Below are 56,658 nucleotides of genomic sequence, written 5' to 3'. Positions count from 1 at the left end.
TCCTCCAGTTGGTCTCCGGCATCCAGGAGGTGCTGGCCGAGCGGCACCTGGGGCTGCTGTTCCAGATCGCGCGGGACATCGCCGACGAGTGCGACGTCTACCGGCACTGGTGGGCCGAGCACCGGGTGGACGGGGTGCTCGTGGTCGACCCCCGTACCGACGATCCGCGTCCGGCCCTGCTGGACGAACTGGGCCTGCCCGCCGTGGTCATCGGCGGCCCGCCGGAGGGGGACCACCCCGGGCTGTCCACGGTGTGGGCGGACGACGCGGGCGCGATGGCGGCGGTGGTGGACGAGTTGACCGCCCTCGGCCACCGGCGGATCGTGCACATCGCGGGCCTCGCGGGGCTCGCGCACACCGAGCGCCGGATCCGTACCCTGCGCGCGGAGGCGGAGCGGCGCGGACTGACCGAGGTGCGCTCGGTGACTACCGACTACTCCGACGCCGAGGGCGCGGCCGTGACCCGCCGGGTGCTGTCCGGGCCCACTCCCCCGACGGCCCTCGTCTACGACAACGACGTGATGGCGGTCGCCGGAGTCGCCGCCGCCGCGGGGCTCGGCTTCTCCGTGCCGGGCGATGTGTCGGTGGTGGCGTGGGAGGACTCCGCCCTGTGCCGCATGGTCAAGCCGTGGCTGTCCGCGCTCTCCCGCGACACCGTGGAGTTCGGCCGCACGGCGGCCCGCGAACTGACGGCCCTGCTCGACGGCGGCCCGGCGCGGATGGTGCAGGTACCGGTACCGAGACTGATCGAACGGGAGAGCACGGGGGTGGCGCGGGGCGGGTGAGGGGTGGGTGACGGGTGGTGATGGGTGGGTACCGGGTGGGTGACGAGCCGGGGGTTGGGCCGCGGAAACGGGCGGGGGTGGGTGAGGGGCGGGGCGTCGAGGCCGCGGGCGGCGTCGTGCCGGGGCCGTCCCGCCAGGGACGTGGCGTCGAGGCGGTCCCGCCTGAGATGTAGCGCCGAGGCCGTCCCGTCAAGGGACGCCAGAGGCTGTCTCACCTGGGACGTCGCGCAGGGATGTCGCCCCGGGAGACGCGGGCGCGGGACCGATTATTAATTTTGCACGACATGCAGCTTTGCATATGCTGCACGTCATGCCGGAGAAGAAGGCCGCCGGGGGCGGACTGCGTGAGCGCAAGAAGCGGGCCACGCGTGCCGCGCTCGCGGAGGCGGCGGTACGTCTGGCCGCCGAGCACGGGGTGGACCAGGTCACCGTCGAGGCCATCAGCGCCGCGGCGGGTGTCTCCGTACGGACGTTCTTCAACTACTTCGACTCGCGCGACGACGCGTTCGTCGTGATCGACACCGGTATCAGCACCCGTATGCGGGACGCCGTCCGGCAGGCCCCGGCCGAACTGTCACCGCTGGACGCCGTACGCGAGGCGATCGCCGCGGAACTCGCCGGGGCCGAGCAGCAGCACGAGCTGTGGAACCTGCACGCCCAGGTGCTGCGCAAGGCACCGCATCTGCTGGTGCGCAGCCTCGGCGCGCACATGTCGGACGAGACGGCGCTGGCCGAGGCCGTCACGGCACGGCTGCGGAGCGGCTCCGCGGAAGAGACGACCGCCGGTGCCTCCGGGGAGCCCCCGGCGCCCGCCGGCTGTGAGTCCGCGCGCCAGGACCTCGACCTGTACCCGCGGCTGCTGGTCGCCGTCGCCGGTACGGCGGTCCGGGTCTCCATGGAGCACTGGAGCGCCCGGCCCGAGGAACGGCGGTTCGCCGACGTGTTCCGGGAGACGTTCACGATGCTGGCCGCCGGGCTGCCCGCCCCCACGCCGCCGGACTGACCGGCGCCCCTCCCCCTCCCCTCCCTTTGCCTTCCCTTTCCTTCCTCTCCCTCCCCTTCGAAAGAGCCCGTCGTGACCGCACCACCGCAGACGCCCGAGAAGGCGTCGTCGCCCACCTCCATGTCCCAACGGCAGATACTCCAGGCCATGTCCGGTCTGATGGCCGGAATGTTCGTCGCGATCCTCGCGGGCACGGTCGTGGCGAACGCCCTGCCCCGGATCATCGCCGACCTCGGTGCCAGCCAGTCCGCCTACACCTGGGTCGTCACCTCCGAACTGCTGGCGATGACCGCCACCGTGCCCCTGTGGGGCAAGCTGTCCGACCTCTACAACAAGAAGCTGCTGCTTCAGCTGTCGCTGGCGATGTTCGTCGTCGGTTCGCTGCTCGCCGGGTTCTCGCAGGGCGTCGGTCTGCTCATCTTCAGCCGGGTGATCCAGGGCATCGGCGCCGGTGGTCTGACCGCGCTCGCCCAGGTCGTCATGGCCGCGGTGATCCCGCCGCGGGAACTCGGCCGGTACGCGGGTATCTTCGGCGCGGTCTTCGCCGTGGGCACGGTCGCCGGACCGCTGGTCGGCGGGGTCATGGTGGACACCGACTGGCTCGGCTGGCGCTGGTGCTTCTTCATCGGGGTGCCGTTCGCGCTGATCGCGATCGCGCTGCTCCAGCGCACCCTGCGGCTGCCCACGGTCCGGCGTGAGGTGAAGATCGACTGGCTGGGCGCGTTCCTGATCGTGGCCGGTGTGTGCGCCCTGCTGATCTGGGTGTCGCTGGCGGGCAACCGGTTCGACTGGGCGTCCTGGCAGACGCTCGCCCTCGCCGGTGGTGGTGTGGTGCTGCTGGTGGCCGCGGTCGGCGTGGAGTCCCGCGTCCCCGAGCCGGTCATCCCGCTGGACATCTTCCGCAACCGCACGGTCTCCCTGACCACCGTGGCCAGCCTGTTCGTCGGTGTCGCCATGTTCGGCGGGACGGTGTTCCTCTCCCAGTACTTCCAGGTCGCCCTCGGCAAGTCGCCGACCGTCGCGGGGCTGATGAGCCTGCCGATGATCCTGGGGCTGCTGGTGTCGTCCACGGTCGCCGGTCAGGTCATCAGCCGTACCGGCAAGTGGAAGCGGTACCTGGTGGCGGGCGGGATCATCATGACCGCCGGTCTGGGGCTGCTCGCCACCATCGACGCGGGCACCCACTTCGGACTGCTCAGCCTGTACATGGCCGTGCTCGGTGTCGGTGTGGGCATGCTGATGCAGAACCTGGTGCTCGCCGCGCAGAACGACGTGCCCGCCGCCGAACTGGGCGCCGCCACCTCCGTGCTGTCCTTCTTCCGCAGCATGGGCGGCACCATCGGCACCAGTGTCCTCGGCGCGATCCTCGCCAACCGGGTCGCCGACGAGATGACCAAGGGCCTCCAGGAGGCCGGGGTCAGCGACGCGGCGACCGGGGGCGCAGGCGGGGGCGGCGAGTCCTCGCACGTGCCGGACATGACCACCCTGCCCGAGCCGATGCGCGAGATCGTGGAGCACGCCTACGGGGTGGCCACGGCCGATCTGTTCCTCATCGCCACGCCGTTCGCCGCGCTCGCGCTGCTCGCCGTGGTGTTCCTGAAGGAGAAGCCGCTGAAGACGACCAGCGGCATGGAGCGCCTCGCCGAGGAGTCGAAGACCCCGGTGGGCTGAACCGCACCGGACCGGGCGGGGCCTCGCGGCCCCGGCCCCTCCGGCCGGCAGGGGCGTGTGTCGGCACGCCCGTGCGGTCGGCGATCGCGACGCCGTCCGGCGGTCTCCCGCGCGGACGGCGTCGCGATCGCGTCAGTCGACGCTGGGCAGGATGTGCGGCTCGGCGAGGTCGTCCTCGTATCCCGCGAGACGGATGGGGGCCGAGCGGGCCCACACGTCGAGACTGCAGATGTCGCCCGGCTTACGGCCCGGGCGCTTGGGGCGGTCCTCGGGGCCTTGATCGGGATTCGGCTTCTCCGGTGTCACCGCGCACTCCTTATGTGTCGGGTCACCCTCGGACGTCTCCGGCCGCACTGCGCTCCGGCACCGGACGCCCGCTCGGGGCTGGCTTGAACGTTCGGACGCGGTGGCGCCGGCAACTTGGCTGAGAGCAAGGCCGTGGTGAACCGGCTTGTCCCGGGACGGACCATGGGCGTGGGTGGGACCCCTTGATGCTGTCCGTCGCCCTCCAGATTAACCAAATGAGCGGCCCCCTGCTCGATGGGGCTGAAAACAACGGGTAACTATCGGACATCGGCCGGTGGCCGCTCCATCCAGTTCTACACCTATTTGTTACATAATGCGTCATTTTGGAGTCACTCCATCGGCGTAACGTCACGAACGGAGCTTCGAGATGGTTGCGCCGTTCAACTGCTGTTGGCCGGGCCGAAAGCCCGCCATGATCTGCTGCGCGGCCGTACGGCTGTCTCGTGGGAGGGCGGACGCATGGAACCGCGCGACATCGACGGGCTGATGGCCGCTCCATCTGCCGGCCGCACGCTGTCTCGCCGCCGTCTCCCCCGGCCGGGGGCTCTCACCGCAAAGCGCGCTCAGCGCGCTGTCCCTGCGGGCCCAGGGCGACCCGATGGGACCGGCGGAGGATGCCGGACCCGACGCGTCCGGCGGAGGCCGCCGCCTTCGCACGCGACCCGCTGGGCGAGGACGCGATCGCCCTGCGCCGGGCCGACGACGCGGGCAAGGTGCCCGGTCTCGCCGCCGGAGCGCTGGCGGACCGGCGGCCGGTGCTGGACGTCGTCGGGGCCCGGCACACGCCCGGCCCGGCACTCCCGGCCGGGCGCCGTGAACCGGCCCGGGGTGCGGCCCCGGCCCGGGGTGCGGCCCCGGCCCGGCGTGCGGCCCCGGCCCGGCGTGCGGCCCCGGCCCGGGGTGTAGTCCCGTACGCCGCGAGGGGGGCGTGGTCGAAGGTCGCGAATGGCAGTCCTCGATGCCCGATGCGATCGTGGAGGCAGCGTTCGCCGGCTCGGCACACCCCGGCCCACCTGCCGGGACGCTCCGGTGGACGGTCCCCGGAAGGTGGACAGGACATGAGCGAGAACCATCCCGGCTCGGCCGCACCGCCCCCGGTCACTCCGCCCCCGGCCGCGCCCGCGCCGCCGCCCGAGCGGAGCCGGCCCGACCACCGGGACCTGTCCCGGGTCGTCCTCTACTACGCGCTCGCCCTGGCGGCTCTTCTCCTGGGCATCGGGGCGCTGCTCATCGGGATCGCCTGGTCGGACATGGCGGACGTGGCCGACAACGGCCGTTCGTTCTGGTGAGCGGACGGCTCACCACTTGCCGGGCGCGTAGTCCTTCAGGAAGACACCGAACACATCCTCGCCCTGCTCGCCGCGCACGATCGGGTCGTATACGCGGGCCGCGCCGTCGACCAGGTCGAGCGGGGCGTGGAAACCGGCGTCGGCGAGGCGCAGCTTGTCGTAGTGCGGGCGCTCGTCGGTGATCCAGCCGGTGTCGACCGAGGTCATCAGGATGCCGTCGGACTCGAACATCTCCTGCGCGCTGGTCCGCGTGACCATGTTCATCGCGGCCTTGGCGGCATTGGTGTTGGGGTGTCCGGCGCCCTTGTAGCCGCGGCTGAAGACGCCCTCCATCGCCGAGACGTTGACGATATGGGCCCGCTTGCTCGCGGCGGTGCGCGCGGCCTCGGCCATCGCCGGTCGCAGGGCGCTGATCAGGATGAACGGCGCTGTGTAGTTGCACAGCTGGGTCTCCAGGAGTTCGACCGGGGAGATCTGGTCGATGCTCTGCACCCAGGTGTTGCTGTCCACGACGTCGGGGACGAGGCCGCCCGCGTCGATGGCGGTGCCGTCGCGGTGCCGCTCCACGCTGGCGTTGCCCGCGACGAGGGCGAGGTCGGCGACCTGCTGCGCGTCGAGCCCGGAGGTGCCGAGGGGCAGCGCGGCCAGTCCGTCGACCGCGCCGGAGTTGAAGGCGCCGATCACCTGGTGGGCGGGGAGTTCACCGGCGGGCAGCGGCGCGCTCTCGCCGTCGACCAGGGCGGCGTAGGCGGAGGGCAGCCGGCGTACGGTCTGGGTCGCGTTGTTGATCAGGATGTCGAGCGGCCCCTGCCCGGCGACCCGCTCGGCGAGGGAGACCGCCTGGGCGGGGTCGCGCAGGTCGATGCCGACGACCTCAAGGCGGTGGATCCAGTCGGCCGAGTCGTCCATGGCCTTGAAGCGGCGGATGGCGTCCTTGGGGAAGCGCGTGGTGATGGTGGTGTGGGCGCCGTCACGCAGCAGCCGCAGCGCGATGTACATACCGATCTTGGCCCGGCCGCCGGTGAGCAGCGCGCGCTTGCCGGTGAGGTCGGCGCGGGCGTCGCGCTTGGCGCGGTTCTCGTCGGCGCACTTCTCGCAGAGCTGGTGGTAGAAGTAGTCGACCTCGACGTACCGGGTCTTGCAGATGTAGCAGGAGCGGGGGCGCTGGAGTATTCCGGCGATCCGGCCGCGCTCGGTGCGGGAGGAGGGCAGCAGGCCCTCGGTCTCGTCGTCGATGCGTTCGGCGGAGCCGGTGGCGGTGGCCTCGGTGACCGACTTGTCGTGGGCGGTCTTGGCGGCCCGGCGCTCCTGGCGGCGGCGCTGCTTGACCGTGCGGTAGACCCCGGCGGTGGCCCGGCGCACGGCGATGGCGTCGGGGTGGTCGACCTCCAGCTTGTCCAGTTCCTCCAGCACGCCGAGGCAGACGGCGAGCCGTTCCGGGTCGATGCCGGGCCCGTAGACCACCTCGTCGGGGGAGGCCGAGCCGTCCTGTGTCACCGTCATCGCCGCTGTCGTTTCCCTGCTGCCCTGGCGGCGCTCCGTCCGCGCCCGCTGTCCGAACCGTGGATTTTACGGAGCGCCGGGCCGGTGAGCCAAACTCGCGTCCGATCGGGCCGCCGGGCCGTGATCAGCGACGATGGCCGCGCCGGGCCCGACGGTCCGGCGACCCATGAGGTACGGGCCCCCGTCCGCCCCGCCGATTCACGTCTCGCACGCCTCGATCAGGGCCGCCACCTCGTCCGTCACCGCCTGGGCGAGCCGGTCCAGGTCGGGTACGGCGCGGGCGTCGGCGACGAGGCCGAAGTGGACGCTTCCGCGGTACGTCGACATGGCGATCGCGAGGGACTGACCGCGGGCGAGGGGGGCGTAGGGGTGGACGGCGGTGAGCGGGCTGCCGCCGAGGCGGAGGCAGAAGCCGGGCAGCGGGACGCTGGTGACGAGGATGTCGAACCAGAGGCGGGCGGCCTGGGCGGCGAGCGGTCCGGCGAGCCGGTGGGCGAGGGGCGGGACATGGTCGACGAGCAGGGCGACGGCACCGGCGCCCCGGCCGGGTCCGGCCTCCTTGTTGCGGTCCATGGCGGTGCGCACGGTGCCGAGGCGGCCGAGCGGGTCGGGGTCGTTGACCGGAAGCCGGGTCAGATAGCCGGAGAGCCGGTTGCCCGGCGGGTGCGCGGTGCTCGGGCGGCGGGTGGAGACCGGGATGAGGGCGCGGGGCATGACGCCGTCGCTGCCGTCGCCGCGTTCGTCGAGCCAGCGGCGCAGGGCGCCCGCGACGACCGCGATCAGTACGTCGTTGACGGTGCCGCCGACGGATTTGCGGACCCGGTGCACCTCGTCGATGTCGACCACGACTCCGGCGGTACGGCGGGTTCCGCTGGGCTCGGCGGTGAGTGCGGGGGTGGGGCGCGCGGCCAGGGTGGACACGGCGAGGGAGGCGCCGATGTCCAGGGCGCGGCCCGTGTCGGACAGGGCGTCGCGCACCAGGCCGGGCAGTGCGCGCAGGTCGGGCAGCGGGCCGCGGCGGGGTGGTTCGGGGCGGGGGCGGCGGACGGGCAGGTCCATGGGGTCGAGGACGGCGGCGGCGAGGGTGAGGGCGCGCAGTCCGTCGGCCAGGGCGTGGTGGAACTTGAACAGGACGGCGAAGCCGGTGCCGCCGTCGCCGGGCAGGACGTGGGCCTCCCAGGGGGGCCGGCCGCGGCGCAGCGGGCGTTCCATCAGCCGGCCCGCCTCGGCCTGGAAGTCGGCGGTGGGGGTGTGCAGCCGGACGTGGTCCAGGGGGTCGAAGTCCGGGTCGGCCTCACGGGCAGCGCCGCCGAAGGCGAGGGGGTGCCGCAGACCGGGCGGCTGCCATACGTCCCGGATCCGCATCCGCAGTCCCGGGACCCCGGCGGCGCGGGCCGCGAGCAGTTCGGCGGCGTGGGCGCCCGCGGTGGGTGACGGTGCGGCGAACACCCCGAGGGCACCCAGGTGCATGGGGTGGCGGTCGGTCTCGATGTTCCAGAACGCCAGGTCGAGGGGGGCGAGCAGGTCAGGGGTCACGGCTTGCCTCGCGTCGGCGGTGGGTGGGCAAGCAGTGAATAACGTTCGGGCGATTACGGTCAAGTACGATCAGGTTACGTACAGTTAACAACGGATTAAGTCGGAAGTGTGGCGCGGCGCTGATCACGCAGGTCACAGCCGCCGCAGCGGCCCCATGACACCCGTTCGGCCGTACCGTCAGGAGACCCGCTGCCCCTTGCCCAGCGCGATCACCCCGTCCTCGGAGACCGTGTACAACTCGGCGTCCCGGTGCGGGTTGACGCCGATGGTCGCGCCGGGCGGGACCTCCACGTTCTTGTCCAGCACGGCCCCGCGCACCACCGCGCCCCGGCCGATGTGGACGTTGTCGTGGAGCACCGAGCCCTGCACCACCGCGCCCGGATCGACAACCACCCCGGGCGACAGCACCGAACGGGTGACCTGGCCCCGGATCAGGCACCCGGCGCTGATGATCGACTCGCCGGCCATGCCGCCCGCGTTGAACCGGGCCGGGGAGAGCTGGTTCGAGTGGGTGTAGATGGGCCACTGCCGGTTGTACAGGTTGAACGCCGGACGCTCGGCGATCAGGTCCATATGGGCCTCGTAGTACGCGTCCAGGGTGCCGACGTCCCGCCAGTAGCCCTGGTCCCGGGTGGTCTCGCCCGGGACGTGGTTCTCGCTGAAGTCGTAGAGCCGGGCCTCGCCTCGGTCGGTGAGCCGGGGCAGGATCGAGCCGCCCATGTCGTGCACCGACCCCGGGTCCTCGGCGTCCCGCTGGAGCGCCTCGACAAGCGCCTTGGTGGTGAAGACGTAGTTGCCCATGGAGGCGAAGACACACTCCGGGCTGTCGGGGAGGCCGGGCGGGTCGGCGGGCTTCTCCAGGAAGCGGTCGACGGTCCGGCCGTCCGAGCCGGGGCTGATCACCCCGAACGACGACGACTCGGTGCGCGGCACCCGGATCCCGGCCACGGTGACGCCCGCGCCGCTGTCGATGTGCTGGGCGATCATCTGCCGCGGGTCCATGCGGTAGACATGGTCGGCGCCGAACACCGCGACGTACTCGGGCTGTTCGTCGTGGACCAGGTTCAGCGACTGGAGGATGGCGTCCGCGCTGCCCAGGTACCAGCGCGGGCCGAGCCGCTGCTGGGCCGGGACGGGGGTGACGTAGTTGCCCAGCAGACTGGACATCCGCCAGGTGGTGGTGATGTGCCGGTCCAGGGAGTGCGACTTGTACTGGGTCAGCACACAGATCCGCAGGATGTCGGCGTTGACCAGGTTCGACAGGACGAAGTCGACAAGCCGGTAGGTGCCGCCGAAGGTGACCGCGGGTTTCGCGCGGTCCGCGGTGAGCGGCATCAGGCGTTTGCCCTCACCGCCCGCGAGCACGATCCCGAGCACGGAAGGCCCTCCACGACGCATGGCCGCTCCCCTCACCCTGGCACCCCGAAGTTGTGCCCCATCCATGCCCCCGGGCCGGGGAGGCTACGCCTGTTCGAGCAGCTCGCCGTAGAGCCGGGCCGTGCGCCGGGCGATGGCGTCCCAGCCGAACTCGCCCACCGCGCGCGCCCGTCCGGCCTCGCCCATCCGGCGGGCGCCCTCCGGATCGGCGAGCACCGTGTCGAGGGCCGTGGCGAGGCCCGAATCGAAGGCGTCGTCGGCGTCCACGAGCAGACCGGTCTCACCGTGTGCCACCACCTCGGGGATGCCGCCGACCCGGGAGGCGACGACGGGTGTGCCGCAGGCCATCGCCTCCAGATTGACGATGCCCAGCGGCTCGTACACCGACGGACAGGCGAACACGGCCGCGTGGGTGAGGAGTTGGATGACCTCGTCGCGGGGCAGCATGCTCGGGATCCAGTGGACCCCCGCCCGGACCCGGCTCAGGTCCTCGAACAGCTCACGGAACTCCCGGTCGATCTCCGGGGTGTCCGGAGCGCCCGCGCACAGCACGACCTGGGCCGCGGGGTCGATGTCCCGCACCGCGCGCAGCAGATGGGGCACGCCCTTCTGCCGGGTGATCCGGCCGACGAACAGCACGTACGGCCGCGCCGGGTCGACCCCGATCCGTTTCAGGACGTCGGTGCCGGGGTCGGGGCGGTACAGCGCGGTGTCGATGCCGTTGTGCACGACATGGACGCGGGACCTGTCCAGCGCCGGATAGCAGTCGAGGAGGTCGTCGCGCATGGCGCCGGAGACGGCGATCACCGCGTCCGCCGCCTCGATCGCGGTGCGCTCGGCCCAGCTCGACAGCGCGTACCCGCCGCCGAGCTGCTCGGCCTTCCAGGGGCGCCGCGGCTCCAGCGAGTGGGCGGTCATCACATGCGGGACGCCGTACAGCAGCTTGGCGAGATGGCCGGCGAGATGGGCGTACCAGGTGTGGGAGTGGACGAGTTCGCGGCCTTCGAGCCCGGCCACCATGGCCAGGTCCACGGAGAAGGTGCGCAGCGTGTCGTTGGCGCCGTCGAGCAGCGGCCAGGGGCGGTGCCGCAGGACACCGTCGGCGCGGCCCTCACCCCAGCAGTGCACATCGAGGTCGACCAGTTCGGCCAACTCCCGTGCGAGGAACTCGACATGGACGCCCGCGCCGCCGTACACATCCGGGGGGTACTCCCGGGTCAGCAGTCCCACTCGCACCCGGAACCCCCTGTTCGCCGCAGCCGGTTCCCATGGTCACCCAGATGCGCCGCGCGCGGAAGAGCGCGGTGGCCTCGGGAAGCAGCAGTCGCCGCACACACCCCCGCCGGGCACCCGGTAGTACAGGCAGCAACTGCGGCGGCGGAACCCGGTCCCGGTGAGCGTGCCGGTGCCCGCGAGCAGGGGGTGGGCGAGCAGCGCCCGGGTCAGCTCAGCGGCCCGGGACGCCGCCTCCGTACGGCCCTGCGCACGGCACTGGCGTCCCAGTTCGCGTCCGGCTCCGACGAGGGCGGAGGCGGCGTTGCCCCACAGCAGTCCGTCGGCGAGCCGGACCCGGGTGCGCAGGGCGGCGGCGAGGGGTGCGAGGTGGCCGACGAGGACGGTGTCGGCGATCCGGCCCTGCTCGGCGGGCAGCGGGCGCACCTCGGTCAGCCACAGGTCGTCGGGGGCGCTCGCGTCGGCGTCCCAGCGCAGCAGCCGCGGGTCGAGGTCGGGCACCCGGTCGTAGAGGGCGGCGCAACCCAGCGCCACCGACCAGAGGCGGGCGGCGAGGCCGAGTTGCGCGACGGACGCCGCGATCCGGGGCTCGGGGGCCTTCAGGGCCCGCTCCACCTTCCGGACACGGAAAGTCAGCGAAAACGGGTAAACATCCGACGCCGGTTCTTCATAGGCTTGCGCGAGGGTCGGCAACGCGGGGCCGGGGGACCGCTCCTGGTCCACGACCGTGCGCAGGACGAAGAAGCCGCCGAGCGGCCGGAGCGCCGCGAGGGCGGGGTCGAGATCCACGAACAGCAGTAGTACCAGGGTTTCTCGGGGGTGGGCCCCCGAGGTGACGTCAGGGTGTACGGCCGAAGTCGCCCACCTGTGGGAGGACTGCGGACCTGGAGTACTCCATCGGCAGTAGGACCCATTGAGTGCTCAGGTACGACGACGGGAAGCCTTCGAAGGGGCAAGGTGTTGGCTATGAAAGACGATCGTTCGCCGCGCCGGGTTCCATGCCCCCGCCTGACGCTGAGGAGTCGCCCATGAGCGCCCTCGCGTTCTCCGTGCTGCTGTCACTGGTGTCCGCCGTGGCCTACGCGGGCGGAGCGATCGTGCAGGAACGCGTGGCGGAGGCCGGTCCGGCGTCCGCCGGGGCCCAGTTCGCCCCGCTGCGCCGTCCGGTGTGGTGGTGCGCGGTGGCCCTCAACGGGCTCGGCGGACTGCTGCACGTGGTCGCCCTCGCCTACGGACCGCTCAGCGTGGTCCAGCCGCTGGGCGCGCTCACCATCGTCTTCGCGCTGCCGATGGCGGCCCTGTTCGTCGGCCGCAAGGCCGGGGCGACCGCCTGGCGGGGCGCGCTCATGGCCACGATCGGACTCGCGGGGCTGCTATCCCTGGTCGGCAGCTCGGACTCCCGGTCGCTGGACAGCGGTCAGCGGGTGGTCGCGTTCGTGCTCACCGTCGTGGTGGTGCTGACGCTGATGGCCGCCGCGCGGGCCGCGGCCCGGCATCCGGTGGTGCGCAGCATCGTGCTGGCACTGGGCTCCGGCATAGCGTTCGGCATGTCCTCGGTGTTCACCAAGACCGTGGCGGTCGACTGGACCGGCGGCCCGACCCTCACCGACTGGCCCTCCCTGCTGGGGATAGGCGTGCTGGCGGTCGCCGGGCTGCTGCTGTCGCAGGCGTCCTACCGGGGCGCGGGCCTCGCGGCGCCGCTGGCGACGCTGACGGTCGTGAACCCGGTGGTGGCGGCGGCGGTCGGCATCACGATGTTCGGTGAGACCTTCCGCTACGGCACCACGGGCGCCGCGCTCGCCCTGAGCAGCGGTGTCGTCGCCGCGGGCGGACTGATCCTGCTGACGACCGAGCGGATCCAGCGCACCTCGGGGCTGTCGTCCGCGGGATCGCCGGAGGCATCGGCGCCCGAAGGGCCGGAAAGCGGTGCCCAGCGGAGCGTGGCGCTGCCCGGGGACGCCCTCAAGACACTCGACCTCGACCCGTTCGTGCCGGGCCCGTCCGCCGACAGTGACGGCATCGGCGGCCCCGTCCAGGCCACCCGGAGCGCCACCCCCGTAGGAGGGGCACCCGTGGTGCGGGTGCCTGTCCCGTCCCCGCCTGTCCCGTCCCCGCCTGTCCCGTCCAAGCCCGTCCCGTCCGCGCCGGCGGCCCCGGTGCCGGTCGCCCCGGGGGTTCTGACCCAGCGGCCCCGGCTGGTCTACGGCGGACTGCACGTCCCGCTGCTGGACCGGCACCGCACGCGGGTCAGAACCTGACCGCGACCCGCGTGCGAGGGATCAGGGCAGCCGACCGCTGCCCATCCGCCGGCGCACCGGCCGCGACCCGTGTGCGAGGGATCAGAGCTTGACGCCTCCGGCCCGCAGATAGGCCAGGGGGTCCACATCCGTACCGAAGCCGGGCCCGGTCCGCACCTCGAAGTGCAGATGCGGGCCCGTACTGTTGCCGGTGTTGCCCGAGCGCCCGATGCGCTGCCCGGCGCTGACGGACTGCCCGTCACGCACGCTGATGGCGGAGAGATGGGCGTACTGGCTGTAGCGGCCGTCCGCGTGCCGGACCACCACCTCGTAGCCGAAGGAGCCGCCCCAGCCCGCGCTGACGACCGTGCCCGCGGCGACGGACTTCACGGTGGTGCCGGTGGGCACCGGGAAGTCGACGCCCGTGTGGTAGCCCTTCGACCAGGACGAACCGGTGGCCCGGTAGCGGGTGCCGGCCGACGCGGCGACGGGCGCGACCCGCGAGGGACTGCTGCTCTGGGTGCGCTTGCCGTCGCTCTTGGCGGTCTCGGTCTTCTTCGACTCCTTCGGCTTCGGGGTCGCCTTGGGAGCGGGGTCCTTCTTCTTCGGCGGGGCGGTGGCGGTGCCCGCCTTGCCGTCGAGACTGAGCCGCTGGCCCGGCAGGATCAGGTCCGGGTCGCCGCCGATCGTGGTCCGATTGGCCGCGTACAGGCCCCGCCAGCCGCCGCTGACGTCCCGCTCGTCGGCGATGCCGGACAGGGAGTCACCGCGGACGACGGTGTACATCTCGGCCTTGCCCGCGCGGGACTGCGGGGTGGTCTGCGGCTGGACGTCCGGTGCGGACGCCTTGGCGGCCTTGCGCTCGGCGGCACCGGCCTTGGCTCCGCCCTTTCCACCGCTCCCGCCCTTGCCACCGTCCGGATCGATGTCCGGATCGGCGCCGCCCCGGGTCAGCCCGGCCCGCTCGCCGCAGACCGGCCAGGCACCGGGTCCCTGCCCGTCGAGCACCTTCTCCGCGACGGCGATCTGCTGGTCCTTGGTGGCCTGGTCGGCGCGGGCCGCATAGGCCGAGCCGCCGTACGCCTCCCAGGTGGACTGGCTGAACTGGAGGCCGCCGTAGTGGCCGTTCCCCGTGTTGATGTTCCAGTCGCTGGTCGACTCGCAGGCGGCGACCTTGTCCCAGGTCGCCACATCCGCGGCGTGCACGACGCCGGTGCCGATGAACGGCAGGGCCATCCCGGCGCCACCCGCCGTCACGGTCAGCGAGGCGCGGTTGATCCTGTTCGGCTGGTACCGGCGGTGCCGGCCGCGTACGGCCATGAAGTGCCCCCTCGACGTGCGTCAGGAGGCCCAAAAGTAGGTGCGGGGAACAGGCCATGACAAGACGGCAATCGATACGCTGCCCGGTCAAATGGCCTGGAACAGCCGTTCGTTGGCCAGTTGCGATGTGCGACGGCTGAGGCGGACGGGCCGCCCGGAACGTACTGAGCGGTACCGTGCCCCGGAGGTGCGCCCGGCGTACCGGCACGTCAGGATGGCTCTGGATACAAAGGTACGACGGGAAGACGCCCGGAAGACGACCGGAAGACGATAGGAAGACGGCGGGAAGACGGCGGGAAGGACCGGCGTGTCGCATCGTGCCGGATCGCCCGAAGATGCATGTGCAGAGAGTTGTGCCCGAGGTTTTGCTGGATCGAGGGATCCGGCCGGATCGTTTCCGACCGGATCGTTGAGGAGCAGGCGGAATGAGCAACACAGCCCAGATCGGCGTCACGGGACTCGCGGTCATGGGCCGCAATCTCGCCCGCAACTTCGCCCGCAACGGCTACACGGTGGCGGTCCACAACCGCACCGCCGCGCGGACGCGCGCCCTGGTGGCGGAGTTCGGGGACGAGGGCGAGTTCATCGCGGCCGAGACCGCGAAGGACTTCGTCGCGGCGCTGGAGCGGCCCCGCCGCCTGGTGGTCATGGTGAAGGCGGGCGATCCGACGGACGCGGTGATCGAGGAGTTCGCACCGCTCCTGGAGCCCGGCGACATGATCATCGACGGTGGCAACGCACACTTCGCGGACACCCGGCGCCGTGAGCGCGAACTGCGGGAGCAGGGCATCCACTTCGTCGGCATGGGCGTCTCCGGCGGCGAGGAGGGCGCGCTGCACGGCCCGAGCATCATGCCGGGCGGGCCCAAGGAGTCGTACGACTCGCTCGGCCCGATGCTGGAGAAGATCTCGGCGAAGGCGGCGGACGGGGCGCCCTGTGTGACGCATGTCGGTCCGGACGGCGCCGGGCACTTCGTGAAGATGGTCCACAACGGCATCGAGTACGCCGACATGCAGCTGATCGGCGAGGCGTACCAGTTGCTGCGCGATGTCGCCGGGTACTCTCCCGCGCAGATCGCGGAGATCTTCCGCACCTGGAACCAGGGGCGGCTGGACTCCTATCTGATCGAGATCACCGCCGAGGTGCTGTCGCACGTGGACGCCGCGACCGGCAAGCCGTTCGTGGACGTGGTGGTCGACCAGGCCGAGCAGAAGGGCACCGGCCGCTGGACCGTCCAGATCGCGCTCGACCTGGGGGTACCCGTCTCCGGTATCGCCGAGGCCGTCTTCGCGCGCTCGCTGTCCGGGCACGCCGCGCTGCGGGACGCCTCGCGGGGCCTGGCCGGACCGAAGGCGACACCGCTCGGCGAGGCGGAGGCGGGGGCCTTCGCGGACCGGGTGGAGCAGGCGCTGTACGCCTCGAAGATCGTGTCGTACACCCAGGGCTTCCATGAGATCGCCGCGGGCAGCGACGAGTACGACTGGAAGGTCGACCTGGGCGCCGTCTCCTCGATCTGGCGCGGCGGCTGCATCATCCGCGCGGCGTTCCTGGACCGCATCCGCGAGGCGTACGACACCCGACCCGATCTGCCGAGCCTGCTCTCCGACGACACGTTCGCCCAGGAGATCGCCGCCGCGCAGGACGACTGGCGCGAGGTGCTGGTCGCCGCGACGCGGCAGGGGGTGGCGACGCCGGGCTTCGCGGCGGCGCTGGCGTACTACGACGCACTGCGTGCCGAGCGGCTGCCCGCGGCGCTGACGCAGGGGCAGCGGGACTTCTTCGGGGCGCACACGTACCGGCGGGTGGACCAGGAGGGGTCGTTCCACACCCTGTGGGGCGGGGACCGGGCCGAGGTCCCGGCCTGAGCGAGGGCGTCCGGGCCGATGCGTCGGCGTCGGCCTTGTCGGCTTCGACGGCCTTGTCGGCTTCGACGGTCCTGTCTGCCTCGCCGACCTCTTCAGTCATGGTCTTGTCGGTCTGAGGTGCGCCCGGGTTCGGGCCGGTACGGCGGACGGGCCCCGCGCGTGGCGGGGCCCGGTGCCTATCTCAGCGGCGGGCCGGGTTCCGGCTGGGGTGTGGGTTCCGGGCCCGGCGGGATCGGGGACGGCCCGGGGCCCGGGACCGGCCGGGGCGCCGGAGGCGGCTGCGGGGCCGGGTTCGGGTCCGGGCCCGGCGGGGGTGCGGGAGGCGGCTGGGGGCTCGGGTCCGGGCCCGGGCCTGGGCCCGGCGGGGGCGCGGGGGGTGGTACCGGGCTGGGATACGGATCCGGTCCGCCCGGATGGACGGGGTCGGGAAACGGTTCGGTCATGGCGCTGTCCTCCGGCCGCTGACGAAGCTTGGCTCTGGACTCATCCCCCGACTACCCGGCCCGGCCGCCCTCACTCACCCCCGCTCACCCGGACGGGTGGCCACGACCGCCGCCGCCAGCCCCGGGCGCGGGCTGGACAGCACCGGCAGCGCGGTGGTGACGAGCCGCTCGGCGGGGGCCATGGACGCCTGGGCGAGAACGATCGCGTCGGCGTCGGTGACGGTGTCCGCCGCGGCGGCGACCAGCCGGGCACAGCCTTCGGTGTCCCCGGCCGTGAAACGGTCCCAGGCGCCGTCGACCAGCCGGCTGCGGACGGTGACGGTCCGCCCGGCCCGCCGCGCCTCCTCCTCGACGAGCGCGACGGTCGGGCCGAGGGTGCTGTCGACGGTGGCGAGGACCAGAACGGCAGGGGTGGCGGGGCCCCCGCGCCCAATCGGGCCATCGTGGCCGGCGTGGTCGCCGAGCGCATGGCCCCGTGGCCCGGCGGTGGCCATGGCGGCGGCGATCGCGGCGGTGGCCATCGGCCGGTCGACCCGCAGGACCGGTACGGCGGTGCCGAGCCCCTCGGCGACGGAGCCGAGGGTCGAGCAGGTGCACAGCACGGCCCGCGCCCCGTCACGGACGGCGCCCTCCACGGCGGCGCGCACCTCACCCGCCACGGCCCCCGGTCCCTCCCGGCGGGCCCGGTCCAGGAGTTCCTCGTGGACGAGGTGCCGCAGCGGCAGGCCGGGGTGGTCCTCGTCGCGCAGCGCGTCGAAGACGGGGACGTGGACGGGTGAGGTGTGCAGCAGGGCGAGCACGGCGACGGATCGGGACTCTCAGAAGCGGCCGGGGTGGGCCACGAGCCACTGCCGCGCCGCGCCGAGCAACTCGGGGGAGGCGGCCGGGGCCTCTTCGGGGTGCCGCTCGGCCCACTTGACGACGTACGGGCACAGCGGCGCCACGGCGACCCCCGCACGCCCGGCGATGGTGTACAGCTCGCGGGCGAGCGACCCGGCGATGCCCTTGCCCTCGTGGGCGGGCTCCACGATGGTGTGCACGGGCACGAGGGCCGGCGAGGGGGCGTCGAGCACGAAGTACGCGATGTGTCCGACGACCTCGTCGCCCTGCACGGCCTCCAGCCGGCCCGCCGCACGGTCGTCGCGGATCTCGGTCTCACTCATGGGACTCCTTCTTGGAACGCTTGTGAGGGAGGGCGGGGGGAATCGGGAACGGTGTCTCAGCCCGCGGCGGCGGTACGTGGCTTCCGGTCGGCAGCGGGTGCGGTGCGACCGGCGACGTGGGGGCTGTGCCGCTGGTCCGAGCCCGGTACCGGCTCGGCGGGGTCGGCCCCGACGGATCCCACGTAGTGCAGGTCGGCCTGGGTGACGGTGGCGCGATGAATCTTGGACTTGAACATCGTACGTAGCATCGGTACTCCCGAAGAAGGCTCCCCGCCTGCGTTTTTGCAGGTCAGGGGCGTTCTCCTCACCCTACAACGAGTCGTGTGCGGCGGCCCCCTGTTCCGGGGTGGCCGCCCCCGCTACGCCGCCTCGGCGGTGACCTGGTGGCGCAGCCGGGTACAGCAGCGGGTGATGATGCGGGAGATGTGCATCTGGGAGAGGCCGAGTTCCTCGCCGATGCTGCTCTGGGTCATGCCCTGGAAGAAGCGCATGTGGAGGATGGTCCGTTCGCGTTCGGGGAGTCGGCGCAGGTAGGGGCTGACGGCGACCCGGTCCACCACCCTGTCGTAGCTCTGGTCGTCGTTCCCGAGTCGGTCGCCCAGGGAGGGGCCCTCCGCGCCCGGGGTGACGGCATCGGTGGACAGGGTGCTGAAGCACTCCAGGGCCTCCAGCCCGTCGCGCACCTCGCTCTCGCTGAGCCCCGCGTGCGCGGCGATCTCCTGGACGCCGGGCTCCCGGCCGCCGGAGCGGTCGGTGAGTTCGCGGCGGGCGCGACGGACCTGGTTGCGCAGGTCCTGGACACGGCGGGGGACGTGCACGGCCCACAGGGCATCACGGAAGTGGCGTTTCACCTCGCCGGTGATGGTGGGGACCGCGTACGCCTCGAAGGCCCGGCCCTGGTCGGGGTCGAAGCGGTCCACCGCCTTGACCAGCCCCATCGCGGCGACCTGACGTAGATCCTCGGCGCTCTCGCCGCGTCCGTTGAAGCGGCCCGCTATCCGCCCGGCCATGGGCAGCCAGACCCCCACCAGTTCGTCCCGCAACTGCCTGCGCTCGGGCCCGTCGGGCAGCGCGGCCAGCCGGGCGAAGGCCGCGGCGGTGTCGGGTGCGTCGTCATGGGAATGCCTGCGAGAGGTCGTGGAACGGTGCATCGTGTGCCTCCGAGAAGAGATGCCGGCGAGGGACTGACTGGCACCGTGGGAGGGAGGGCACTGGGCACGGACGGCATGAAGACGCCGCGCGTGGTCGTGTGAAACCCGGCCCACGGGGCGTGCCTGCTTTCCGAAGCACTTGAAGGTCCGCTTCCCCGACGGACACAGGAAAAACATTTCCGGCAATCTTCAGCGTCTGTTCCACCGAAGAGGGCCGGGAAGGGCTCGTCCGACCTCCCCAGGTCACAGCCCTTCCCAGCCAGCCAGACTCAGTACCCCGCCCACGCCGGATCATGCGCCGGCGGCGTGAACCCGCGAGCCGGACGGCGGGCGCCACTTCTCAGCGAAGGGTGGGGGCGCCGCCGGTTCCTGGCCCTTTCAGCGGCGGGCGGTGATCACCGCCGGTTCCTGTCGCGGGGCTGAGGGGTGTCGGTGCGTACGTGCGAACGGACCCCTTGGAGACCGAACAGGATGAGCAGTTCGACCACGCCGCCGTCCGCGCTGCCCAGCCAGTGCGGCAAGGCGGTGTCGAACTCGGCCGCCTCGCCCGGCGGCAGCGTCAGGTCGCGCTCCCCGACCACGAGCCGCAGACGACCGTTGAGCACGTAGAGCCACTCGAAGCCCTCGTGGGTCTGCGGGGTGGGTTCCAGCGGTTCCGGCCGGGCAGGAATGATCATCTTGAACGCGTGGGTACCGCCCGGCCGGCGGGACAGGGGGATGAACGTCATGCCGAACCGGGTGATCGGCTTGAGGTGGATCCGGGGGTCACCGGTACTCGGGGCACCGACCAGGTCGTCCAGCGGAACGCCGTAGACACGGGCCAGGGGCAGCAGCAGTTCCAGGCTCGGCCGGCGCCGCCCGCTCTCCAGCCGGGACAGGGTGCTCTCGGACACTCCGGTGGTCGCCGACAGCTCGGCGAGAGTGATGCCGCGCGCCCGACGCAGTGCGCGGAGCTGCGGCCCCACCGCGTCGAGCACCTCGTCGTCCGTAGCGCGTTCCATGAGCCCACCTTGCCACAACCGCAAGTTTCCGTGCCGAACCGTGAGGGGGGGGTGGGGGCCGGGGCACTGAGGCGGCCGGGAGGGTCGGGGAGCCGGGTGCGTCGGGCGGGCCTCCGGAGATTCCCGGGGCCTTCACAGGTGGACCCGCACCCGGCGGGTACTCGAATCGTCCGGGCGATGGCCCGTGGACGGAGACAGCCCGAAAGAGAGGGAGTGAGCAGGCGTGAAGATCGCATTTCTGGTGGCCCCCGAGGGGATCGAGCAGGTGGAGCTGACCGAGCCGTGGCAGGCCGTGCTCGACGCCGGTGACGTGCCCTCACTGGTCTCCACGGAGCCCGGCCGGGTGCAGGCGTTCGATCACCTGGACCGGGCCGACACCTTTCCGGTCGACGGGGTGGTGGACGACGTCTCACCTGATGACTTCGGCGCGCTGGTGCTGCCCGGCGGGGTCGCCAACCCGGACGCGCTCCGGCTGAACCCCGCCGCCGTCGCGTTCGCCCGCTCGTTCTTCGAGGCGGGGAAGCCGGTGGCCGCCATCTGCCACGCGCCCTGGACGCTGATCGAGGCCGGGGTCGTCGCCGGGCGGACGCTCACCTCGTGGCCCAGTCTGCGCACCGACATCGGCAATGCCGGGGGCACCTGGGTCGATGAGTCCGTGCACATCTGCCGCGCCGGCCCCAACGCACTCATCACCAGCCGCAAGCCGGCCGATCTGAAGGACTTCACCGCGGCCTTCACCAAGGAGTTCGCCGGGGCCACGCCGGTGGCCTGAAGCCTGGCGGCGGCTGAAGCCCGAAGCTCTCGCCAGGGTCGTCTGAAGCCCCGGCCGTCCCGTCCGCGGCATCCCGCGGCGGGGTGGCCGGGGCTCTCTGCGGCCGGGGCGGGGCAGGCCGGGGCGGGGGTGGGGCAGGAGGGAAGGCGTGGTCTTCGCGAGGGCCGTCCGTCGGCCGGCCGGAGCCCGGGTGCGACACTGAGGCCGAGACCTATCGGTGCGGCACTGGGGAGATCGGTGTGGACTGGGCTCGGTTCGCGCAACACATGGCGTCGATGGCGCGGGACCTGCTCGCGCAGGAGACCGTCCAGGACACGCTGAAGAGGGTCACCGACTCGGCCGTCGAGCTGGTGGAGGGCTGCGACGCGGCGGGCATTCTCGTCCTGCGCGGAAAGAAGGTGCGCACTCTCGCCCCCACCCATCAGTTCGTCGTGGACAGCGACCGGCTCCAGGAGCGGACGGGTGAGGGGCCGTGCTTCGACGCAGCCCGTGGTTCGCTCAAGGAGCGGGTGTTCCGGATCGCGGACTTCACCGGCGACCAGCCGCGCTGGCCCGCCTACGCGCCCGAGGCACGGCGGCTCGGTGTGGGCAGCATGATGGGCTTCCTGCTGTACACCGAGGACGAGGAGCTGGGCGCGCTCAACATGTACTCGGGCAAGCCCGGCGCCTTCACCGAGAACAGCGAACTGGCGGGCTGGCTGCTGGCCTCCCACGCCGCCGTCGCGCTGTCCAGCGCCCGTACCGAGGCCCAGCTCGAACAGGCCGTCGCCACCCGCCATCTCATCGGCGAGGCCCTAGGCATCGTCATGGCCAGCCACCGGCTCACCGAGGAAGCGGCGTTCGACGTACTGCGCCGCTACTCGCAGGAGAACAACATCAAGCTCCGTGAGGTGGCCAGGATGGTGTGCGAGCGGGGCGGGCTGAACTGACCGACGGGGCGGAGACGGGGGCGTACGGCCACCGGGCGGGGTGAGCGGCAGGGCCCCCGGGGCGGCTCCTCCGGCACGTGGGCTGAACCGGAGAAGCCTGGCCGGGCCGGCCCCCAGGGGTTCTCCGCCGTGCCCGGCCTGTCCTTCGAGTGGTCCGTGTGCGAGCTTCCACGCATTCCAGCCGAAACTCATCCCGGACCGGGCATCCCGACCGACGAGTTCCGGCCACACCGAGCCCGGCCGTCGAGCCCCGGCCACACCGAGCCCGGCCGTCGAGCCCGACGTCGAGCCCCGGCCGTCGAGGCGGGTCCGGGCTGGGCCGACCGGCCCGTCCCGGGCACTCGATCCGCGCTCGCATCAGGGGCGAGGAGGAGAACCTCTTCGGAACCTCTTCCCCCTCGGCCGGCGGCGGCGTGCCCCGCGGCGCATTCGACGCCCTCGGCGGCAAGGTGCGCCCCGCGAAGCAGACGGCACCGGCCGGCTCCCCATCACGGCACCCACCAGCTCCCATCACGGCACCCACCCCGCTCCCGTCACGGCACCGACCCGCCCCCGCCCCACCACGCCGCAGCGGCCCCCGGCCGACAGACTGCCCGTGCCCGGCGGCGCCCGGTCCCTCGGCGCGTGCTCAGCCGGGCCAGGTCCCGGTCACCCGGCGGGTGGCCGTGGCGCCGGCCCGGTCGACCGCCGCCCTGACCGCGGCGAAGATCGCTCCTTGCAGTGCGGCGGCGATGAGGATCTCGCGCCACGCGCGGTCCTCGTCGGTGGCCTTCGGCGCATCGGTGTCGCGGCCGACCACCTTCCACGTCCGCCGGAACGCCGCGCCCGCCACCGCACCGCTCAGGGTGCCGAGCAGCAGACCCACCGGCTTGTAGGCGATCTTGGACGTCTTCATCGCGTTCGCCCCTTCCGACGCGCGGCCAGCCAGATCGCCGCGGACAGCGTCAGCGCCGCCACCAGCATCGTACGGTTGCCGCGCGTCGAGGGCGCGTCCGCGCCGGGCCGTATCGCCTCGGGTGCCTTCTCCCGCCACGTGCGACCCGCCCGGGCCGCCGTCCCCCGGACCTGCTCGGCGGCCTGGCCGGCCTTGGCCCTCACCGGGTCGGGCAACCGGTCCCGGGTCCGTTGTGTGACGCCGGCGGCCTTGGATTTCAGTTCCCCGGCCCGCAGGAGGACCTGTTCCTTCAGCTCCCCCGCCTTCACCGTGGCGTCCCGGCCGACCTCGGCGGCGGTTTCCCGGGCGCGTGCCGTGACCTCGGTCTTGGCCGCCAGCTTCTGCACGGTCCGACCGAGTTCGGCCCGGGTCCGTTCCACCTGCTCGCGCAGTTCCTCGGTGTCGTTCGCGGTGGGCTCGTCATGCGGCGGCTGGGTCATCGGTGGACACTCCCCTTGATCTCGGCGACGTCGGCTTTGAGGTTCTCGATCGCCCGCTCGGGCGTGGGCGGCGCGGCCCGGTCGACCTGCTTCTTGCCGCCGGCGGCCATCGCGACCGTGATCGCCGCCAGCCCTGCGGTGACGATCAGGGCCGCCGCCCAGACGGGCAGTGCCAGGGCCAGCGCGGCGATCACGGTGACGACCAGTGCCTGGAGCGTCAGGAATCCCACGACGCCGGCGCCGCCGAACAGGCCGCCGCCTCTGCCGTACCGCTTGCCCTTCTCCTTCATCTCCGCCTGGGCCAGGCCCAGTTCGCCGCGGACCAGCTCGGTCAGCTGCTGCGAGGCCCGTTGGACCAGTTCACCGACCGGCTCCTGGCCCGAGTGGTCCGGGCCGTGGCCGACCCCGGCACGGTGGGGCTGGGTGCTCGACACGGCGGTCACCTCCCGTCCTGTTCATCAGCGTGTTCTGTCATCACGGCCGGACGGGACCCGTCCGGCCGTGATGAACGCGAGTACCCCGATCAGACGGATCCAGGGCTCATGTTCCCCACAAACGCTCCGGATCCATCCGCGCCCCATCCCTGCTCCCGCCATGGTCCGGCCGTGGTCCGGCCGTGGTCCGGCCGTGCTCCCGCCGTGGTCCGGCTCGCGACGGTCGGTAGGTCGGTAGGTCGGTCGGTCGGAGGTGTTTTCCGCCAACTCCCGTCGGATCCCTGGCCCTTCTTCATGTGCAATGTATACATTGCACATGACGACCGCAGGGCCACCGACCTGAAGGAGAACTGTGACCGGCAGCTTCAGAAAGATCCTCATGGCGGCAGCCCTCTGCGGACTCGCCGTGGTGGCCGGGGCGCCGGGAGGTGCCGTGGCCGCGCCCGGCACGGAACCGGCCACGCCGGCCCAGGCCGACTGTCCCGCTCCGCCGCCCCTCGGGGGGCTCGCCTTCGCCACGTCGGTGGCCCCCGGCGACAACCGTACGAGCGTCGTGCTGCAACCGAAGGCCAGTGACCCCAAGAACCAGTGCGGGGTCGAGGAGGTCACCCTCCGCGAGGACATCACCTACGCGACCGTGCCGGGAGCCGGTGGACAGCAGCGCGAACTGAAGCTCGACCTCCAGACACCGGCGACGGGCGGTCCCCGGCCGCTCGTCGTGTTCATCACCGGCGGTGGGTTCATCTCCGCCGACAAGTCCGGCTTCATCGGCCGGCGCACGCACCTGGCGGAACAGGGCTACGCGGTGGCGTCGATCGAGTACCGCACGATCCTCGACGAAGCGACCTACGTCGAGGGCGTGGCGGACGCCAAGGCCGCGATCCGGTTCCTGCGGGCCCACGCCGCCGAGTTCGGCATCGACACCCGTGAGGTCGCCGTCTACGGCGAGTCCGCGGGCGGCTATCTGGCGTCGATGGCCGGCACGACCGGCGGTGTGAAGAAGTTCGACACGGGCGCGCACCTGGACCAGAGCAGCCGGGTCCAGGCGGTGGTCAACTGGTTCGGTCCGTCCGACCTGGCGAAGATCCCCGCCGACTTCGACCCCGCGACACGCGCGTCCCAGGAGAACTCCACCGACGACGCCCGGGTGAAGTACGTGCTGGGGCCGAACAATCCGACCCGGCTCCTGGACGTACCGGCCGCCGTGGCCGCGGCCGATCCCGCCACCTACGCGAGCCCCGGCGACGCCCCGTTCGTGCACTTCCACGGGTCCAACGACCGCATCATCTCACCGAGTCAGACCCTCCTGCTCCACGAGGCCCTGCGGGCGAAGGGCGTTCCGAGCACGCGGTACGTCGTCAAGGGCGCCGGGCACGGCCATCTCGTCCCCGAGGGCGACACCTCCGCGCCGATGTGGAACACCCGTCAGGTCATGCGCCCTGTCACGACGTTCCTCCGGTGCCATCTGTCGTAGCAAGCCGACGGGGAGGGGGAGGGGGAAGCGGACCGGGGGCCCGTCGTGGGCCTCCGGTCCGCCCGGGGTTGGGGGCGGGGTTACGCCGGGTCGATGCGGAAGACGCTGCCGCCGATGGCGAGCACGTACAGTTCGCCCCTGCCGCCCTGGGCGAAGGAGATGACCTCGCCGCCGTTGACCCCGAGGTCGTTCATGGCGATCACCTTGCCGTTCTTCAACTCCAGGGAACGGATGGTGCCGTCGCAGTAGTCGCTGAACACGTACTGGCCCTTGAGGGCCGGGATCGCGCCGCCCCGGTAGACGAACCCGCCGGTCACCGAGCAGCCCAGGTTGGTGCGGTCGTACTCGTAGACCGGCGGGACATGGTCGGCGGGTTCCGTGCCGCCGCGGAAGGGATGGGTGCCCTCCATCTGGGACCAGCCGTAGTTCTCCCCGCCGTCGCTGCTCGCCGGGGCCCAGTCGATCTCCTCCCAGTCGCTCTGGCCGACGTCACCGATCAGCAGGTCGCCCGTGCCCGAGTCGAAGGAGAACCGCCAGGGGTTGCGCAGCCCGTACGCCCAGATCTCGTCCCGCGCGCCGGGCACGTCCACGAACGGGTTGTCCGACGGGATCGCGTACGGCTTGCCGCCCCTCGGGTCGATCCGCAGGAGCTTGCCGAGGAGGGTGTCGAGGTTCTGGCCGTTGCCGTGCGGGTCACCGCCGGCCCCTCCGTCGCCGAACGCGATGTAGAGGTGTCCGTCGGGGCCGAACGTGATGTCGCCGCCGTTGTGGTTCCAGTAGGGCTGGGTCTGGGTGAGGACCGTACGCCGGGTCTGCGGCTGGATCTTGCCGTGCCGTACGGCGAACTCGTCCACGGTGCTGGTGCCTTCGAGGTCCGTGTACGAGATGTAGAAGTACGCGAGCCTCTTGTCGAACGCGATGCCCAGCAGCCCGCGTTCGCCGTCGGTGGTGGTCTCGGCGGTGATGTCGAGGACGGGCCTGCTCAGCCCCTGGTCGCCCAGGGCCCTTACGGTGCCGGCGCGTTCGGCGATCCAGAGTTTCCCGCCGGGACCGGCGGCACCGGCCGTCGGGTTCTGGGCCGTGGCGACGTTCTTGAGGGTGACCTTCGCCGCCTTGCCCGGGGCGGCGCGTTCATCGGCCGACGCCGCGGTCAGGGCGAGGGAGGCGACGAGGCAGAGGGTGCCGACGATCGCCGAGCTTCTGGTGCGAAAACTCACCGTGATCCTCCTGGAGGCGGTGATCGGCAGGTCGCGCGGCGGCCGGGATCTGTCGTGGCGTACCGCCCGCGCCAGCACGCAACCCGGGTGGGGGGACAGTGTGCTACTGGCTACGGACGAGAGTACGGGGACCACACCGCTTGGTATAGACCAGCTGCATCAGAAGTCACGGATCAGCAAAGGCAGGGGTTCGCTCGCCGCCCTCAGGAACGGCCGGGGGGCGGTGGTGCCGGACGGTGTCGGAGCGGGCGCCGGAGATTCACCGCACGCGATCGCCCGCGGAGCCGCTCGTGTCGCCGTCGGAGTCGTCGTCGTCCAGGGTATGGACGTCGAAGACATTGAGGTTGATCTCCACGACCTCCAGGCCGGTCATGGTCTCCACCGCGTCGGTGACGTGGATCCGCACCTCGTCTGCCAGTTCGCGGATGGGGATGCCGTACTCCACCACGAGGTCGACGTCGATCGCGGTCTGCTTCTCCCCCACCTCGACCTTCACACTGCGGTCGGCGGCGGACGATCCGGGCAGCCTGCCGGTGACGGCGCCGAGCGCCTTCGACGTCCCGCGGCCGACCGAGTACACCCCGTCGGTCTCGCGGATCGCGATCCCGGCGATGGCGGAGACGACTCCGTCCGCGATGGTCGTCCTGCCGCGGACCTCGCCCCCACGGCCCTTTCTGTCGGTCACGGCCTTCTCACTCTGGGATATGGTCATTTCCGCCTCACAGAGGTCACAGCATCATGATTCGGATGGATCAGCCTTCTCATCCACTGTGCTCTCGTCCCTCACCTTCCGCCATCAGGGCGGTCGGCGCCGGAGTCGGCGTCCGGCGCGCGGAGCGCCTGCCGCATCGACCAGACCACGGCGACCAGCGGAACGGCCACCACGGCACCGAGCACCCCGGCCGCGATGGCGCCCCCGACCACGGAGAGGGCCACCACGACGGGGTGCAGCCGGACCGCCCAGCTCATGACCAGCGGATGCAGCAGATGCCCCTCGATCTGCCCGATGACCACGATGAGCACGACGACGATCCCCGCCACCAGCAGCCCTTTGGACGCGAGCGCGATCACCACCGCGACCGCCAACGCGATCGGCGAGCCGATCAGGGGGATGAACGCGGCGAAGAACTCCAGCAGGGCCAGCGGCAGGGCGAGCGGCACCCCGAGCAGGGTGAGGGCGAGGCCGACGAGGACCGCGTTGACCGTCGCCACGAGCAGCACGCCGTGGGTGTATCCGGTGAAGGCCCGCCACGCCGCCCGCCCCGCCACGGCGGTACGACCGCGGAACCGTGCCGGCAGTTCGGCGCGGAACCAGGCCCAGTACCGCTCGCCGGAGTGGATGAAGAAGACCGAGCAGAACGCGGCGAGGGCGAGCACGGTGAACACCTCGATCACCCGCCCGGCGCCGGTGAGGGCGGTACTCACGACGGCGGAACTGTGGGACGAGAGCAGATGGCCGAGCTGGGACTGGACGTCGCTCAGGGCGTGCGGGGAGAGCCGGAACGGCGGCCCTTCCAGCAGCCGCTCGACCCGGTCCACGCCGCTGTGGAACTCCCCCGCCAGGGTGCTCTCCTGCCGGGCGACGACCTCTCCGACCAGCGCGAACACACCGAGCACGAGGACGATGCTGCCGATGAGGGTCAGCCCGACCGCGAGCGGGCGGGGCAGCTTCCGGGCCAGCAGCCCGGCGGCGGGCCGCAGCACGGCCGTGGCCACCAGCGCCAGGAAGACGGCGACGGCGATCTGGTGGAAGCGGCCGAGGACGGAGAAGACCCCGAGGACCACCACGACCACCACCACGATCCGCCAGGCGTACGCGGCGGCGACCCGCAGGCCCTCGGGGACGGCCGGGGGCGGGGCGGGGGCGGGCGGCGGCGGGGGCGCGGGCGGCTCGGGGTGGCTGGACATCCCTTGTGCTGTACCGCCGTCGGCGCGTGCGGCCACCTCGGTACCGTCCGGTTCACCCGGAGGGCACCTCCCGGATCCGCTGACCGGTCCGCCCGGGGCCCGCGACGCCGTGGGCGACCCGGGCCGGTTCCCGGGGCCCGGTGGATGTCATCGGGCGGGTTCGGGGCCGGGGGCGGGACGGGGGACGCGCCGCGAGCCCCGTCCCGAACAGTCCCGGACACGGCTCTGACCTGCCCGGACAGCACCGGACTGTCCGGGACACCCACACAGTGTTGACCGGGCTGGAACGCCCTTCCCAGACTCATGGCCATCCCGTCCGCTCCGCGCCGGTGTCCTGTCACGGGCACCGGCACGGGCATGGGCCGACGGGGGTCTCCGCACGTCCCGTCACGCACCGGAAGACAGAGCCGCAGAGGAGAACTGCCATGAGGAATCGTGTCACTGTCGCCGCCTTCGCCCTGGTGGCGGCGGCGCTCTCCGCGCCGTTGAGCGCCGCACCGGCCGTCGCCGGCGAGCCGCCGAGCGCCGCGCCCGCGGGGATCCTGAGCTGTACGCACTCCCACCGCAACATCGACCCCACCAGCGGCGAGGCGACGAGCACCAGCGTGCTCCGCCGCAGCGGCCCCCACGCCACGTGCGGGGGCAACCGGGTGGGCAGCATCGTGCTCGACTACCACTGCTCGACGAACAACGAGTCGGGCAGCAAGTGGACCTATGTGACGGTCCGCAGTTCGGGTGCCTCCGGCTGGGTCTTCAGCGGGAACCTCCTCGACAACGGCAGCGACTACGAGTGCTGAACCTCCCTCACGAACAGGGGGCGCAGCAGGAGGGGGGCGGTTCGACGCAGACGGTGGCGGTGTCCGTGTTGTCGCCGGGGTCGGGGTCCTTCTCGTTGCCGGTGGCGGTGGCGGTGTTGTGGATCAGGCCGGTGGTGGTGGCCTTGGCCCGCAGCACGAGGCCGGCGGTGGCGCCGTCGGCCAGGTCGCCCACGGTCCACCGTCCGGTGGTGGGGTCGTAGTCCCCCGCGCCGTCGGCGGACAGGAAGACCAGGCCGTCGGGGAGCCGGTCGGTGACGGTGACTCCGGTGGCCTGGTTCGGGCCGGTGTTGCGTACGGTGATCCGGTAGGTGACCGTCTGGCCGACGGTGACGGTGGTCGCGTCGGCCGCCTTCGCCACGGTCAGGTCGGCGGCCGGTTCGACGTCCGTGACCACCGGGTCGGACGTCACCGTCAAGGACTCGGGGGTCGCGCCGAGCCGGTTCTCGTAGGAGGCGGTCGCGGTGTTCACGATCTGCTGGCCGCCGCTGGCCCGGTCGATGACGACCCGGTACTCCGCCGTGGTCCCGCCCGGCAGTGACCCCGTGTTGGCCAGGCTCCCTCCGGCGGCGCCGGAGGCACCGTCCCCGAGGTGGAAGACGACCTGGTTCGTCCCGGCGTCGTAGGACGCCTGGTCGTCCCCCTGGGCGTCGCTCTTGGCCCCGGTGTTCGGGCCGCCGACGATCCGCAGCGATCCGGGCAGATACGTCGTCCCGGGCGGGACGGCGTCGGTCAGGACGAGGTTCTCGGCCGCGCCGCCGCCCTCGTTGCGGGCGGTGACACGGTAGGTGACGACATCGCCCACCTCCAGCGGGCCCGCGGGGATGGCGGCCTTGTCGAGCGTCACCCGGGGGGCGGTCCCGAAGAAGATGCCGTCCAGGAAGTTGCCGATGCCGCGGTTGCCGCCGGCGGCGGCGATGGAGCGGAAGGCGAACCGGGTGAGGGGCTGGCCCGCCGGGACGACGTAGGTGCCGGTGTAGTAGCCCCAGGCGCTGTTGCCGTCGGAGAAGCGGCGCTGTTCCACCGTGGAGCCGGGTGCGCCGATGTCCAGCGCCATGGTGTCCTCGCCCAGGCGGCCACGGTGGTACAGCCGCCAGTACAGCGTGGTGCCGGGGGTGGTCGGCAGGTCCTGGTAGAGCGTGGAGACCTGGTTGGCGTTGAGTTCCGCGAACTGGGCGCCCTCGGCCGACGGCACGCCGAGGAAGCCCGAGTGCCACAGTTCGACCATGTGGTCGGAGGCGGTGGTGAGCCAGCCCGGGACCCGTTTGGGCGCCTGTGTCTGCGAGGAGTCCGGCAGGATCTCGTAGTCGGTCACCGGGGGCTCTTCGAAGCTGCCGTTGACGAGGGCGACCCGGAGCGGTGCGGGAGGTGTGGACATGGTTCTTCCCCTTGGAGTCGACGCCGCTGGGAGGCACCGCTGACCGGGTCGTCTCTGGCTGCCGGGGCGGAACCACAACGCTCCGTAGCGCAGCGCAGGTCGGGACCGGCGTAAAGTGATCACTTCGCGGCTTCGGTCAACCCGGTGCGGACGGGTTTGCGCACCCGCGCATCGGGGCGCCCCCTCTCCCACGGGTCACCCCGGCCACCCTCGCCACACCACTGCCGTCACACCCGCCCCGCCCCTCTCCCCCGCCACCTCCGTCATGTCCAAAAATCCCTGGTGCCGCAGGGGAACTCACCCACCGCGGGAGCGAACCGGCCGGTGACGGGTTGACGGGTTGACGGGTTGACGGGCCCGGACGCCGGGGGGGCGATGGGCGGCGGAGGGCGACGGGGCGTCGGGGCCGGGCCCGTGGGCCGGGGGTCGGGGGCCGGGACCGGCTCGTTAGTCTGCGGGGCGTGATCGACTCGTATGCGGGGCTGGATGATTGCGGCGTCGCGGTGGCGGCGGCGCGGGCCGGGGCGGATGTGGTGCGCGCGCTGCACGGCCGTCCACTGGCCCGGATCGACAAGGGGGCCGGGGACTTCGCGACCGCCGCCGACGTGGAGGCGGAGCGCGCGATCGTCGAAGTCCTGCGTGCCGCCCGGCCGGAGGACTCCGTGCTGGGTGAGGAGGGCGGGCGGCAGGGGGCGGCGCGGGCGGCACGCCAGTGGCTGGTGGATCCGCTGTGCGGCACGCTGAACTACGCCGTCGGCACCCTGGTCGTCGCCGTCAACGTGGCGCTGCGCGACGGGGCGGCGGCGGTCGCCGATCCCTTCACCGGCGAGGTCTTCTTCACCGACGGGGCGTCCGCCTGGGTGCGGGGCGAGGAGACCGACGCCCTGTTGGTGCCGACGTCCGAGACGCGGCTCGTGGAGGTCAATCTGGACCCCCCGTTCCCCGGCGCTCCCGGCTTCCGGGCGGTGGAACTGCTCGCCGGGGCCCGGTTCGTGGAGCGGTTCCGGCCCCGTGTCGTGTCCTCGACGCTCGCGCTGGCCTGGGTCGCCACGGGTCAGCGTGCCGCGTACGTCACGGACGGCAGTGACCTGTCCGGGAGTGTGCACTTCGCCGCCGGTGTCGCGCTGTGCCGGGCCGCCGGATGTGTGGTCACCGGGATCGACGGCGCCCCGCTCGCCCCGGCCGGGCGCGGCCTGGTCGTCGCCGCGGACCGGGAGACCCACGGGTTGCTGATGTCGATGATCCGCGGTTAGGGCCTGTCGTCAGGGGCTGTTGGAGCCCCGGTGGCTGCAAGTGCAGGGGCCCGCCGGGGTCCTGGCGCTGCGTTTCGGCAGCGCCAGGACGGTGAGCGAGCCCTCGCGGCAACGAGTGCTGCTCCTCTCCGGGTGACTGAGACTGCCCGCAGTACTTCGGAGAGCAGCGCCGGTCCGCACGGGCCGCGGCGCTGCGTCATCAAAGATCAGGCACGTATCCGTACCGGGTCAACACCGGGACACCGCGACGGAAACACCCTCGCCGACCCCGCCTTGACCTGGCAAAAGAACGGTTTCGCCATGTCCGAAACCGTTATCACCTGCCGAGACGCAACCGCGGAAAAGCCGCTCAGGACCGTGGGTGCGGAAACGGAAGGTGGGACGGGATTGCGGGAACCGTCCGGCGGCACGGCACTTGATCAGGCAATCCGGGGTCCGCGGCCCACCAGTTCGACTCGACCGGGCAAGGGACGCGGGTGCGGTTAGGGGGCCAATGGGGTTAGTGCTGAAAGCCCGGATGCTGCACCATCAAGGGCCACGAGGCGGCGGCAACCGTCTCGTGCGCGACACCTCGCGTTCGCCCGCAGTACGTCACGTTCGGAGAACCCCCTTGAACCACCCCGTTTGCGGAACTTCACATCCCCTCGTCGTACCGGAAGTCCGCTTTCTCGTTCTGATCGCCGTCCTGATCGCCGTCGTCGCCACCGTGCTGGCCGTTGCCGGGCCGCCGACCCTCGGCGCGATCGTGGTCACCGCCGAGACCGTCACCCTCGGCATCTTCCTGCTGCTGGGCCCACGCCGCGAGGGCACCGGGGAACTCCGCGTCACGGAAGCCTGACGGACCGATGGGGCGCCGCGAGAATCCGATCAGCCAGTGCAGCAGATCCCTCAAGGCCCTGGTGACCTGGCTGCGCAGGGGACGGGACCGGGCCGGCCTCACCTACCAGCAGCTCGCCGCTCGCACCGACTACAGCGCGGACACCCTCGCGCGCGCCGCCTCCGGCCGCAGTGTGCCGCAGAACCTCGGCGTCGTCACCGCCTACGCGAAGGGCTGCGACCTCAGCGTCAAGGAGGCCGAACGGCTGTGGAAGCAGGCCCGCCGCGACGAGGCCCGCGCCCAGGGTGTGCTCAGCGGACGCCGCGGCGGCGTGCACATCCGTGTCGTCAAGGACTTCGCCGATCTGCACTCCGCGATCGTGGACCTGTACGTGGACGACGGGAGCCCGGCGCTGCGCGATCTGGAGGCGCGGGCGGGCGGGGTGGGACGGCTGCCGCGCAGCACGGTCAGCCGGGTCCTGAACGGGCACTCCACACCCAGCAGGACCTTCGTGGCCGCGTTCGCGGCGGCCTGCGAGGTCCGGCGGGCGGATCTGCCGGAGTGGACCAAGGCGTGGGACCGGGCCGACGCCGACCGGCGCAGCACCCGTGCGCGGTCCCGGCAGCCGGGCGGCCGGAGCGTCCAGCAGCGGCTCACCACCCATGACCCGCTCACTCCCCGTGATTTGCAGTTGCTGATGAGTGAACTCGAAGCGTCCGCCCGTCATGAACCCGGGCTGAAGCTGCTGCTGCACTTCCCCGAGCCCGACGAGGACCCGGAGGCGCAGGCGTCGGCGCGGATGACCCGTGAGCTTCTGGTCGACCAGGCGCAGCGGCGCGGGGAGTTGGCCTGCCCGGGCTGCCACCGGCCGTCCTTCGGCTACGACGGTGCCCATGGCTGGACGCCGCAGCTGTGCGCCGACTGCGTGACGCAGCCGCCGGACCGGCCGGGGCCACCGCGACCGCAGCCTCCCCCGGAGGTGTTCCAGCCACCGGGACCGCCGGACCCGGCGGGCCACGCCGAGGAGAGGCCGTCGACCGACACCCCGACGCTCAGCCTGCTGCGCAAGCCCCCGCCCCTGCCCCGACGCGTCCGACGCCACTGGCCCGATCCGGCGGGCCCGGCGCCCGCGCCGTCCCAGACGGCGGATCTGCTGCCGACCGTCAGCGACCAGCAGAACGACCCGCCGGCCTCCCCACCGGGCCCCCGCGCGGAGACCCGGCTCACCACCCGGATCCGCCTGAACATCCCCGGCAGCCGTCCCCTGCCACCCGTCATCATCCGCAGGCGCCCCGACCCGCCCTCCGAGGGGAGTTGACCCGACCGGCCAGGGACCGGTCAGGGACCGGCCAGGGACCGGCCAGGAGACGGCCGTGGGGGGTGGTGCGGGAGGAAGCGGGCCAGGGCGGTCGGGAAGCAGGCGCCCCGCATCAGGGTTCGGCCCACCACCGCGCCGGCCACGCCGGTCGCGCCCATCCGGTTTCCGCCCGGGTCAGCCCTGGGGCGCGGCTCCGGTCGGTCCCGCGATCGCGCCCGCCTCGCGCAGCGCCGCGATCTCCGCGTCCGTGTATCCGGCGAGGCGCAGGACGTCGTCGGTGTGCTCCCCCAGCAGCGGGGCCCGGTGCGGGGCGCGCGGGGTGCCGCCCCCGTAGCGGATGGGGCCGGCCGCGACGGTGACGGGCCGGTCCAGTCCGGGCTGTTCCACCTGCCGGAGCATGCCGCGGGCCTTGAGGTGCGCGTCCTCGAAGAGCGCGTCGGCGGTGTTGACCGGGCCGTACGGCACCTTCCCGCCGAGGAGGGCGGTGAGTTCGGCGCGGGTGTGGCGGCCGGTCCACTCACCGACGATCCCGATGACCTCGGTCTGCCGGGCGCAGCGCCGCTCGTTGGTGGCGTACCGCTCGTCCGTGCCCAGTTCGGGGCGGCCCATCGCCTCGCACAGCAGCCGCCAGTGGTGGTCGGCGGGTGCGGCGGCCAGCGCGACATGGCCGTCCCGGGCGGGGAAGACGCCGTACGGGCACAGCATGGGGTGCGTGTTGCCCTGCGGTCCGGGCACGGCCCCGGTGTACGCGTGCTGGTAGACGATCCGTTCGCAGGCGGCGACCACGGCGTCGTACATCCCGACGTCCACGAACCGGCCCCGTCCGGTGCTCTCCCGCTCGTGCAGCGCGGCCAGGGTGCCGACCGCGCCGAAGAGGCCGGGCAGGATGTCACCGAGGCCCGGTCCGGCCTTGACCGGGGGTCCGCCGGCCGGTCCGGTGATGCCGAGCAGTCCGCCCATGGCCTGGGCGACGATGTCGAAGCTCGGCCAGTGCTGGAGCGGGCTGGCGCCGGTGCGCGGGTCGCCGAAGCCGCGCAGGGCGGTGTAGACGAGCCGGGGGTTGAGCGCGGCGAGCGTCTCGTAGGCGAGCCCCGCCCGCTCCATCACCCCGGGGCGGTAGTTCTCCACCAGTACGTCGGCCCCGGCGGCCAGTCGGCGGATCACCTCGGCGCCCTGCGGCCGGGTGAGGTCGACGACGATGCCCCGCTTGGTGCGGTTGACCGACTGGAAGTAGCCGCCGTAGGCCCTGACCTCGTCCTCCGGGGCGTACGGGCCCTGGTCGCGGATCATGTCGCCGAACGGCGGCTCCACCTTGACCACGTCGGCGCCCAGATCCGCCAGCACCATCGTGAGGTAGGGGCCGGACAGCATCCGGCTGAGGTCCAGCACCGTCAGACCGGCGAGCGGCTGCGCGGTGGCGTCGGGCGGGGTTCGGTCCCGGTCGGGCAGGCGGTCCTGGGTCGAAGGCGGCTCGGTCCGCATGGTCACCGTGGTACTCCCTTGCCGTGTTGCTGTGCGCCGTTCTGTCGCTCCGGGGCCGAGGTGGGGCGGGGCCCGCTGAGCGCACGGTATGCCGCACCGGCTCCCCAGTGAAGCCTTGGGATTCCCGTGGACGCGGCAGGCGGCACCTAGCTAGCTGTTAGTCCCCGCGGCCACGGGCGTGGTGCCGGCGGCGTACCGGGTGATCACGGTGTGGCTGCCGCTGCTGCCGGGGGCGCTCACGCTGGCGCGCTGGTGCGGCTGAAGGTGATTCGAGGCGCCTACGGTCCCGGTGGCATCCACGTTCGGGTGGAATCCCTCTGGGGCCGGGGTGATACGCGGCGCCATATGGCGTAATGCGAGTCGGGTCTCAGGAGCGCCTCCGCGGTGGAACCGCGAGTCCCAGCCGAGCGACATCGTCTCGCACACCACACACGCATCTCGCACCGCATCTCGCCCACCGCAAGCGCACATCGCCCTCCGAGCCCGTTCCGAAGCCTTCGCGAGTCACCCGAGCCCCTAGGAGCACACCCGTGCGTGTCTTCGTCACCGGCGCGACCGGATTCATCGGCAGTGCCGTCGTTCCCGAACTGCTGGCCGCCGGGCACACGGTCGTCGGGCTCGCCCGCTCCGACCGGGCCGCCGCCGCGGTGACCGCCGCCGGAGCGCGGCCGTTCCCCGGCGCGCTCGACGACCTCGACGGGCTGCGGCGCGCGGCGGACGCGGCGGACGGTGTCATCCACACCGCGTTCATCCATGACTTCGCCACCTACACCGACTCGGTGCGGATCGACGCGCGGGCCGTGACGGCGATGGGCGAGGCCCTCGCGGGATCGGACCGGCCCCTCGTCGTCGCCTCGGGCACCGCCGGGCCCGTGCAGGGCCGGGTGGTGACGGAGGAGGACGCCGCCGATCCCGCCGCGCCGGGCGCGCTGCGGGCCCCCTCCGAGCAGGCGACGCTGGCGCTGGCCGGGCGCGGGGTGCGCGCGTCCGTCGTACGGCTGCCGCCGTCGGTGCACGGGCGCGGGGACCACGCGCTGGTGCCGGTACTGATCTCCATCGCCCGTGAGCAGGGGGTCTCCGGGTATCTCGGCGACGGCGCCAACCGCTGGCCGGCCGTGCACCGGCTCGACGCGGCGCGGCTGTTCCGGCTGGCCCTGGAGCAGGCGCCCGCGGGGGCGCGGCTGCACGCGGTGGACGACGAGGGCGTGCCCTTCAGGGAGTTGGCCGAGGCCGTCGGCAAAGGGCTGGGGCTGGCGGTCGCGTCCGTGCCGCCGGAGGACGCGCACGCGCACTTCGGCTGGCTGGGCGCCCTGGCCGGAATGGACGTCCCGGCGTCGAGCGCCCGCACCCGCGGGCTGGTGGGGTGGCGCCCGGAACGCCCGGGACTGCTGGCGGACCTGGCCGAGGGCCACTACTTCACGGAGTGAGTGAACCGGCGCCGGTGGTGCCCAGGCCCAGTCCGATAGCACCCGACAGCCCCGGCGCCCGTACCTGAGATGCCGACGGCACCGGCCCTCACCACGGCACAGGCTTCCCGTCGCGGAAGAAGCCGCCCGTCGGGCCGGAGTCCGGCAGGGTCGCCGCCCACACCACTCCGGCGGCGCCGTCCGCCACGGGGCGGCCCCCGGCGCCGCCCATGTCGGTGGCGACCCAGCCCGGGCACACGGCGTTGACCAGCACCCCCGCGCGGCTCATTTCGCCCGCCAGCAGCCGGGTGAGGGCGTTGAGGGCCGCCTTGGAGGTGGCGTAGGCGGGGATGCCGCCGCTCATGGAGGCCAGCGAGCCGCCCTCGCTGCTGACGTTGACGATCCTCGGACGCGGGCTGCGTTCGAGGAGCGGCAGCAGGGCCTGGGTGACCCGCCAGGCGCCGAAGAGGTTGGTGTCCATGGCCCGCCGCACCTCCGCGAGATCCGCGGTACGGGCCTGGGCCCAGGTGTCGTAGAGGATCGCGGCGTTGTTCACGAGGACGTCCGCGCGGCCGAACCGCTCGGCCACCCACTCCCCCATCGCCGTCACACTCGCCGCGTCGGCGACGTCCAGCCGCACGGGGGTGACGCGCGTGCCGCCGGGGTCGATCCGGGCCGCCGCGGCGCGGCCCTTCGCCAGGTCGCGGGAGCCGAGGACCACCCGGTGGCCGCGGTCGGCGAGTTGCCGGGCGACCTCGTGGCCGATGCCCCGGTTGGCGCCGGTCACGACGGCGACCGGCGTCGCGTCACCGGTCTGCTGCTGTGCCATCTCGTCACTCCTCGATGGAGATCACGTCGTCGGGAAGGGATTCCACCATGGCGGTCCGTGCCCGTCGTCGCCCGCCAGCCACTCGCGTGCGCGGCGGGCCGCGCGGGCAGAAGGGTTCCGGCGGGTTTCCCGCATGGCTGGTGCCGGTCCGGCCGGGTCCGCGCGCTCGGGCGGCGGGCGGTACGAACTGGTGTGCCGGATACGGCAGGATGAGCGCTCGTGCCCCGCCCGGACCCCGGAGGGGCGGCCGGGCGCATCCCGAACCGGGCGGAGCGGCCCGGTACTCATCGGAACCCGGACAGGTGACTACGTGACGAGACCCCTCATCCGGCCCTGGGCGCCCCCGTGCGCCACCGCACCCCGTCCCGGCGGCGGTGAGCGGTGACCCGTGCGCTGACCCTGGACGATCTGATGCTGGCCGGTGCGGCACTGGCGGCCGGCGTGCTGGCGGCGCTGCTGCTGCGGACGCTGCTGCGCTGGCTGGGCCGGCAGGCGGACCGTACCCGCTGGAGCGGGGACGACGTGATCGTGGCCGCGCTGCGCACGGTCGCGCCGTGGGCGGCGGTGGCGGGCGGCGCGGCGGTCGCCGCCGCGGTGCTGCCGCTGACGCGGACCGTGCACCACACCACCAACCAGACGCTGACCGTGCTGCTCATGTTCGTGGTGACCGTCGCGGCGGCGCGGCTGATCGCCGGGACGGTGCGGTCGGTGACGGTGTCGCGGTCCGCGGTGGCCGGTTCGGCGACGATCTTCGTCAACATCACCCGGGTGCTGGTGCTGTCGATCGGCTTCCTGGTGATCCTCCAGACCCTCGGTGTCTCGATCGCGCCGCTGATCACCGCGCTGGGTGTGGGCGGTCTGGCGGTGGCGCTCGCGCTCCAGGACACGCTGGCCAATCTCTTCGCGGGCATCCACATCCTGGCCGCCAAGACCGTGCAGCCCGGTGACTACATCCAGCTGAGCAGCGGCGAGGAGGGCTATGTCGAGGACATCAACTGGCGTCAGACGACCGTGCGGAACCTGTCCAACAACCTGGTCGTGATCCCCAACGGACAGCTCGCGCAGACCAACATGACCAACTTCATGCGCCCGGAGCAGGAGCTGACCATCCTGGTGCAGGTCGGCGTGGCCTACGACAGCGACCTGGACCAGGTGGAACGGGTGACGAACGAGATCGTCGGGCAGGTCATGCGCGAGGTGGACGGCGCGCTGCCGGACCACGAGCCGATCGTCCGCTTCCACACCTTCGGGGACTCCCGGATCGGGTTCACGGTGATCCTGGGCGTGGGCGAGTTCAGCGACCAGTACCGGATCAAGCACGAGTTCGTCAAGCGGCTGCACCGGCGCTATCGCGCGGAGGGCATCCGCATCCCGGCGCCGACCCGGACCGTGGCCCTCCAGCAGGGCACGGTGGTGATCCCGCACCAGCGGGCCGCGGAGCCGGAGCCGGGCGAGCTGCGCGCCGCCCGCTTCGACGGCTGATCCCGCGACCGCCCGGTCCCCGGGCCGGGCGGTGTGATCGAGTCGATCTCCGGCGCCGTCGGCGAACCCCTGTCGAGCCCGGCATCCGTACGAGATATCTTGATGTCGAGCAATGTTGCAGACGTGGAGCGGAGCACCCGGTGACTGACTCGACCATCATCTATACGCACACTGACGAGGCCCCGGCCCTCGCGACGTACTCCTTCCTGCCGGTGGTCAAGGCGTACGCGTCGCAGGCCGGTGTCGCCGTCGAGACGCGTGACATCTCGCTGGCCGGCCGGATCATCGCCCTGTTCCCCGAGTACCTCCAGGAGGGGCAGCGCATCCCGGACGCGCTCGCGGAGCTGGGCGAGCTGGCGAAGACGCCCGAGGCGAACATCATCAAACTGCCCAACATCTCGGCGTCGATCCCGCAGCTCAAGGCCGCCGTCGCCGAGCTCCAGGGGCAGGGCTACGCGCTGCCGGAGTACCCGGACGACCCGAAGACGGACGAGGAGCGGGAGATCCGCGCCCGCTACGACAAGGTCAAGGGCTCCGCCGTCAACCCGGTCCTGCGGGAGGGCAACTCCGACCGCCGCGCCCCCGCCTCGGTCAAGAACTACGCCAAGAGCCACCCGCACCGCATGGGCGCCTGGACCGCCGAGTCCAAGACCCAGGTGGCCACCATGGGCGTGGACGACTTCCGCTCCACCGAGAAGTCCGTGGTGATCTCCGAGGCCGGTGCGCTGCGCATCGAGCTGAAGGGCGACGACGGCTCCACCACCGTGCTGCGCGAGTCGGTGCCGGTCCAGGAGGGCGAGGTCGTCGACGCCTCCGTCATGCGGGTCGCCGCGCTGCGCGAGTTCCTGACGGCGCAGGTCGCCCGCGCCAAGGCCGACGGGGTGCTGTTCTCCGTCCACCTCAAGGCCACGATGATGAAGGTCTCCGACCCGATCATCTTCGGCCATGTCGTGCGCGCCTTCTTCCCGAAGACGTTCGCGCGGTACGGCGCCCAGCTCGCCGCCGCCGGTCTCACCCCGAACGACGGTCTCGGCGGCATCCACAAGGGTCTGGAGGCGCTGCCCGAGGGCGCCGAGATCAAGGCGTCCTTCGACGCCGAGCTGGCCGAGGGCCCGGCCCTCGCCATGGTCGACTCGGACAAGGGCATCACCAACCTGCACGTGCCGTCCGATGTCATCGTGGACGCCTCGATGCCGGCCATGATCCGCACCTCCGGCCACATGTGGGGCCCGGACGGCCAGGAGGCCGACACCCTCGCGGTGCTCCCGGACTCCTCCTACTCCGGTGTCTACCAGGCCGTGCTCGACGACTGCCGCGCCCACGGCGCCTACGACCCGTCCACCATGGGCTCGGTCCCGAACGTCGGCCTCATGGCGCAGAAGGCCGAGGAGTACGGCAGCCACGACAAGACCTTCGAGATCCCCACCACCGGCACGGTCCGGCTGGTCGACGCGAACGGCACCGCCCTCATCGAGCAGGCCGTGTCCGCCGGTGACATCTTCCGCGCCTGCCAGACCAAGGACGCGCCGATCAAGGACTGGGTGAAGCTGGCCGTCACCCGCGCCCGCGCCACCGGCGACCCGGCCGTCTTCTGGCTGGACGAGACCCGTGCGCACGACGCCAACCTGATCGCGAAGGTCGGCGCCTACCTGCCGGAGCACGACACCGAGGGCCTGGACATCCGGATCCTCGCGCCGGTCGACGCCACCAAGCTGTCGGTGGAGCGCATCCGCCGCGGGGAGAACACCATCTCCGTCACCGGCAATGTGCTGCGCGACTACCTGACCGACCTGTTCCCGATCCTGGAGCTGGGCACCAGCGCCAAGATGCTGTCGGTCGTCCCGCTGATGGCGGGCGGCGGTCTCTTCGAGACGGGCGCGGGCGGCTCCGCGCCGAAGCACGTCCAGCAGCTCGTCAAGGAGAACTACCTGCGCTGGGACTCGCTCGGTGAGTTCTTCGCGCTGGTCCCGTCGCTGGAGCAGTTCGCGAAGACCACGGGCAACGCGCGTGCCCAGGTGCTCGCCGACACCCTCGACCGCGCCACGGCGACCTTCCTCGAAGAGGACAAGTCCCCGACCCGGCGCGTCGGCGGCATCGACAACCGCGGCAGCCACTTCTACCTGTCCCTGTACTGGGCGCAGGAGCTGGCCCGGCAGACCGACGACGCCGAGCTGGCCAAGACCTTCGGCCCGCTCGCCGAGACGCTCTCCGCGAACGAGCAGAAGATCGTGGACGAGCTGAACGCCGTCCAGGGCTCCCCGGCGGAGATCGGCGGCTACTACCAGCCCGACCCGGCCAAGGCCGCCGAGATCATGCGCCCGTCGGCCACCTGGAACACCACCCTGGCGTCCCTGGGCTGACCCGGCTCCCTGCCCCGACTCGACCGCGCCCCCGGCCTTCCCGGCCGGGGGCGCGGTCGAGTCGGCCCCGCGCACGCGGGACGCTCCCGCTCCCTTGAGGACATCGGACGACCGGACGCCGGACGCCGGACGTGGGCGTCGGCCGTCGGCCTCGCTGCGGGAATGTTGCGCGCATGTGTCGTGGTGTTACGCCGTGTGACGGGATCGTGACAGGGTGCGCGTGTGTGCTGTGCGGGGGTGCTGGGGCGTGCTTGTCTCGGGGCAGGTCCCGCACTCCCGCGCACGAGGAGCACCACCATGACCAGTCAGCCCATCGACTCCGTCACCGGCGGCCACACCCCGGAGGAGTCCCCCACCGGGCCCGACACCTCGGCCTGGTCGTTCGAGACCCGGCAGGTGCACGCGGGGGCGGTGCCCGACCCGGCGACCGGCGCCCGGGCGACCCCGATCTACCAGACGACGTCCTACGTGTTCCGGGACACCCAGCACGCGGCCGACCTGTTCTCGCTCGCCGAGCCCGGCAACATCTACACCCGGATCCACAACCCCACCCAGGATGTGTTCGAGCAGCGGATCGCCGCGCTGGAGGGCGGTGTGGCGGCCGTCGCGCTGGCGTCGGGGCAGGCGGCGGAGACGCTGGCGATCCTGACCGTGGCGGGGGTGGGCGACCACATCGTGTCCAGCACCTCGCTGTACGGCGGTACGTACAACCTGCTGCGGCACACGCTCCCCCGGTTCGGCATCGAGGTGTCCTTCGTGGACGACCCCGACGACGCCGAGGCATGGCGGGCGGCGATCCGGCCGAACACGAAGGCGCTGTTCGCGGAGACCCTCGGCAACCCGCGCGGCAACGTCCTCGACGTACGGGCCGTGGCCGAGGTGGCGCACACGGCGGGCGTGCCGCTGATCGTGGACAACACGGTGCCGACGCCGTACCTGCTGCGGCCGATCGAGCACGGGGCGGACATCGTCGTGCACTCGGCGACCAAGTTCCTCGGCGGGCACGGCACCACGATCGCCGGAGTGGTCGTGGACGGCGGCACCTTCGACTTCGGCGCCCACCCGGACCGGTTCCCCGGCTTCACCGAGCCCGACCCGAGCTATCACGGGCTGCGCTACTGGCCGGCGCTGGGGCCGGGCGCGTACGCCATCAAGCTGCGGGTGCAGTTGCTGCGCGACCTCGGCCCCGCGCTCTCCCCGCACTCGGCGTTCCTGCTGCTCCAGGGGGTGGAGACGCTGAGCCTGCGGATCGAGCGGCACTCCGCCAACGCGCAGGCCCTCGCCGAGTGGCTGGAGGGCCGCGACGAGGTGGCCGCCGTGCACTACCCGGGGCTGGCCTCCAGCCGCTGGTACGAGGCCGGACAGCGGTATCTTCCGCGCGGCGCCGGGGCGATCGTCTCCTTCGAACTGCGTGACGGCATCGAGGCGGGCAAGCGGTTCGTGGACGCGGTCGAGCTGTTCAGCCATCTCGCCAACATCGGCGACGTCCGCTCGCTGATCATCCACCCGGCGTCCACCACCCACAGCCAGCTCGACGCCGGCCAGTTGGAGGCGACCGGCACCGCGCCCGGTCTGGTCCGGCTGTCCGTCGGCATCGAGAACCTCACCGATCTGAAGGCGGATCTGGAGGCCGGGTTCCGGGCCGCGAAGGGCGCCTCCTGAACACGGTGACGGCGGCCGGGACCCCCCTTCCGCCGGCGCCCGGAGGCTGGCGGGAGGGGGACCCGCCGGGCCGGCGCCGCTGGTGGCGGGCGGAGCGCCCCCTGCCGCTGGAGGGGGGCGGTGAACTGCCCGGGGTGCGGCTGGCGTTCGAGACCTGGGGCCGTCTCGCCGCGGACGCCTCCAACGCGGTGCTGGTGCTGCACGCGCTCACCGGGGACAGCCATGTCACCGGGGACGCCGGGCCCGGCCATCCCACGCCGGGCTGGTGGCGGGGGCTGGTCGGGCCGGGGCTGGCCCTGGACACCGACCGCTGGTTCGTGGTGGCCCCGAACGTGCTGGGCGGGTGCCAGGGCAGCACGGGGCCGTCCGCGCCCCGCCCGGACGGCTCGCGGGCCTGGGGCGGGGCCTTCCCCTTTCTGACCCAGCGCGACCAGGTGGCCGCCGAGACGGCGCTGGCGGACGCGCTCGGCGTCGGGCGGTGGGCGCTCGTGGTCGGCGGCTCGATGGGCGGTATGCGGGCCCTGGAGTGGGCGGTGTCGTCTCCCGGGCGGGTGGGCGCGCTGCTGCTGCTCGCGACGACGGCCGCCGCCGGCGCCGAACAGATCGGCTGGGCGTCCGCCCAGCTCACCGCGATCCGCGCCGATCCCGACTGGCAGGGCGGCGACTACCACGGCACCGGGCGCGCCCCGCACGCCGGTCTGGGCGTCGCCCGCCGGATCGCCCATGTCACCTACCGCAGTGAGGCGGAGCTGCAGACCCGCTTCGGGCGGGGGGCGCAGGGCGGCGAGGACCCCTGGCGGGGCGGCCGGTACCAGGTCGAGTCGTATCTCGACCACCACGCGGGCAAACTGACCCGCCGTTTCGACGCGGGCAGCTACGTCACCCTGACCGAGGCCATGAACGCGCACGACGTGGGCCGGGGCCGGGGCGGGGTACGGGCCGCGCTCGGCCGGGTCACCGCGCGCACACTGGTCGCCGCCGTGGACTCCGACCGGCTCTATCCCCCGGTCCAGCAGGGCGAGCTGGCCGCGCTGATCCCGACCGCGGACCGGCCCCGGGTGATCGAGTCGCCGTACGGGCACGACGGGTTCCTGATCGAGACGGGGCAGGTGGGCGCGCTGGTCCGGGAGCTGCTGGGCTGAGCAGCCCTGTCGGACGCCCGGCGGTTCACCAGTCCCGTGGCCCCACCAGTTCCTCCAGGTCGGCGTCCGCGAAGCCGTACGCCCGCGCGATGAGTTCAAAGTCGGTGGCTATGGTGTCCCGCGCCATCGTGTCGATCGCGCTCCCGGCCGCCCAGAACTCCTCCTGGAGCGCGTTGAACTCCTCCGTCGCCGCATGCGTCAAGGCGTACAGCGCGGCCAGGTCGGCGGGGCGCTCCGCCTCGATGCGTTCGCACAGCCGCACCAGGATGTCCCGGCCCCGGCCCACGGGCCCGGCCGGGTAGGAGGTGTCCTTGGACATCGGCTCCAGGAAGGCGCGGCCGGCGACCTGCGCGTGGGTGATCGGCATGAGGTTCCCCCCTCGCTCGTGACGTGACACCTTGATCCTGCCGTAGACCACTGACAACGCCCCCTGGAGCCGCCCGATGCCCCGCCCCGTGCCGCCGCCCGCCGCCACGCTGCTGCCCGGCGCCGCCGACTCCCCGGTGCTGCTGCACGTGCCGCACTCGGCGCGCGGGATCCCGGCCGACGTACGCGCCGGGATCGTCCTGGACGACGCGGCGTTCGCCCGCGAGCTGGACCACATCACGGACGGGCACACCGACCGGATCGCCGCCGAGGCGGCGCGGCGGGCCGCGCGTACCCCGTGGCGGTTCGTCAACCGGCTGTCGCGGCTGGTCGTGGACCCCGAGCGGTTCCCCGACGAGCGGGAGGAGATGCTGGCCGTGGGCATGGGCGCCGTCTACACGCGCACCACCCACCGGGAGGTGCTGCGGGCGGCGGACACCGACCCCGAACCGCTGATCGCCCGCTACTTCCGCCCGTACGCGCAGGCCATGGCGGACGCCGTCGCCGACCGGCTGGCCGCGACCGGACGGGCCGTGGTCATCGACGTCCACTCCTACCCCACCGCCCCGCTCCCCTACGAACTGCACGGCACCGGGCCGCGCCCGCCGGTCTGTCTGGGCACCGACGCCTTCCACACCCCGCCCGCGCTGCTGTCGGCGGCCCGGGAGGCGTTCGCGGGGTGCGGGGAGACGGGGCTGGACAGCCCGTTCAGCGGGACGTACGTACCGCTCGCGTACTACGGGCGCGATCCGCGGGTCAGCGCGCTGATGGTGGAGATCCGCCGCGACACGTACATGAAGGAGCCGGGCGGGCCCCCGACCCCGGGTCTCGCCGGGCTCGCGGCGGCGCTGGCGGACCTGGTGGACGCCCTGCCGCACTGACCCGGCTGGCGCACTCCCGCGCGACAGCGCCGCCCCGCCGCGGGGAGGGTGAGGGCATGACCGAGGAGACCACCACGCTGGCCGGACAGGCGCTGCCGCCGGTACGGGACTGGCCGACACCCGACCTGGAGGGGACCGCGTTCGACCCGGTCCTCGCGGACCTCATGCGCGAGGGCCCCCTGAACCGCATCCGGCTGCCGTTCGGCGAGGGCTGGGCGTGGCTGGCGACCCGCTACGAGGACGTGAAAGCGATCACCAACGATCCGCGGTTCGGCCGGGCGGAGGTGACCCGGCGCCAGGTGACGCGGATGGCACCGCACTTCAAGCCGCGCCCCGGCTCGCTCGCCTTCGCCGACCAGCCCGACCACAACCGGCTGCGCAAGGCGGTCGCCGGGGCGTTCACGGTCGGCGCGACGAAGCGGCTGCGGCCCCGGGCGCAGGAGCTGCTGGACGCGCTGGTGGACGGGGTCGTGGCGGACGGGCCGCCCGCCGATCTGATCGAGCGGGTGCTGGAGCCGTTCCCGATCGCGCTGGTCAGCGAGGTGATGGGGGTACCGGCCGAGGACCGGGAGCGGGTGCACTCCTGGACCCGGAAGATCATCTCCACCTCGGGCGGCGCGGAGTCCGCCGAGCGGGCCAAGCAGGGGCTGTACGGCTGGATCACGGAGACGATCCGGGCGCGGGCCGACAGCGGCGGCGACGACGTGTACGCGTTGCTGGGCGCGGCCGTGGCGCGTGGCGAGGTGGCCGAGGAGGAGGCGATCGGTCTGGCCGGGCCGCTCCAGATCGGTGGGGAGGCGGTCACCCACAACTGCGGGCAGATGCTGTTCCTGCTGCTCACCCGGCCGGAGCTGAAGGCGCGGATGCGTCAGGACGCGCAGGTGCGCGACGAACTGATCGAGGAGTTGTTCCGTTTCGTCCCGCACCGCAGTTCGGTGGGGCTGGCCCGGATCGCCCTGGAGGACGTCGAGCTGGACGGCACGTTGATCCGTGCGGGTGACCCCGTCTATGTGTCGTATCTGGCGGCCAACCGGGATCCGAGGGTGTTCCCGGATCCGGATCTCATCGATCCGGACCGGGCCACCAATCCGCATCTGGCTTTCGGCAACGGGGCCCATTACTGCACCGGTGCGGTGCTGGCCAAGCTCCAGACGGAGCTGCTGCTCAGCACGCTGCTGGACCGGCTGCCGGGACTGCGTCTCGCGGTCCCGGCCGATCAGGTGGAGTGGCGGAAGAAGACCATGATCCGCGGGCCGCGGACCCTGCCGTGCGCGTGGTGAGCGCCGGTCGTCCGGGTCCGCCCGCGCTCAGGCGCGCAGCCACTCCGTGACGACCACCTCCGCGCCGGTGCGCAGCCGCAGCGCGAACGGGCCCATCGGCGGGGCCTCGCTGGTGAAGCGGCCCATGGCGTCGGCGGTGAGGACGTCCGGGGTGGCCGGCTGCGGACCGCCGAGCACCTCGATCCTGGCGGGCTGGGGCGGCATCACCTGGCCCATCAGACCGTGGGCGGTGACCTCCACGTCGACGGTCAGGTCGCCGGTGCGGAAGGTCAGCATCCGCGGCGGGTCCGTCACCCCGCGCACGGGGATGGAGTCGACCAGCGAGTCGAAGGTCAGCTCGGCGATCCGGGCGTCCAGGTCGCGCAGCAGGAAGGCGTCCACGGCGATCCGCCGCAGCTCCGGCGGGACCGGGTCGAGGACGGCCGCGGCACGGCGCAGCTCGGCCTCCAGCGGGCTGATGTCGAACTCCCCCACATGGGCGTCGAGGGACTCGTCGCCGTAGCCCCCGGCGGTGTTGCCGTCACGGCCGTCGCCGGTGGCGCGACCGCTGTCGGCCCCGTTCTCGTTCTCGTCGTGCGCGTCGTTGCGGTTCACAATGCTCCCCGTGCTTCGAGTCGGGCCCGCAGGCGGCGCAGACAGCGCTGGCGCAGTGGTCCGATGCTGCCCACCGCGATACCGAGCGCCACCGACACCTCCTGATAGCTGGGCGGCGGCGAGGCCATGAGAACGCGCAGCAGTTGCCGGCAGCGCTCTCCGAGTCCTTCGAACTCCTGCCACACCCTGCGGATCCGCTCGCTCTGGGCGGCGGCCTCCTCGGAGTCGAGCAACGACTGCTCGGGGGTGGGCTCCTCGCTGACCCGGTCCAGCAGGATCGGGTCGTCGGTCGGCATCAGCCGCCGCATGCTCTTGATGACCTTCAGGCTTTCGTGGCGCGCGGTGCTGGCCAGCCATGAGCCGGCCTTCTGCGGTTCCCGGATCCGCCCGAGGTTCTGGGCGAAGCGGAACCACACGGTCTGGTAGACCTCGTGCGCGTCGGCGTCGGAGAGCCGGTGTGCGCGCACGACCGACCAGACCAGGGGGCTGAGCCCCTCCACCAACGCTTTCCAGGCCGCCGCGTCTCCGTCGACGGCGGATTCAACGAGCACGCCGACATCGGCACGATCCACGGACCCACCCCTCGTGTACGGCATGTCATCGTACGCCGTGACGGGGGTGGCTCCGGCACTCACGCGGAATCCCGCATTCAGGGTGGACCTCATACCGCGATCACGGGGCTGACGACCGGCACCGGCCGCCATGAGCCCGGCAGCAGGGCGGGCACGTGGCCGCCGCGCACCTCGGCCAGTTCGGTGTTGAGTTCGAGCAACTGCCGGGCCGCCGCGCGCGGGTCGCGCTCGCCGGTGGCGGTCATGTGGGCGGCGACCATTCCGGCGACGACCGGGGTGGCGAAGGAGGTGCCGCTCCACTGGGCGAGCCCCTCGAACATCACCTGGTCCGGCTTGCTGACGCTGGTCTCGTGGTCCTCGCTGAGGAGGCCGGCGTGGCCGGGGTGGGTGCAGGTGCAGCCGTAGGAGAAGCCGAAGCGGCAGGTGTCGTAGGTCGAGTGCTGGTAGACGTACGGCACGGGGCTGTCGAAGCCGGTGAGGGCGCTGGTGACGCGCTCGCCGGGGGCGAAGACGTTCACCCAGGGGCCGTGGTTGCTGAAGCAGGCGCCGAACTCGCCGTCGCTGCGCAGGGCGCCGACCGAGAGCACCGCTCCGGCGAAGTCGGGGCGGCCGGCGTAGGCGGCGGGCCAGAACGGGGTGGCGTTGCCGTTGTTCCCGGCGGCGGCGACGAGCAGGGTGCCCTGCTCGTTCAGCTCGCGCATGAAGTTCTCCAGGCCGAGGAGTTCGTCGGTGCGGCCGTTGGAGGTGCCGGCGGAGAGGCTGAGGATGTCGGGCCAGCCGCCCTCGTCGACGGCCCGGAACAGTTCGTCGCCGAGCTGTGACTCCAGCATGGCGCCGACGTCGCTGAGGGTGTTGCGCACGGTGATGTGCGTGTTGGGGGCGACGGCGGCGATCAGGCCGGCGATGAAGGTGCCGTGGCCGATGTACAGCCTCAGCAGGCCGTCCTCGTCGGTCTCGGCCTCGTGGAGATCGCCCTCGACGCGGGCCAGCGGCGGGTAGGAGCGGTAGTCGCTCACCAGCCCGTTGTCGATCACCAGGACGTGCACGGCGGTCCCGGCGTCGTACGGCGTCGGCGTGAGGGCCGGGTTCGGGTGCGGGTCCTGCTGGGCGGGGAGCGGTTCGTCCCCGGGGCAGCAGTTGACGGGGGCGATGTGGACGACGTGGTTGCGGCTGATCAGCCGGCGGCCCGCGCGGCCCTCGGCGGTGCGCATCGCGCGCAGGGCGCCCGCCACCGCGAAGTCGCCCTCGCGTCCGCCCTCGGCGGGGTCGCCGACCTGGATCCGGGTGATGCCGGAGCGGTTGGTCCGCGGGCCCGCCCGGCGCACGTTCTCCGGGATCAGGCCCTCCGTCTCGGTGAAATGCGCGCGGACGGCGTCCTCGACGGCGAGGGCCTCCTCGCCGTCGCGGGCGATCACGACGCCCTTCTCGTAGATGAACTCGGCGGAGTCGTCCGGGCCCATCGCCAGCGGGACGCCCGGCAGGGCGCGCTGCATCTGTTCGAACTGCTCTCGGAATCGGTGTGGTGCCATGGCGTGTCCTCCCACAGAGGCGTCGGTCGTCAATCAGAGCCGGGGGGTGGCCGATTGATACAGACCCAAACTGATGTGACCTGGTTCCCGGCGCACTACCATCCCTGGAGTGACAGCGGGAAGCGACTCGGTGCTCGAACTGCTGCCTTTGGTGTTCGCCGCGCCGAACGACGCCTTGGCCGAAGCGCGCCGGGTGCTGGACACCGACGCGGCGCCGCTGCACGCGTCCGTGGCGCATCAGGTGATCGGGATCTGGCAGCGTGATTTCGGCGACACCCGGCTGGCCCTGCACCATCTGCGCCGGGCCCGGGACTACGCGGTGCGCGCGGACTCGGCCGAGCGGGAGGCGGACGTCCTCGGTACGCTCGGGGTGGCGCTGATCCACGCGGGCCAGACCCGGCAGGGCCAGTCGGCGCTGGAGCGCGGGGTGGAGCGCGGCACGGGCCACACGCGCGCGCGTGCGCTGTTCCGGCGGGCGTACGCGGGGTGGGTGCTGGGGCATCACCGGGCGGCGCTGGAGGACGTACGGCGGGCGATCCCGGTGCTGCGGCAGGCGGACGACGTGATCTGGACGGCGCGGGCGCTGACGCTGCGCGCGACCGTGCATCTGGCGCTGGGCGCGGTGGACCGCGCGGACGCCGACTTCACCTCGGCGGAGGCCCTGTGGGAGACCACCGGGCAGGAGCACGACAAGGCGGACGCGGTGGAGAGCCGGGGGCTCGCCGCGTTCCGGTCCGGGGACGTGCCGGTGGCGCTGCGGCTGCTCGCGGAGGCGGAGGAGCGGTACGCGAAGCTGGGCACGCCGATCTTCATGCTGAACATCCGGCGCTGCGAGGTGCTGATGGCGGCCGGTCTGGCGCCGGAGGCGCTGGCCGAGGCGGACGCGGCGATCGCGGAGCTGGACGGCATGGGCGGCCAGTCGACGCGCAAGGCGGAGCTGCTGCTGACGGCCGCGCGCGCGGCCCGGCTCGCGGGTGACCCGCACACGGCGATAGCGCGCGCGGCCCTCGCGGTACGACTGTTCGCGGCGCAGCGGCGCACCTGGTGGCAGACGCACGCCCGGCTGGTGCTGCTCGAATCGCGGGTGGCGGCCGGGCGGGCGTCGGGCCGGATGGTCGCGGACGCCGCCGAGGTCGCCGAGCTGCTGGCCGGGTTCGGGGCGCCGGCCGCGCCGCAGGCGTCGCTGCTCGCGGGCCGGATCGCGCTGCGGCTGGGCTGGCGGGCGGACGCGGAGCGGCATCTGGCGCTGGCCGCGCGCAGCCGGCGCAGCGGGCCGCCGCTGGCCCGGCTGACGGGCTGGGCGGCGCAGGCGCTGAGCGCGGAGGCGGCGGGCTCGCCCCGGGGCGTGCTGGAGGCGTGCAGGCGCGGTCTGGACGTGCTGGACGACCACCGGATGACGCTGGGCGCCTCGGAGCTACGGGCCAGGGCGACCGAGCAGGGGGCGGAGCTGGCGGCGCTGGCCCAGCGGGCGAGCCTCGCGCACGGCGGGCCGCGGCGGCTGCTGAAGTGGAGCGAGCGGTGGCGGGCGACCGCGCTGAGCGCCCCGCCGACCCGGCCCCCGGCCGACCCCGAGCTGCTCGGCGATCTCACCGCGTTCCGGGAGATCGCCGCCCGCGCGGAGGAGGCGCGCCGCGACGGACGTCCCGTACCGGCGCTGGAGCGCGACCAGCGGCGCCTGGAGAAGGCGATCCGCTCCCGCAGTCTGCATCTGCGCGGGGAGACCCCGGGCGGCGGCGACCAATTCGACGTGGGCCGGCTGCTGGAGCGGCTCGACGGGACCCGCCTGGTGGAGCTGGCCGTGGTCGACGGACGGGTGCAGGTGCTGCTGTGCGGGGACGGGCGGGTGCGGCGTTTCACGGCCGGGCTGCTCGCGGAGGCGGAGCAGGAGGCCGAGCACGTGCTGGCGGGGCTCAGGCGGCTGGCCCACCCCGGTGCCGAGGCCCGGCTGCCGCTCGTGGAGGCGATGGGGCGCCGGCTGGAGGAGCTGCTGCTGGGGCCCGCCGCCGCGCATCTGGGGGGCGGGCCCGTGGTGGTCGTACCGCCGGGGCGGCTGCACCGGGTGCCCTGGGCGCTGCTGCCCTCGCTGCGGGAGCGGGTGCTCAGCGTGTCGCCGTCGGCGAGCAGTTGGCTGCGGGCCCGGGAGACCGAGCCGCCGCCGGGCGGACGGCATGTCCTGGTGCGGGGGCCGGGTCTCGCGACGGGCGGCGCCGAGGTGCCGGAACTCGCCGACCGGTATAGCGCCCCGGTCGTCCTGGAGGGCGACGAGGCGTGCGTGCCGCGGGTGTTGGAGGAGCTGGACGGGGCCGCGCTGGCGCATATCGCCGCGCACGGTTCGTTCCGGGCCGACAGCCCGCTGTTCTCGTCGCTGCGGATGTCCGACGGCCCGCTGATCGTGCACGACTTCGAGCGTCTCGCCCGCAGCCCCTACCGGATCATCCTGTCCTGCTGCGACACCGCCCGTTTCGCCTCGGTCGGCGCCGACGAACTCCTCGGCCTGGTCACCGCCCTCCTCCCGCACGGAACGGCGGGTGTGGTGGCGTGCAGCGTCCCGGTCAACGACGCCGCCGTGGTCCCGCTGATGCTCGCCCTCCACAAGGGCCTCGGCGCGGGCCTCTGCCTCGCCGAGGCCCTGCGCGACGCGCGGGCGGCGATGCCGGGGGACGCGATGCACCAGTCGACGGGGTGGGCGTTCTCGGCGTTCGGGGCGGCGTGAGGGCGGCCTGCCCGGGTGCGACGACCGCGGCCTGATGGGGTGCCGCGAAACCGCGGTCCGTTCAGGCGCGGCGGCGCCGGTGGGCGCGCTGGCGGCAGGCGGGGCCGCAGTACCGGGCCGGTCGGCCGGTGGGGTGGACCCGCAGGGGGGTGCCGCATTCCACGCAGCACCTTTCGGCGGCGCTTTCGTGACGGGGGCGGGCGGGTGCGTCACCAAACTCCCCGGCTTTCGTGACGCTCTCTTCCGGGTCCCCCGTCCTCGGGCCCGCCTCCTCCGCGGCCCCGGGCTTTCTGAGCGCCGGTGTCCGTAGTGCGTCCAGCAGGAGCCGGACCAGCAGGCTGCCGCGGGTCCGGTCCCGATGGGCCGAGCGCAGGGCGACGCCGCCGGCCAGCACGGCGGACAGGTCGGCGATGCGCACATCGGCGCGGATCGCGCCGGCCCGACGCGCGTCGTGCAGCAGCCGCGCCAGGACCTGGTGGAAACGCTGGTCGGCGGCGCCCAGCAGGGAGCGCGGCCAGCCCCGGTCGCGGGTGAGCGCCTCGCAGGCGGGACCGCGGCCCGTCGACCGCGGACCCGGCCCGGTTCGCCGGGCGCACCCTGGAACTCGCCGGTGACGCTCCGACCCCGGTCGCGGCGGTGGCCGCGATCACCGAGGCGACCGGTGTCCCGCTGCGCTACCGGCAACTCACCGACGCCGAGGCCGCCGCGCTGGGGCAGGAGGTCGCCGGGACCAAGCGGCGCTGGGACGCGGGCGAGCGCTGGCACGCCGACATCGAGGCACTGCGGGTCGTCCACCCCGGGCTGCGCACCTTCGCCGACTGGCTCGACGCGTCCGGCGCCGACAGTCTCCGCGCCCGCCTGACCGCCGGGTGAAGCGGACACGGCCCCCTGCCGCAGGCCGTCACGCCGAGCGGGTGGCCGGGAGTTCGATCAGGCACGGCAGGTCGCCGCGGTCGCTGGCGCCGAGGCGGGTGTAGGCGCTGTAGAGGTGGTTGCCGACCGTGCGGACGGACAGGGTCAGGCGTTCGGCGATCTGGCGGTTGCTCAGGCCCGCCGCCGCCAGGGTGACGATCTGGCGCTGACGGGCCGTGAGTTCACCCAGGGCGAGCCCGGACAGGGCCGGGGTGCGGGCGCCCTGGCAGCGGCGGGCCAGGGTGATGGCGCGGGTGCGTGAGGTGCGGGCGGCGCTGGGGTCGCGGTGCGCGGTCACGGCCTGGGCGAACGCCTCGGCCGCGAACAGCAGGTATCCGCGCGCCTCCAGCACCGCGGCCACCCGGTCCAGCGCGGGCCCGTCCCCGCGCGCGAGCGCCTCGGCGTGCTGGGCGAAGAGGCTCCCGGGCGGCAGCAGGCCGAGCGCCCGCTCGGGGGCACCGACGCGGACGGCGTCGTAGACCTCCTCGGCGGTGGCTCGGGGGGCCCGGTGGGTCATCGGTCCGGGCTCGTCCGCCCGGGAGGTCCGCGCGTCCGGGGCGGGCCCGTAGGTCACCGCCCGGTACGCCGCCCGCAGCGGGGGTTCTGGCGTGCCCGGGTCCTCCAGGTCGCCCGACTGGGCCGTGCTCATGGCGAGTTCGGTGGCGCAGGCCGGATCGTCCGGCGCGGTGCGCAGACCCTCGCGGGCCCAGGCGGCGGACTCACGGAGTGCGCCGCGCAGTCTGGCGTACCGGGCGCGGACGGCGGCGTACTCGGGCGGTACGGTGCCGCCCTCCTCCACCAGCCACCGGCCCACCGGTGCCGCGAGGGCGCTGACGTCGCCCTCCTCGATGCGGTCCTCCAGGGCGGCGGCCTCGGACTTGAGGGCGGACGTGCAGTCGTCGGGCGTGCGGGAGAGGCGGCGGGCGCGCAGGGTGCCGGCGGCGGCGCGCAGCACCGGGCCGTAGAGCGGGCGGGCGAGATGGACCGTGCCCGCGGCGTCGATGCGCACCAGGCCGTCGGACTCCAGGCGTTCGAGGGTCGGCAGGTCGAACGCGTCCAGGTGGGGGGCGAGGGGTTCGGCGAAGGCGAGGCGGTCGAGGGTCTCGCGCTCCTCGGGGCGGACCCGGCCGAGGACGGGCGCGGTGCGCAGCCGGACCGTCTCGGTGAGGGGGACGGGGCCCCGCCACGCGCGGGTGTCGGTGCCGGGTACGCGCGCGAGGAGGCCCTGTTCGCCGATGGCGGCGGACAGGTCGCGCAGCAGCCGTAGATCCCCCTCGCACAGGCGGCGCAGGCGGTTCATGGTGAGCGGGTCCAAGGAGCCGGCGGTGCCGGCCGTGAGGAGCTGGGCGGTGTCCTCGTCGGGCAGCGGTTCCAGGGCGAGCCGGGGCAGCAACTCGCCGGTCCACAGCCGGGACACCGCGCCGGGCAGGGGTCCGCTGTCGCGGGCGACGACGACCAGCCGGGTGGGGCCGTGCACGGCGAGGTGGTGGACGAGGGCGGCGGAGGCGTCGTCCAGCAGATGGGCGTCGTCCACCAGCAGCAGCCGGACCCCGGAGAGGAGGTGCACGGCCCGGTGCAGGGACACCGGCTCGGGCAGCAGATGGGCGAAGGCGGCGAACGGAATGCGGTGCGTGCCCGGGGCGCCGGCGACTCTGGCGCAGTCGGTGCCGCGCAGCGCCTCGGCCGCCAGGCGGGTCTTCCCGCAGCCCGCGGGGCCGGTCACGACGATGCCGTGCCGTCCGGCGGCCAGCGAGCGGCGGACCAGCTCCAGTTCGTCCTCCCGGCCGGTGAAGGGCCAGGGCAGCTCCAGGGTGCGCGCGTCCCGCTCGTACCGTCCATGAGTCGTCACGCAGTCATGAGCACCGGTACTCAACTCTGATACAGGGCGACTTGAGTAGACCTCGACTCAGGCGGCCGTACCCCGGGGACGGCACTCTGGGGGCATGACCGGTCGTCACTGCTCGCTCACGCGGCAGCCGGACCCCGTCCTCGCGCCGGGGCTGGCCGCCGAGCGGCGCAGTGCGCTCATCGGTGGTCGGCCGATGTGGGTCAACGGCACGGTGCTGCACTACCACTTCTTCGACCGGGACTCCGACGGCTCGGTCATCGCGGTGCCGGGCACCGGGGAGACCCGGCGGGTCGGCTGGGTCGGCGCCGAGCGGCAGCGCAACGTGGTGCGTGAGTGCTTCGCGGAGTGGGCGGGGCTCGGTATCGGGCTGTCCTTCGCCGAGGTCGACGACCGCTCCGAGGCCGAGCTGAGGATCGGGTTCCAGGTCGGTGACGGCTCCTGGTCGGCGGTCGGCCGGGACGCGCTGCGGCTCGGGCACAACGAGCGGACGATGAACTTCGGCTGGGATCTGACCGTGCCGGGCGAACGCGCCATGGCGCTGCACGAGATCGGCCACGCGCTCGGCATGCTGCACGAGCACCAGAGCCCGTTCGCCGGGATCCACTGGGACGACGAGGCGGTGTACGCCGAGCTGGCCGGGCCGCCGAACCACTGGGACCGGGAGACCACCCGCTTCAACATCCTGCGCAAGCTGGACCGTGACGAGGTCAACGGCTCGCTGTGGGATCCGCAGTCGATCATGGAGTTTCCGTTCACGTCCGGACTGATACTGGAGCCGGAGCAGTTCCGCGCGGGTCTGAATCCGCCGGGCACGCTGTCGCCGCTCGACAAGGAGTTCGTGCTGCGCTGGTATCCGCCGGTCGGCACGCGGCTGCCCGAGGAGCTGGTGCCGTTCCGCTCGGCGCCGCTGCGGCTGAGGCCGGGCGAGCAGGCGGACTTCCGGATCGAGCCGCGGCAGACCCGTGAGTACACGGTCGGGGTCTTCGGCGACGCGGACGCGGTGGCCGTGCTCTTCGAGGAGCGCGACGGCGTGCCGCGCTATGTCACCGGCGAGGACGACGGGGGCTCTCCGGACAACGCCACGCTCAGGGCCCGTCTCGTCAAGGGCCGCCGCTATGTCGTCCGCGTGCGCCTGTACTCCGTGCGGGGTTCGGGTGAGACGGCGGTCATGTGCTGGTGAGGCACACGGCCGCCCCGTGCGGGCGCAGGGACCATGGTCCGGCGCCGGGGGAAGTGGCGGACAGTTACCCTTCGGGGGAGGGGTAACTGTCCGCCACCATTTCTTTCTCCGTCGGTGAGGCCCTGTCCGTCGCCAGGGCCCTGTCCGTGGCCGAGCCCGTCAGGACGCGGCGCGGGTGTCCCCCACCGCGTCCGGGTGGGCGAGTCCCAGGTGGTCGCGCAGGGTCGTCCCCTCGTACTCCGTCCGGTACACCCCGCGTTCCTGGAGCAGCGGCACCACCCGGTCCGCGAACTCGTCCAGGCCGCCCGGGGTGAGGTGCGGGACGAGGATGAAGCCGTCGCTCGCGTCGGACTGGACGTACTCGTCGATGGTCGCGGCGACGGTCGCCGCCGACCCCACGAAGTTCTGCCGGTTCCCGGTCTCGATGACCAGGTCCCGGATGGACCAGCCCCGGGCGGCGGCGAGTTCGCGCCACTCGCGGGCCGTGGCGACCGGGTCGCGGTACATGCGCACCTGGGCCCGGCCGCGGGCGATGGTGTGCTCGCCGACGAGCGGGTCGATGTCGGGCAGCGGGCCGTCCGGGTCGTACGCGGAGAGGTCCCGGTTCCAGACGAACTCCAGGTGCTTGATCGCGGTCGCCCCGCTGACCTGCTGTCCGCGCACCTCCCGGGCGAGTTCCTCGGCGTCGGTGTCGGTGTCGGCGAGGACGAAGCTGGCGGCGGGCAGGATCAGGAGGTGGTCGGGGCGGCGGCCGTGGCGCGCGAGCCGTGACTTGACGTCGGTGTAGAAGGCGCGTCCTGCGTTGAGGGTGGCGTACCGGCTGAAGATGGCGTCGGCGCCGGCGGCG

At 73.0% G+C, this 56,658-nt stretch carries 49 protein-coding genes and 3 pseudogenes (2 of these 52 only partly in view); 24 read left to right on the top strand and 28 right to left on the bottom strand.

Annotated features, from left to right (window positions below; genetic code table 11):
* From ACIQNG_RS08985 to ACIQNG_RS08975, 3 genes are all read left to right on the top strand, one after another.
* Window positions 1-785 carry the 3' portion of a LacI family DNA-binding transcriptional regulator gene (locus tag ACIQNG_RS08985; protein WP_401425115.1) on the top strand. Its footprint begins 226 nt before the window's first position, so the window shows 785 of its 1,011 coding nt (coding positions 227-1,011); its start codon lies beyond the left edge, outside the window; its stop codon occupies window positions 783-785.
* 310 nt (window positions 786-1,095) lie between these two features.
* Window positions 1,096-1,788, top strand: a complete 693-nt coding sequence (locus ACIQNG_RS08980; RefSeq protein ID WP_401483440.1) for a TetR family transcriptional regulator — start codon at window positions 1,096-1,098, stop codon at window positions 1,786-1,788.
* A 120-nt stretch (window positions 1,789-1,908) separates the two neighbouring features.
* Window positions 1,909-3,459: an MDR family MFS transporter gene (locus ACIQNG_RS08975; protein ID WP_401483868.1), complete on the top strand. Its 1,551-nt coding sequence runs from the start codon at window positions 1,909-1,911 to the stop codon at window positions 3,457-3,459.
* A gap of 132 nt (window positions 3,460-3,591) precedes the next feature.
* Here ACIQNG_RS08975 and ACIQNG_RS08970 read toward each other — a convergent pair whose 3' ends face one another.
* The gene (locus ACIQNG_RS08970; protein WP_401424256.1) at window positions 3,592-3,765 is read right to left on the bottom strand and encodes a hypothetical protein; all 174 of its coding nucleotides are present in this window, start codon (window positions 3,763-3,765) and stop codon (window positions 3,592-3,594) included.
* 1,058 nt (window positions 3,766-4,823) lie between these two features.
* Between ACIQNG_RS08970 and ACIQNG_RS08965 the strand changes: the two genes are divergently transcribed.
* Window positions 4,824-5,054, top strand: coding sequence for a hypothetical protein (locus ACIQNG_RS08965; protein WP_401424258.1), 231 nt, complete (start codon window positions 4,824-4,826; stop codon window positions 5,052-5,054).
* Window positions 5,055-5,063: 9 nt separating this feature from the next.
* On the opposite strand, the gene ACIQNG_RS08960 is transcribed toward ACIQNG_RS08965, so the two are convergent.
* From ACIQNG_RS08960 to ACIQNG_RS08940, 5 genes are all read right to left on the bottom strand, one after another.
* Window positions 5,064-6,557, bottom strand: a complete 1,494-nt coding sequence (locus ACIQNG_RS08960) for an SDR family NAD(P)-dependent oxidoreductase (RefSeq protein WP_401483438.1) — start codon at window positions 6,555-6,557, stop codon at window positions 5,064-5,066.
* Window positions 6,558-6,755: 198 nt separating this feature from the next.
* Complete coding sequence (locus tag ACIQNG_RS08955) at window positions 6,756-8,093, bottom strand: wax ester/triacylglycerol synthase family O-acyltransferase (RefSeq protein WP_401483437.1); 1,338 nt, start codon at window positions 8,091-8,093, stop codon at window positions 6,756-6,758.
* A gap of 177 nt (window positions 8,094-8,270) precedes the next feature.
* Window positions 8,271-9,491, bottom strand: a complete 1,221-nt coding sequence (gene glgC, locus ACIQNG_RS08950; RefSeq protein ID WP_401424261.1) for a glucose-1-phosphate adenylyltransferase — start codon at window positions 9,489-9,491, stop codon at window positions 8,271-8,273.
* A 63-nt stretch (window positions 9,492-9,554) separates the two neighbouring features.
* Window positions 9,555-10,706, bottom strand: coding sequence for a glycogen synthase (glgA, locus tag ACIQNG_RS08945; protein ID WP_401483434.1), 1,152 nt, complete (start codon window positions 10,704-10,706; stop codon window positions 9,555-9,557).
* A 36-nt stretch (window positions 10,707-10,742) separates the two neighbouring features.
* Window positions 10,743-11,492, bottom strand: coding sequence for a (2Fe-2S)-binding protein (locus ACIQNG_RS08940; RefSeq protein WP_401483432.1), 750 nt, complete (start codon window positions 11,490-11,492; stop codon window positions 10,743-10,745).
* A 239-nt stretch (window positions 11,493-11,731) separates the two neighbouring features.
* Here ACIQNG_RS08940 and ACIQNG_RS08935 point away from each other — a divergent pair, with 239 nt between their 5' ends.
* Window positions 11,732-12,961 carry a DMT family transporter gene (locus ACIQNG_RS08935; protein WP_401483430.1) on the top strand — a complete coding sequence of 410 codons (1,230 nt, stop codon included), beginning with the start codon at window positions 11,732-11,734 and terminating at the stop codon, window positions 12,959-12,961.
* Between the two features lie 81 nt (window positions 12,962-13,042).
* Here the strand turns inward: ACIQNG_RS08935 and ACIQNG_RS08930 are convergent, their stop codons facing one another.
* Entirely contained in the window at window positions 13,043-14,260 is a 1,218-nt protein-coding gene (locus tag ACIQNG_RS08930; RefSeq protein WP_401483428.1) for a transglycosylase family protein, read from the bottom strand.
* A gap of 425 nt (window positions 14,261-14,685) precedes the next feature.
* On the opposite strand from ACIQNG_RS08930, the gene gndA reads away from it, so the two are divergent.
* Entirely contained in the window at window positions 14,686-16,125 is a 1,440-nt protein-coding gene (gndA, locus tag ACIQNG_RS08925) for an NADP-dependent phosphogluconate dehydrogenase (RefSeq protein WP_401424266.1), read from the top strand.
* 517 nt (window positions 16,126-16,642) lie between these two features.
* Here gndA and ACIQNG_RS08920 read toward each other — a convergent pair.
* The 5 genes and pseudogenes from ACIQNG_RS08920 to ACIQNG_RS08900 form a co-directional block, all read right to left on the bottom strand.
* The gene (locus tag ACIQNG_RS08920; RefSeq protein WP_401483426.1) at window positions 16,643-17,368 is read right to left on the bottom strand and encodes an arylsulfatase; all 726 of its coding nucleotides are present in this window, start codon (window positions 17,366-17,368) and stop codon (window positions 16,643-16,645) included.
* 18 nt (window positions 17,369-17,386) lie between these two features.
* Window positions 17,387-17,731, bottom strand: a complete 345-nt coding sequence (locus ACIQNG_RS08915) for a GNAT family N-acetyltransferase (RefSeq protein ID WP_401483424.1) — start codon at window positions 17,729-17,731, stop codon at window positions 17,387-17,389.
* Window positions 17,732-17,865: 134 nt separating this feature from the next.
* Window positions 17,866-17,979: pseudogene (locus tag ACIQNG_RS08910) on the bottom strand (aspartate 1-decarboxylase); the annotation flags it as partial.
* Between the two features lie 111 nt (window positions 17,980-18,090).
* Window positions 18,091-18,882: a SigB/SigF/SigG family RNA polymerase sigma factor gene (locus tag ACIQNG_RS08905; protein WP_401424270.1), complete on the bottom strand. Its 792-nt coding sequence runs from the start codon at window positions 18,880-18,882 to the stop codon at window positions 18,091-18,093.
* Window positions 18,883-19,277: 395 nt separating this feature from the next.
* A complete protein-coding gene (locus tag ACIQNG_RS08900; RefSeq protein WP_401483422.1) occupies window positions 19,278-19,883 on the bottom strand; it encodes a helix-turn-helix domain-containing protein in 606 nt (201 codons plus the stop codon).
* Between the two features lie 223 nt (window positions 19,884-20,106).
* Between ACIQNG_RS08900 and ACIQNG_RS08895 the strand changes: the two genes are divergently transcribed.
* The gene (locus tag ACIQNG_RS08895; protein ID WP_401424272.1) at window positions 20,107-20,655 is read left to right on the top strand and encodes a type 1 glutamine amidotransferase domain-containing protein; all 549 of its coding nucleotides are present in this window, start codon (window positions 20,107-20,109) and stop codon (window positions 20,653-20,655) included.
* Window positions 20,656-20,894: 239 nt separating this feature from the next.
* The gene (locus ACIQNG_RS08890) at window positions 20,895-21,584 is read left to right on the top strand and encodes a GAF and ANTAR domain-containing protein (RefSeq protein WP_401424273.1); all 690 of its coding nucleotides are present in this window, start codon (window positions 20,895-20,897) and stop codon (window positions 21,582-21,584) included.
* A gap of 628 nt (window positions 21,585-22,212) precedes the next feature.
* Here the strand turns inward: ACIQNG_RS08890 and ACIQNG_RS08885 are convergent.
* Genes ACIQNG_RS08885 through ACIQNG_RS08875 form a run of 3 tightly spaced genes read right to left on the bottom strand, consistent with a single transcriptional unit; the run spans window position 22,213 to window position 23,401 of the window.
* Window positions 22,213-22,479, bottom strand: coding sequence for a DUF4235 domain-containing protein (locus ACIQNG_RS08885; protein ID WP_401424274.1), 267 nt, complete (start codon window positions 22,477-22,479; stop codon window positions 22,213-22,215).
* Window positions 22,476-22,958, bottom strand: a complete 483-nt coding sequence (locus tag ACIQNG_RS08880; protein WP_401483419.1) for a DUF3618 domain-containing protein — start codon at window positions 22,956-22,958, stop codon at window positions 22,476-22,478. Before ACIQNG_RS08880 ends, ACIQNG_RS08885 begins: the two co-directional genes overlap by 4 nt.
* Complete coding sequence (locus tag ACIQNG_RS08875) at window positions 22,955-23,401, bottom strand: phage holin family protein (RefSeq protein ID WP_401483417.1); 447 nt, start codon at window positions 23,399-23,401, stop codon at window positions 22,955-22,957. The genes ACIQNG_RS08880 and ACIQNG_RS08875 overlap by 4 nt, the downstream gene beginning before the upstream one ends.
* 343 nt (window positions 23,402-23,744) lie before the next feature.
* Between ACIQNG_RS08875 and ACIQNG_RS08870 the strand changes: the two genes are divergently transcribed.
* Entirely contained in the window at window positions 23,745-24,866 is a 1,122-nt protein-coding gene (locus ACIQNG_RS08870) for an alpha/beta hydrolase fold domain-containing protein (protein ID WP_401483415.1), read from the top strand.
* Window positions 24,867-24,946: 80 nt separating this feature from the next.
* Here ACIQNG_RS08870 and ACIQNG_RS08865 read toward each other — a convergent pair whose 3' ends face one another.
* The 3 genes from ACIQNG_RS08865 to ACIQNG_RS08855 all read right to left on the bottom strand — a co-directional run bounded on the left by ACIQNG_RS08865 (window position 24,947) and on the right by ACIQNG_RS08855 (window position 27,991).
* Window positions 24,947-26,083, bottom strand: coding sequence for a PQQ-dependent sugar dehydrogenase (locus ACIQNG_RS08865; RefSeq protein WP_401483413.1), 1,137 nt, complete (start codon window positions 26,081-26,083; stop codon window positions 24,947-24,949).
* 259 nt (window positions 26,084-26,342) lie between these two features.
* The gene (locus tag ACIQNG_RS08860) at window positions 26,343-26,795 is read right to left on the bottom strand and encodes an Asp23/Gls24 family envelope stress response protein (RefSeq protein ID WP_401424279.1); all 453 of its coding nucleotides are present in this window, start codon (window positions 26,793-26,795) and stop codon (window positions 26,343-26,345) included.
* 71 nt (window positions 26,796-26,866) lie between these two features.
* Window positions 26,867-27,991 carry an AI-2E family transporter gene (locus tag ACIQNG_RS08855; protein ID WP_401483411.1) on the bottom strand — a complete coding sequence of 375 codons (1,125 nt, stop codon included), beginning with the start codon at window positions 27,989-27,991 and terminating at the stop codon, window positions 26,867-26,869.
* Between the two features lie 425 nt (window positions 27,992-28,416).
* Between ACIQNG_RS08855 and ACIQNG_RS08850 the strand changes: the two genes are divergently transcribed.
* Complete coding sequence (locus ACIQNG_RS08850) at window positions 28,417-28,788, top strand: SH3 domain-containing protein (protein WP_401424281.1); 372 nt, start codon at window positions 28,417-28,419, stop codon at window positions 28,786-28,788.
* Window positions 28,789-28,795: 7 nt separating this feature from the next.
* Here ACIQNG_RS08850 and ACIQNG_RS08845 read toward each other — a convergent pair whose 3' ends face one another.
* Window positions 28,796-30,184, bottom strand: coding sequence for a hypothetical protein (locus ACIQNG_RS08845; RefSeq protein ID WP_401483410.1), 1,389 nt, complete (start codon window positions 30,182-30,184; stop codon window positions 28,796-28,798).
* Between the two features lie 461 nt (window positions 30,185-30,645).
* Here ACIQNG_RS08845 and ACIQNG_RS08840 point away from each other — a divergent pair, with 461 nt between their 5' ends.
* The 3 genes from ACIQNG_RS08840 to ACIQNG_RS08830 all read left to right on the top strand — a co-directional run bounded on the left by ACIQNG_RS08840 (window position 30,646) and on the right by ACIQNG_RS08830 (window position 33,572).
* Window positions 30,646-31,437 carry an inositol monophosphatase family protein gene (locus ACIQNG_RS08840; protein ID WP_401483408.1) on the top strand — a complete coding sequence of 264 codons (792 nt, stop codon included), beginning with the start codon at window positions 30,646-30,648 and terminating at the stop codon, window positions 31,435-31,437.
* A gap of 610 nt (window positions 31,438-32,047) precedes the next feature.
* The gene (locus ACIQNG_RS08835) at window positions 32,048-32,275 is read left to right on the top strand and encodes a hypothetical protein (protein ID WP_401424284.1); all 228 of its coding nucleotides are present in this window, start codon (window positions 32,048-32,050) and stop codon (window positions 32,273-32,275) included.
* 7 nt (window positions 32,276-32,282) lie between these two features.
* Window positions 32,283-33,572, top strand: a complete 1,290-nt coding sequence (locus tag ACIQNG_RS08830; RefSeq protein ID WP_401424285.1) for a helix-turn-helix transcriptional regulator — start codon at window positions 32,283-32,285, stop codon at window positions 33,570-33,572.
* Window positions 33,573-33,746: 174 nt separating this feature from the next.
* Here ACIQNG_RS08830 and ACIQNG_RS08825 read toward each other — a convergent pair whose 3' ends face one another.
* Window positions 33,747-35,054, bottom strand: a complete 1,308-nt coding sequence (locus tag ACIQNG_RS08825) for a CaiB/BaiF CoA transferase family protein (protein WP_401483866.1) — start codon at window positions 35,052-35,054, stop codon at window positions 33,747-33,749.
* A gap of 169 nt (window positions 35,055-35,223) precedes the next feature.
* On the opposite strand from ACIQNG_RS08825, the pseudogene ACIQNG_RS08820 reads away from it, so the two are divergent.
* Window positions 35,224-35,324 (top strand): annotated as a pseudogene (locus ACIQNG_RS08820) (TIGR00374 family protein); the annotation flags it as partial.
* A gap of 260 nt (window positions 35,325-35,584) precedes the next feature.
* On the top strand, window positions 35,585-36,481 hold the full coding sequence (locus ACIQNG_RS08815) for an SDR family oxidoreductase (protein WP_401483406.1): 897 nt from the start codon (window positions 35,585-35,587) through the stop codon (window positions 36,479-36,481).
* Window positions 36,482-36,569: 88 nt separating this feature from the next.
* Here ACIQNG_RS08815 and ACIQNG_RS08810 read toward each other — a convergent pair whose 3' ends face one another.
* On the bottom strand, window positions 36,570-37,289 hold the full coding sequence (locus ACIQNG_RS08810) for an SDR family oxidoreductase (protein WP_401483405.1): 720 nt from the start codon (window positions 37,287-37,289) through the stop codon (window positions 36,570-36,572).
* 381 nt (window positions 37,290-37,670) lie between these two features.
* Between ACIQNG_RS08810 and ACIQNG_RS08805 the strand changes: the two genes are divergently transcribed.
* From ACIQNG_RS08805 to ACIQNG_RS08790, 4 genes are all read left to right on the top strand, one after another.
* The gene (locus tag ACIQNG_RS08805; RefSeq protein WP_401424288.1) at window positions 37,671-38,771 is read left to right on the top strand and encodes a mechanosensitive ion channel family protein; all 1,101 of its coding nucleotides are present in this window, start codon (window positions 37,671-37,673) and stop codon (window positions 38,769-38,771) included.
* A gap of 140 nt (window positions 38,772-38,911) precedes the next feature.
* Entirely contained in the window at window positions 38,912-41,131 is a 2,220-nt protein-coding gene (locus ACIQNG_RS08800) for an NADP-dependent isocitrate dehydrogenase (RefSeq protein ID WP_401424289.1), read from the top strand.
* A gap of 297 nt (window positions 41,132-41,428) precedes the next feature.
* Complete coding sequence (locus tag ACIQNG_RS08795; RefSeq protein ID WP_401483403.1) at window positions 41,429-42,793, top strand: bifunctional o-acetylhomoserine/o-acetylserine sulfhydrylase; 1,365 nt, start codon at window positions 41,429-41,431, stop codon at window positions 42,791-42,793.
* Entirely contained in the window at window positions 42,790-43,935 is a 1,146-nt protein-coding gene (locus ACIQNG_RS08790) for a homoserine O-acetyltransferase (RefSeq protein ID WP_401483865.1), read from the top strand. The genes ACIQNG_RS08795 and ACIQNG_RS08790 overlap by 4 nt, the downstream gene beginning before the upstream one ends.
* A gap of 25 nt (window positions 43,936-43,960) precedes the next feature.
* Here ACIQNG_RS08790 and ACIQNG_RS08785 read toward each other — a convergent pair whose 3' ends face one another.
* Entirely contained in the window at window positions 43,961-44,302 is a 342-nt protein-coding gene (locus ACIQNG_RS08785; RefSeq protein ID WP_401483401.1) for a DUF5713 family protein, read from the bottom strand.
* Between the two features lie 76 nt (window positions 44,303-44,378).
* On the opposite strand from ACIQNG_RS08785, the gene ACIQNG_RS08780 reads away from it, so the two are divergent.
* Together ACIQNG_RS08780 and ACIQNG_RS08775 are read left to right on the top strand one after the other, a co-directional pair.
* Window positions 44,379-45,182: an N-formylglutamate amidohydrolase gene (locus tag ACIQNG_RS08780; RefSeq protein ID WP_401483400.1), complete on the top strand. Its 804-nt coding sequence runs from the start codon at window positions 44,379-44,381 to the stop codon at window positions 45,180-45,182.
* 56 nt (window positions 45,183-45,238) lie between these two features.
* Window positions 45,239-46,462 carry a cytochrome P450 gene (locus tag ACIQNG_RS08775; RefSeq protein ID WP_401483398.1) on the top strand — a complete coding sequence of 408 codons (1,224 nt, stop codon included), beginning with the start codon at window positions 45,239-45,241 and terminating at the stop codon, window positions 46,460-46,462.
* A gap of 27 nt (window positions 46,463-46,489) precedes the next feature.
* On the opposite strand, the gene ACIQNG_RS08770 is transcribed toward ACIQNG_RS08775, so the two are convergent.
* The 3 genes from ACIQNG_RS08770 to ACIQNG_RS08760 form a co-directional block, all read right to left on the bottom strand.
* Complete coding sequence (locus ACIQNG_RS08770; RefSeq protein WP_401425125.1) at window positions 46,490-46,936, bottom strand: hypothetical protein; 447 nt, start codon at window positions 46,934-46,936, stop codon at window positions 46,490-46,492.
* A gap of 116 nt (window positions 46,937-47,052) precedes the next feature.
* Window positions 47,053-47,652, bottom strand: a complete 600-nt coding sequence (locus tag ACIQNG_RS08765) for an RNA polymerase sigma factor (protein ID WP_401424294.1) — start codon at window positions 47,650-47,652, stop codon at window positions 47,053-47,055.
* Window positions 47,653-47,717: 65 nt separating this feature from the next.
* Window positions 47,718-49,157: a S8 family peptidase gene (locus ACIQNG_RS08760; protein WP_401483397.1), complete on the bottom strand. Its 1,440-nt coding sequence runs from the start codon at window positions 49,155-49,157 to the stop codon at window positions 47,718-47,720.
* Window positions 49,158-49,266: 109 nt separating this feature from the next.
* Here ACIQNG_RS08760 and ACIQNG_RS08755 point away from each other — a divergent pair, with 109 nt between their 5' ends.
* Entirely contained in the window at window positions 49,267-51,870 is a 2,604-nt protein-coding gene (locus ACIQNG_RS08755) for a CHAT domain-containing protein (protein WP_401483395.1), read from the top strand.
* Between the two features lie 61 nt (window positions 51,871-51,931).
* Here the strand turns inward: ACIQNG_RS08755 and ACIQNG_RS08750 are convergent.
* Window positions 51,932-52,396 (bottom strand): annotated as a pseudogene (locus ACIQNG_RS08750) (hypothetical protein); the annotation flags it as partial.
* 110 nt (window positions 52,397-52,506) lie between these two features.
* On the opposite strand from ACIQNG_RS08750, the gene ACIQNG_RS08745 reads away from it, so the two are divergent.
* Window positions 52,507-52,743, top strand: a complete 237-nt coding sequence (locus ACIQNG_RS08745) for a hypothetical protein (protein ID WP_401483393.1) — start codon at window positions 52,507-52,509, stop codon at window positions 52,741-52,743.
* 28 nt (window positions 52,744-52,771) lie between these two features.
* Here ACIQNG_RS08745 and ACIQNG_RS08740 read toward each other — a convergent pair whose 3' ends face one another.
* Complete coding sequence (locus ACIQNG_RS08740; RefSeq protein ID WP_401483392.1) at window positions 52,772-54,631, bottom strand: LuxR C-terminal-related transcriptional regulator; 1,860 nt, start codon at window positions 54,629-54,631, stop codon at window positions 52,772-52,774.
* Window positions 54,632-54,725: 94 nt separating this feature from the next.
* Here ACIQNG_RS08740 and ACIQNG_RS08735 point away from each other — a divergent pair, with 94 nt between their 5' ends.
* Window positions 54,726-55,811 (top strand): M12 family metallopeptidase, encoded by a 1,086-nt coding sequence (locus tag ACIQNG_RS08735; RefSeq protein WP_401483390.1) that lies wholly within the window; start codon window positions 54,726-54,728, stop codon window positions 55,809-55,811.
* Window positions 55,812-55,970: 159 nt separating this feature from the next.
* Here ACIQNG_RS08735 and ACIQNG_RS08730 read toward each other — a convergent pair whose 3' ends face one another.
* Window positions 55,971-56,658: the 3' portion of an NtaA/DmoA family FMN-dependent monooxygenase gene (locus ACIQNG_RS08730; RefSeq protein ID WP_401483388.1), read on the bottom strand. 686 nt of this gene lie beyond the right edge of the window; the window shows 688 of its 1,374 coding nt (coding positions 687-1,374); the start codon falls outside the window, past its right edge; the stop codon is at window positions 55,971-55,973.

This window comes from Streptomyces sp. NPDC091377 (assembly GCF_044757045.1).
In the GTDB taxonomy this organism is placed as follows: Bacteria; Actinomycetota; Actinomycetes; order Streptomycetales; family Streptomycetaceae; genus Streptomyces.
The sequence above is the reverse complement of the archived record's forward strand: the minus strand, read 5'-3'. Positions and strand labels throughout refer to the sequence as shown.

Bases quoted from the DNA above. Each gene is read 5' to 3' on its own strand.
- ACIQNG_RS08980 (WP_401483440.1), top strand. From the start codon at position 1,096: ATGCCGGAGAAGAAGGCCGCCGGGGGCGGACTGCGTGAGCGCAAGAAG.
- ACIQNG_RS08975 (WP_401483868.1), top strand. From the start codon at position 1,909: ATGTCCCAACGGCAGATACTCCAGGCCATGTCCGGTCTGATGGCCGGA.
- ACIQNG_RS08965 (WP_401424258.1), top strand. From the start codon at position 4,824: ATGAGCGAGAACCATCCCGGCTCGGCCGCACCGCCCCCGGTCACTCCG.
- ACIQNG_RS08960 (WP_401483438.1), bottom strand. From the start codon at position 6,557: ATGACGGTGACACAGGACGGCTCGGCCTCCCCCGACGAGGTGGTCTAC.
- glgC (WP_401424261.1), bottom strand. From the start codon at position 9,491: ATGCGTCGTGGAGGGCCTTCCGTGCTCGGGATCGTGCTCGCGGGCGGT.
- ACIQNG_RS08935 (WP_401483430.1), top strand. From the start codon at position 11,732: ATGAGCGCCCTCGCGTTCTCCGTGCTGCTGTCACTGGTGTCCGCCGTG.
- ACIQNG_RS08930 (WP_401483428.1), bottom strand. From the start codon at position 14,260: ATGGCCGTACGCGGCCGGCACCGCCGGTACCAGCCGAACAGGATCAAC.
- gndA (WP_401424266.1), top strand. From the start codon at position 14,686: ATGAGCAACACAGCCCAGATCGGCGTCACGGGACTCGCGGTCATGGGC.
- ACIQNG_RS08915 (WP_401483424.1), bottom strand. From the start codon at position 17,731: ATGAGTGAGACCGAGATCCGCGACGACCGTGCGGCGGGCCGGCTGGAG.
- ACIQNG_RS08905 (WP_401424270.1), bottom strand. From the start codon at position 18,882: ATGCACCGTTCCACGACCTCTCGCAGGCATTCCCATGACGACGCACCC.
- ACIQNG_RS08900 (WP_401483422.1), bottom strand. From the start codon at position 19,883: ATGGAACGCGCTACGGACGACGAGGTGCTCGACGCGGTGGGGCCGCAG.
- ACIQNG_RS08885 (WP_401424274.1), bottom strand. From the start codon at position 22,479: ATGAAGACGTCCAAGATCGCCTACAAGCCGGTGGGTCTGCTGCTCGGC.
- ACIQNG_RS08880 (WP_401483419.1), bottom strand. From the start codon at position 22,958: ATGACCCAGCCGCCGCATGACGAGCCCACCGCGAACGACACCGAGGAA.
- ACIQNG_RS08860 (WP_401424279.1), bottom strand. From the start codon at position 26,795: ATGACCATATCCCAGAGTGAGAAGGCCGTGACCGACAGAAAGGGCCGT.
- ACIQNG_RS08855 (WP_401483411.1), bottom strand. From the start codon at position 27,991: ATGTCCAGCCACCCCGAGCCGCCCGCGCCCCCGCCGCCGCCCGCCCCC.
- ACIQNG_RS08850 (WP_401424281.1), top strand. From the start codon at position 28,417: ATGAGGAATCGTGTCACTGTCGCCGCCTTCGCCCTGGTGGCGGCGGCG.
- ACIQNG_RS08845 (WP_401483410.1), bottom strand. From the start codon at position 30,184: ATGTCCACACCTCCCGCACCGCTCCGGGTCGCCCTCGTCAACGGCAGC.
- ACIQNG_RS08830 (WP_401424285.1), top strand. From the start codon at position 32,283: ATGGGGCGCCGCGAGAATCCGATCAGCCAGTGCAGCAGATCCCTCAAG.
- ACIQNG_RS08825 (WP_401483866.1), bottom strand. From the start codon at position 35,054: ATGCGGACCGAGCCGCCTTCGACCCAGGACCGCCTGCCCGACCGGGAC.
- ACIQNG_RS08810 (WP_401483405.1), bottom strand. From the start codon at position 37,289: ATGGCACAGCAGCAGACCGGTGACGCGACGCCGGTCGCCGTCGTGACC.
- ACIQNG_RS08795 (WP_401483403.1), top strand. From the start codon at position 41,429: ATGACCAGTCAGCCCATCGACTCCGTCACCGGCGGCCACACCCCGGAG.
- ACIQNG_RS08785 (WP_401483401.1), bottom strand. From the start codon at position 44,302: ATGCCGATCACCCACGCGCAGGTCGCCGGCCGCGCCTTCCTGGAGCCG.
- ACIQNG_RS08780 (WP_401483400.1), top strand. From the start codon at position 44,379: ATGCCCCGCCCCGTGCCGCCGCCCGCCGCCACGCTGCTGCCCGGCGCC.
- ACIQNG_RS08775 (WP_401483398.1), top strand. From the start codon at position 45,239: ATGACCGAGGAGACCACCACGCTGGCCGGACAGGCGCTGCCGCCGGTA.
- ACIQNG_RS08765 (WP_401424294.1), bottom strand. From the start codon at position 47,652: ATGCCGTACACGAGGGGTGGGTCCGTGGATCGTGCCGATGTCGGCGTG.
- ACIQNG_RS08760 (WP_401483397.1), bottom strand. From the start codon at position 49,157: ATGGCACCACACCGATTCCGAGAGCAGTTCGAACAGATGCAGCGCGCC.
- ACIQNG_RS08735 (WP_401483390.1), top strand. From the start codon at position 54,726: ATGACCGGTCGTCACTGCTCGCTCACGCGGCAGCCGGACCCCGTCCTC.